51 protein-coding genes and 1 pseudogene (2 of these 52 running past the window's edge) are annotated in these 57,375 nt (G+C 69.1%); 22 read left to right on the forward strand and 30 right to left on the reverse strand.

What is annotated here, in order from left to right; all coding sequences use genetic code 11:
• Window positions 1–1,777 carry the 3' portion of an ArnT family glycosyltransferase gene (locus CFB82_RS13035; protein ID WP_089484348.1) on the forward strand. The gene continues 116 nt to the left of window position 1, outside the view, so 1,777 of the gene's 1,893 nt are visible here — the last part of the coding sequence; the start codon falls outside the window, past its left edge; its stop codon occupies window positions 1,775–1,777.
• A 185-nt stretch (window positions 1,778–1,962) separates the two neighbouring features.
• Here CFB82_RS13035 and CFB82_RS13040 read toward each other — a convergent pair whose 3' ends face one another.
• From CFB82_RS13040 to CFB82_RS13115, 17 genes are all read right to left on the reverse strand, one after another.
• Complete coding sequence (locus CFB82_RS13040) at window positions 1,963–2,580, reverse strand: DUF924 family protein (RefSeq protein ID WP_089484349.1); 618 nt, start codon at window positions 2,578–2,580, stop codon at window positions 1,963–1,965.
• Window positions 2,577–3,308: an alanyl-tRNA editing protein gene (locus CFB82_RS13045; RefSeq protein ID WP_089484350.1), complete on the reverse strand. Its 732-nt coding sequence runs from the start codon at window positions 3,306–3,308 to the stop codon at window positions 2,577–2,579. The genes CFB82_RS13040 and CFB82_RS13045 overlap by 4 nt, the downstream gene beginning before the upstream one ends.
• A 104-nt stretch (window positions 3,309–3,412) precedes the next feature.
• Window positions 3,413–3,823, reverse strand: a complete 411-nt coding sequence (locus CFB82_RS13050) for a group II truncated hemoglobin (protein ID WP_089446124.1) — start codon at window positions 3,821–3,823, stop codon at window positions 3,413–3,415.
• A gap of 43 nt (window positions 3,824–3,866) precedes the next feature.
• Window positions 3,867–6,482 carry an ABC transporter permease gene (locus CFB82_RS13055; RefSeq protein WP_179255402.1) on the reverse strand — a complete coding sequence of 872 codons (2,616 nt, stop codon included), beginning with the start codon at window positions 6,480–6,482 and terminating at the stop codon, window positions 3,867–3,869.
• Window positions 6,479–7,096, reverse strand: coding sequence for a DUF4126 domain-containing protein (locus tag CFB82_RS13060; protein WP_069248492.1), 618 nt, complete (start codon window positions 7,094–7,096; stop codon window positions 6,479–6,481). The genes CFB82_RS13055 and CFB82_RS13060 overlap by 4 nt, the downstream gene beginning before the upstream one ends.
• A gap of 210 nt (window positions 7,097–7,306) precedes the next feature.
• Entirely contained in the window at window positions 7,307–7,627 is a 321-nt protein-coding gene (sugE, locus tag CFB82_RS13065) for a quaternary ammonium compound efflux SMR transporter SugE (protein WP_069248493.1), read from the reverse strand.
• A 138-nt stretch (window positions 7,628–7,765) separates the two neighbouring features.
• Entirely contained in the window at window positions 7,766–8,050 is a 285-nt protein-coding gene (locus CFB82_RS13070) for a DUF333 domain-containing protein (RefSeq protein ID WP_069248494.1), read from the reverse strand.
• Between the two features lie 158 nt (window positions 8,051–8,208).
• A complete protein-coding gene (gene kdpE, locus CFB82_RS13075) occupies window positions 8,209–8,907 on the reverse strand; it encodes a two-component system response regulator KdpE (RefSeq protein ID WP_069248495.1) in 699 nt (232 codons plus the stop codon).
• Window positions 8,900–11,743: a DUF4118 domain-containing protein gene (locus CFB82_RS13080; RefSeq protein ID WP_089446127.1), complete on the reverse strand. Its 2,844-nt coding sequence runs from the start codon at window positions 11,741–11,743 to the stop codon at window positions 8,900–8,902. Before CFB82_RS13080 ends, kdpE begins: the two co-directional genes overlap by 8 nt.
• Before the next feature lie 162 nt (window positions 11,744–11,905).
• A complete protein-coding gene (kdpC, locus tag CFB82_RS13085; protein ID WP_069248497.1) occupies window positions 11,906–12,487 on the reverse strand; it encodes a potassium-transporting ATPase subunit KdpC in 582 nt (193 codons plus the stop codon).
• 25 nt (window positions 12,488–12,512) lie between these two features.
• Complete coding sequence (gene kdpB, locus CFB82_RS13090; RefSeq protein WP_089484351.1) at window positions 12,513–14,597, reverse strand: potassium-transporting ATPase subunit KdpB; 2,085 nt, start codon at window positions 14,595–14,597, stop codon at window positions 12,513–12,515.
• Between the two features lie 54 nt (window positions 14,598–14,651).
• The gene (gene kdpA / locus CFB82_RS13095) at window positions 14,652–16,457 is read right to left on the reverse strand and encodes a potassium-transporting ATPase subunit KdpA (protein WP_089484352.1); all 1,806 of its coding nucleotides are present in this window, start codon (window positions 16,455–16,457) and stop codon (window positions 14,652–14,654) included.
• Window positions 16,454–16,546: a K(+)-transporting ATPase subunit F gene (kdpF, locus tag CFB82_RS13100; protein WP_006752209.1), complete on the reverse strand. Its 93-nt coding sequence runs from the start codon at window positions 16,544–16,546 to the stop codon at window positions 16,454–16,456. Before kdpF ends, kdpA begins: the two co-directional genes overlap by 4 nt.
• Entirely contained in the window at window positions 16,543–16,665 is a 123-nt protein-coding gene (locus CFB82_RS43970; protein ID WP_256093628.1) for a hypothetical protein, read from the reverse strand. Before CFB82_RS43970 ends, kdpF begins: the two co-directional genes overlap by 4 nt.
• Window positions 16,666–16,849: 184 nt before the next feature.
• Window positions 16,850–17,824, reverse strand: a complete 975-nt coding sequence (locus CFB82_RS13105; RefSeq protein ID WP_089484353.1) for a quinone oxidoreductase family protein — start codon at window positions 17,822–17,824, stop codon at window positions 16,850–16,852.
• A 178-nt stretch (window positions 17,825–18,002) separates the two neighbouring features.
• Complete coding sequence (locus CFB82_RS13110; protein ID WP_011352738.1) at window positions 18,003–18,395, reverse strand: methylglyoxal synthase; 393 nt, start codon at window positions 18,393–18,395, stop codon at window positions 18,003–18,005.
• A gap of 57 nt (window positions 18,396–18,452) precedes the next feature.
• Entirely contained in the window at window positions 18,453–19,232 is a 780-nt protein-coding gene (locus tag CFB82_RS13115; protein ID WP_089484354.1) for an SDR family oxidoreductase, read from the reverse strand.
• Window positions 19,233–19,462: 230 nt separating this feature from the next.
• Between CFB82_RS13115 and upp the strand changes: the two genes are divergently transcribed.
• The 14 genes from upp (at window position 19,463) to CFB82_RS13190 (ending at window position 32,572) form a co-directional block, all read left to right on the forward strand.
• Window positions 19,463–20,113 carry a uracil phosphoribosyltransferase gene (gene upp, locus CFB82_RS13120; RefSeq protein ID WP_011352740.1) on the forward strand — a complete coding sequence of 217 codons (651 nt, stop codon included), beginning with the start codon at window positions 19,463–19,465 and terminating at the stop codon, window positions 20,111–20,113.
• 217 nt (window positions 20,114–20,330) lie between these two features.
• A complete protein-coding gene (locus CFB82_RS13125) occupies window positions 20,331–21,059 on the forward strand; it encodes a YebC/PmpR family DNA-binding transcriptional regulator (RefSeq protein WP_011352741.1) in 729 nt (242 codons plus the stop codon).
• A gap of 104 nt (window positions 21,060–21,163) precedes the next feature.
• A complete protein-coding gene (gene purD, locus CFB82_RS13130) occupies window positions 21,164–22,441 on the forward strand; it encodes a phosphoribosylamine--glycine ligase (RefSeq protein ID WP_039370477.1) in 1,278 nt (425 codons plus the stop codon).
• Window positions 22,442–22,559: 118 nt separating this feature from the next.
• On the forward strand, window positions 22,560–23,483 hold the full coding sequence (gene hemF, locus CFB82_RS13135; protein ID WP_089484355.1) for an oxygen-dependent coproporphyrinogen oxidase: 924 nt from the start codon (window positions 22,560–22,562) through the stop codon (window positions 23,481–23,483).
• Window positions 23,480–24,211, forward strand: coding sequence for a nicotinate-nucleotide adenylyltransferase (locus tag CFB82_RS13140; protein WP_089484356.1), 732 nt, complete (start codon window positions 23,480–23,482; stop codon window positions 24,209–24,211). Before hemF ends, CFB82_RS13140 begins: the two co-directional genes overlap by 4 nt.
• A gap of 4 nt (window positions 24,212–24,215) precedes the next feature.
• Complete coding sequence (gene rsfS / locus CFB82_RS13145) at window positions 24,216–24,662, forward strand: ribosome silencing factor (RefSeq protein WP_089484357.1); 447 nt, start codon at window positions 24,216–24,218, stop codon at window positions 24,660–24,662.
• A 25-nt stretch (window positions 24,663–24,687) separates the two neighbouring features.
• Window positions 24,688–25,158: a 23S rRNA (pseudouridine(1915)-N(3))-methyltransferase RlmH gene (gene rlmH / locus CFB82_RS13150; RefSeq protein ID WP_011352746.1), complete on the forward strand. Its 471-nt coding sequence runs from the start codon at window positions 24,688–24,690 to the stop codon at window positions 25,156–25,158.
• Window positions 25,159–25,209: 51 nt separating this feature from the next.
• The gene (locus tag CFB82_RS13155; protein ID WP_069248506.1) at window positions 25,210–25,842 is read left to right on the forward strand and encodes a Maf family protein; all 633 of its coding nucleotides are present in this window, start codon (window positions 25,210–25,212) and stop codon (window positions 25,840–25,842) included.
• 7 nt (window positions 25,843–25,849) lie between these two features.
• Entirely contained in the window at window positions 25,850–27,319 is a 1,470-nt protein-coding gene (rng, locus tag CFB82_RS13160) for a ribonuclease G (RefSeq protein WP_011352748.1), read from the forward strand.
• Window positions 27,320–27,446: 127 nt separating this feature from the next.
• Window positions 27,447–27,782: a YggL family protein gene (locus CFB82_RS13165; protein ID WP_039370464.1), complete on the forward strand. Its 336-nt coding sequence runs from the start codon at window positions 27,447–27,449 to the stop codon at window positions 27,780–27,782.
• Window positions 27,783–28,260: 478 nt separating this feature from the next.
• On the forward strand, window positions 28,261–29,490 hold the full coding sequence (locus CFB82_RS13170) for a collagen-like triple helix repeat-containing protein (RefSeq protein ID WP_089484358.1): 1,230 nt from the start codon (window positions 28,261–28,263) through the stop codon (window positions 29,488–29,490).
• 252 nt (window positions 29,491–29,742) lie between these two features.
• A complete protein-coding gene (locus CFB82_RS13180) occupies window positions 29,743–30,708 on the forward strand; it encodes a PRC-barrel domain-containing protein (RefSeq protein ID WP_069248510.1) in 966 nt (321 codons plus the stop codon).
• Window positions 30,705–31,964: an MFS transporter gene (locus tag CFB82_RS13185; protein WP_069248511.1), complete on the forward strand. Its 1,260-nt coding sequence runs from the start codon at window positions 30,705–30,707 to the stop codon at window positions 31,962–31,964. The genes CFB82_RS13180 and CFB82_RS13185 overlap by 4 nt, the downstream gene beginning before the upstream one ends.
• A gap of 41 nt (window positions 31,965–32,005) precedes the next feature.
• Window positions 32,006–32,572: an FUSC family protein gene (locus CFB82_RS13190; RefSeq protein ID WP_069249338.1), complete on the forward strand. Its 567-nt coding sequence runs from the start codon at window positions 32,006–32,008 to the stop codon at window positions 32,570–32,572.
• A 64-nt stretch (window positions 32,573–32,636) separates the two neighbouring features.
• Here CFB82_RS13190 and CFB82_RS13195 read toward each other — a convergent pair whose 3' ends face one another.
• Complete coding sequence (locus tag CFB82_RS13195) at window positions 32,637–33,017, reverse strand: RcnB family protein (RefSeq protein WP_069248512.1); 381 nt, start codon at window positions 33,015–33,017, stop codon at window positions 32,637–32,639.
• A 106-nt stretch (window positions 33,018–33,123) separates the two neighbouring features.
• A complete protein-coding gene (gene msbA, locus CFB82_RS13200; protein ID WP_069248513.1) occupies window positions 33,124–34,875 on the reverse strand; it encodes a lipid A export permease/ATP-binding protein MsbA in 1,752 nt (583 codons plus the stop codon).
• A gap of 224 nt (window positions 34,876–35,099) precedes the next feature.
• Here msbA and CFB82_RS13205 point away from each other — a divergent pair, with 224 nt between their 5' ends.
• The 3 genes from CFB82_RS13205 (at window position 35,100) to CFB82_RS13215 (ending at window position 38,231) form a co-directional block, all read left to right on the forward strand.
• Window positions 35,100–35,852 carry a glycosyltransferase family 2 protein gene (locus CFB82_RS13205; protein WP_039370673.1) on the forward strand — a complete coding sequence of 251 codons (753 nt, stop codon included), beginning with the start codon at window positions 35,100–35,102 and terminating at the stop codon, window positions 35,850–35,852.
• Window positions 35,853–35,972: 120 nt separating this feature from the next.
• Window positions 35,973–36,815, forward strand: a complete 843-nt coding sequence (locus CFB82_RS13210) for a glycosyltransferase family 2 protein (RefSeq protein ID WP_069248514.1) — start codon at window positions 35,973–35,975, stop codon at window positions 36,813–36,815.
• A gap of 135 nt (window positions 36,816–36,950) precedes the next feature.
• Entirely contained in the window at window positions 36,951–38,231 is a 1,281-nt protein-coding gene (locus CFB82_RS13215; protein WP_089446141.1) for an O-antigen ligase family protein, read from the forward strand.
• A gap of 143 nt (window positions 38,232–38,374) precedes the next feature.
• Here CFB82_RS13215 and CFB82_RS13220 read toward each other — a convergent pair whose 3' ends face one another.
• From CFB82_RS13220 to dnaE, 3 genes are all read right to left on the reverse strand, one after another.
• Complete coding sequence (locus tag CFB82_RS13220) at window positions 38,375–39,553, reverse strand: glycosyltransferase family 9 protein (protein ID WP_089484360.1); 1,179 nt, start codon at window positions 39,551–39,553, stop codon at window positions 38,375–38,377.
• Window positions 39,554–39,727: 174 nt separating this feature from the next.
• Complete coding sequence (locus tag CFB82_RS13225) at window positions 39,728–40,819, reverse strand: glycosyltransferase family 9 protein (protein WP_089484361.1); 1,092 nt, start codon at window positions 40,817–40,819, stop codon at window positions 39,728–39,730.
• Between the two features lie 300 nt (window positions 40,820–41,119).
• Window positions 41,120–44,650 (reverse strand): DNA polymerase III subunit alpha, encoded by a 3,531-nt coding sequence (gene dnaE, locus CFB82_RS13230; RefSeq protein WP_089484362.1) that lies wholly within the window; start codon window positions 44,648–44,650, stop codon window positions 41,120–41,122.
• A gap of 216 nt (window positions 44,651–44,866) precedes the next feature.
• Between dnaE and CFB82_RS13235 the strand changes: the two genes are divergently transcribed.
• Together CFB82_RS13235 and gluQRS are read left to right on the forward strand one after the other, a co-directional pair.
• Window positions 44,867–45,721 carry a sulfurtransferase gene (locus CFB82_RS13235; protein WP_069248519.1) on the forward strand — a complete coding sequence of 285 codons (855 nt, stop codon included), beginning with the start codon at window positions 44,867–44,869 and terminating at the stop codon, window positions 45,719–45,721.
• A 22-nt stretch (window positions 45,722–45,743) separates the two neighbouring features.
• On the forward strand, window positions 45,744–46,637 hold the full coding sequence (gene gluQRS / locus CFB82_RS13240) for a tRNA glutamyl-Q(34) synthetase GluQRS (RefSeq protein WP_089484363.1): 894 nt from the start codon (window positions 45,744–45,746) through the stop codon (window positions 46,635–46,637).
• Between the two features lie 185 nt (window positions 46,638–46,822).
• On the opposite strand, the gene CFB82_RS13245 is transcribed toward gluQRS, so the two are convergent.
• The 4 genes from CFB82_RS13245 to purT all read right to left on the reverse strand — a co-directional run bounded on the left by CFB82_RS13245 (window position 46,823) and on the right by purT (window position 50,665).
• A complete protein-coding gene (locus CFB82_RS13245) occupies window positions 46,823–48,391 on the reverse strand; it encodes a DEAD/DEAH box helicase (RefSeq protein ID WP_089484364.1) in 1,569 nt (522 codons plus the stop codon).
• Between the two features lie 393 nt (window positions 48,392–48,784).
• Window positions 48,785–49,165, reverse strand: a complete 381-nt coding sequence (locus CFB82_RS13255) for an MliC family protein (RefSeq protein WP_089446147.1) — start codon at window positions 49,163–49,165, stop codon at window positions 48,785–48,787.
• Window positions 49,166–49,246: 81 nt separating this feature from the next.
• A complete protein-coding gene (locus CFB82_RS13260) occupies window positions 49,247–49,432 on the reverse strand; it encodes a DUF6726 family protein (protein ID WP_069248523.1) in 186 nt (61 codons plus the stop codon).
• An 18-nt stretch (window positions 49,433–49,450) separates the two neighbouring features.
• Window positions 49,451–50,665 (reverse strand): formate-dependent phosphoribosylglycinamide formyltransferase, encoded by a 1,215-nt coding sequence (gene purT, locus CFB82_RS13265; RefSeq protein ID WP_089484365.1) that lies wholly within the window; start codon window positions 50,663–50,665, stop codon window positions 49,451–49,453.
• Window positions 50,666–50,878: 213 nt separating this feature from the next.
• On the opposite strand from purT, the gene CFB82_RS13270 reads away from it, so the two are divergent.
• Complete coding sequence (locus CFB82_RS13270) at window positions 50,879–51,424, forward strand: META domain-containing protein (protein WP_089484366.1); 546 nt, start codon at window positions 50,879–50,881, stop codon at window positions 51,422–51,424.
• A gap of 170 nt (window positions 51,425–51,594) precedes the next feature.
• Here the strand turns inward: CFB82_RS13270 and CFB82_RS44680 are convergent, their stop codons facing one another.
• From CFB82_RS44680 to CFB82_RS44690, 3 genes are all read right to left on the reverse strand, one after another.
• On the reverse strand, window positions 51,595–52,293 hold the full coding sequence (locus CFB82_RS44680) for a hypothetical protein (protein ID WP_179255400.1): 699 nt from the start codon (window positions 52,291–52,293) through the stop codon (window positions 51,595–51,597).
• A gap of 960 nt (window positions 52,294–53,253) precedes the next feature.
• The gene (locus CFB82_RS44685) at window positions 53,254–53,610 is read right to left on the reverse strand and encodes a hypothetical protein (protein WP_179255401.1); all 357 of its coding nucleotides are present in this window, start codon (window positions 53,608–53,610) and stop codon (window positions 53,254–53,256) included.
• 30 nt (window positions 53,611–53,640) lie between these two features.
• Window positions 53,641–54,186, reverse strand: a complete 546-nt coding sequence (locus CFB82_RS44690; protein WP_441300173.1) for a hypothetical protein — start codon at window positions 54,184–54,186, stop codon at window positions 53,641–53,643.
• Here CFB82_RS44690 and CFB82_RS44695 point away from each other — a divergent pair.
• Window positions 54,185–56,431: pseudogene (locus tag CFB82_RS44695) on the forward strand (DNA translocase FtsK); the annotation flags it as partial. The gene CFB82_RS44690 and the pseudogene CFB82_RS44695 overlap by 2 nt on opposite strands.
• A gap of 100 nt (window positions 56,432–56,531) precedes the next feature.
• Here CFB82_RS44695 and CFB82_RS13280 read toward each other — a convergent pair.
• Window positions 56,532–57,375, reverse strand: the 3' portion of a protein-coding gene (locus CFB82_RS13280) for a lactonase family protein (RefSeq protein WP_089484368.1). The gene runs 401 nt beyond the window's last position; only the last 844 of its 1,245 coding nucleotides appear in the window; its start codon lies beyond the right edge, outside the window; it ends in the stop codon at window positions 56,532–56,534.

The following is a 57,375-nucleotide window of genomic DNA, read 5'->3' on the forward strand; positions in this document are numbered from 1 at the left end:
CGTCGTCGCCTCGAGCGCCGCAACCCGCACGACGCGCGAACGCTCGCGCCTGCTCGGCTGGCGCACGTGGCTGTTCGTCGCCGCGCTGATCTGCGCGTATACGCTGCCGGGCGTGCTCGGCCACGATCCGTGGAAGCAGGACGAAACCTACACGTTCGGCATCATCCAGCACATGCTCGAGACCGGCGACTTCGTCGTGCCAACCAATGCCGGCCTGCCGTTCATGGAAAAGCCGCCGCTTTACGCGTGGGTCGCGACCAGCCTCGCATGGCTGCTGCAGCGCGTGATGCCGCTGCACGACGCGGCCCGGCTCGCGAGCGCGCTGTTCGCCGCACTTGCATTCGGCTTCATCGCGCGCGCGGCGCGCGTCGCCAGCCGCGCAGACTCCTGGTTCGACCTGCGCGTGATCGGTCCCGTCGTGCTGAGCGCCGGCACGCTCGTCGTCATCAAGCACGTGCACGACATGATGACCGACGTCGCGCTGTTCGCCGGCACGGCAATCGCGTTCTGCGGACTGCTCGAACTCGTGATGCAGCACGTCGCGCGCGCGCAGCAGATGCGGCACGGGCTGCCGGTCCGGCCGTCGGGCCGCTGGGCCGCGCCGATCTTCGGCGCGGGCGTCGGCATCGCGCTGATGACGAAGGGGCTGTTCGTGCCGCTCGTGTTTGCAGCCACGCTCGTCGGCGCGCTGGTGCTCTATCCGGCCTGCCGCACCCGCGCGTTCGCGCGCTCGCTCGGCGTCGCCGCACTGGTGTTCGCGCCGTTCGCGCTCGTCTGGCCGACCGCGCTGTTCCTGCGCTCCGAGACACTGTTCATGACGTGGTTCTGGGATAACAACGTCGGCCGCTTCTTTGGTTTCTCCGTCCCCGAACTGGGCGCGGAAAACGACAAGCCGTTCTTCATCCTGCGCGCGTTCCTGCTCGTCGGCTTCCCGGTCGCGCCGCTCGCGATCGTCGCGCTCGCGCGGGGTGCGTGGCGCGACTGGCGCACGCCGCGCATCGCGCTGCCGGTGATGTTCACGGTCATCGGGCTCGTCGTGCTGCAAGTGTCCGCGACGTCGCGCCAGCTCTACATCTTGCCGTTCTTCGCCCCGCTCGCGCTGGTCGCCGCGCAGGCCATCGACCGCCTGCCGCGCCAGCTGCATCTCGCGTGGGATTACCTGAGCCGCATCCTGTTCGGCACGGCCGCCGCGCTCGCGTGGGCCATCTGGGCGGTGATGGCCGATCCGGCCGCGTCGCGCAAGGATGTCGCGCTGCTCGGCCGCTGGCTGCCGCTCGACTGGACGATGCCGATCGAACCCGCGCTGGTGATCGGTGCGCTCGCGCTGACGGTCGGCTGGCTGACGCTGCTGCCAAAGCTGCGCACGACCGGCGTCTGGCGCGGCGCGCTATCGTGGGGCGCCGGCGCACTCGTCGCATGGGGGCTCATTTACACGCTGCTGCTGCCGTGGCTCGACGTCGCGAAGAGCTACCGCTCGGTGTTCGACGACCTGAACGCGCACCTCGCGCTCGAATGGAACGACGGCGACTGCATGGCGAGCCTGCACGGGCTCGGCGAATCGGAAGCGCCGATGCTGTACTACTTCTCCGGCATCCAGCACACGCCGATCGCCGACGCGAAGACGACGCGCTGCACCTGGATGATCGTCCAGGGCGTGCGGGCCGTCGATCCGGCGCCCGGCGACGAATGGAAACTGTTCTGGACGGGCGCCCGCCCGGGCGACAACGAGGAACTGCTGCGCGTGTACGTGCGCACGCCCGAACAGCACGCGGAGTAACGCGGGGAGGCACGGCGCGCCGCCGTGCTTGCCCTCATGCCGGGCGTGGAGCGGTGAGCGCCACCGCCCGAGCAGCGAACCGCCATCCGGAAATACGCGCCGCCGACCGGCGCCCCTTGCCGCCTCCGTGCCCGTGTGACGCCGTGGGCCGCCGCCCTCCCCACGTCACGCCGCGGCCCGAATCGTCAGAACGAGGAACCGGGCTCGCGAAGAAACGCCGTCTCCTCGTCGCTCGATACCCGACCAAGAATCGCGTTCCGGTGCGGAAAGCGGCCGAAGCGCTCGACGACGGCCGCATGCAGCAACGCGAAGCGGTGATAGCTCTCGCACCCTGCCTCGTCCCGGATGCCCGCGCACAGGCGCACGGCCTCACGCTGGCTCTCGACCGACTCATCGTGCTCGAACGGCAGATACGCGAACGCGCGGTGATGCCCGCTCGGCAACCGCGCGTCCCAGCCGGCCGCGACGACGCGGCGCGCGAGCGCGAGTGCCTTCGGATCGGCGGAAAACGCGCGCGGCGTGCCGCGATGGATGTTGCGCGAGAACTGGTCGAGCACGACGATCAACGCCAGTGCCCCCAACGGCGAGCCTGCCCAGTGATCGCACGCGCCGTCGCATGCGGCGTCGAGTAATGCGCCGTAGCGCGTGCGCAGCACGTCGTCGAACGCCGCGCCGCCATTGAACCAGACCTTGCGGTTCTGCCCGAATTCGGCCGAGCCCGGCTCGCCGAACCAGAAATCCAGAATCTCCCGCGCTCGCGGATCGAGCGCCGCCGCGCCCGCGTGGGGGGTGTCAATCGTCATGCAAACTCCAGTACGAGGCGCCGGGTGCGCGCGCTCTTCTTTTCCAGTTTCGCGACCCGCAGCTCGCCGATTTCGGACGTATTGCGCACATGCGTGCCGCCGCACGGCTGCAGGTCGACCTGCTCGATGCGCAGCAGCCGCACGCGGCCGAGGCCCATCGGCGGCTTCACGCTCATCGTGCGCACGAGGTCCGGCCGTGCGGCCATCTCGTCGTCGGTGATCCATTCGGTCGTGACCGGGTGCGCGCCGACCACCAGGCCGGCGAGGCGCCGCTCGACGTCGTCGCGGTCGATCGCGTCGGACGTCGCGAAATCGAGCCGCACGTAATCGGCCGTCACGCTGCAGCCGTCGACCGCGTACGGCAGCACCGCGCACATCAGGTGTGCCGCGGTATGCAGCCGCATGTGACGATAGCGGCGCAGCCAGTCGATCTCCGCAACCACGCGCGTGCCGGGCTCGAGCGTCGCGACGCTCGCCTCCTGCCCCGGTGCGGGCACGTGCACGGCGTCGTCGGGCGTCGCGCCGTCGAACTTGGCCTTGCGCGTATCGGCAATCGTGATCGTGCTGCCGTCGGGCAGCGTCAGCGTGCCGGTGTCGCCGGCCTGGCCGCCGCCGAGCGGATAGAACACGGTGCGGTCGAGCCGGATGCCGTCGTCGCCGACGGCCAGGACGACCGCATCGCATTGCGTGAGGTACGCGTCTTCGCGAAACAGCGCTTGTGTCGTCATCGGGCGAGCCTCGTATCGATTGGGAAAGCGGCCAGTGTCGCGCCGCGCGGCGCGCGCGCCCAGACGCAGATCGCCCCGCGCGCGGGCGGCGGCGTACCGGTCGATCAACCGGGCCGGTTGCGCATCCAGTCGGCCGTGTCGTAGAACGAATGCATGAGCCGCTCGCGCAGCGGCTCGGGCAGCCCGATGTCCTCCATCGCCCACGCCATGCAGCGCAGCCACTGGTCGCGCTCGACCGACGCGATCGGGAACGGCAGGTGCCGCGCGCGCAGCCGCGGATGGCCGAACCGGCTGATGTAGTGGTCGGGGCCGCCGAGCCACCCGCACAGGAACCAGAAAAACTTGTCGCGCGAACCGTCGAGCGATGCCGGGTGCAGCGCGCGAATCTGCGCGAACTCGGGCTCGAGGTCCATCAGGTCGTAAAAGCGGTCCACCATCTCGCGCACGCGGGCTTCACCACCCACGAGCTCGAACGCCGTCGGTTGCGACGGCGCATCGTCATTCACATCGGTCATACGGATAGTCGGAAAACGGGATCTTCGGGGCTGCCGGCGACGCTCATGCGTCGCGCAGCGACTGCAGCGCGGGGCGCCGCAGCACATTATGCAGGCTCAGCCAGCCGGCCGCACCGGCGCACGCGACGCCGGCCGCGATGCCGGCCGGCACGAGCCACGGATCGACGGCGAGCTGGAAGTCGAACACGCGCGACGCGAGCACCCAGCCGACCGCGATCGCGCCCGCCGATGCCAGCGCACCAGCCAGCGCGCCGACCACGACGAACTCCGCGCGCTGCACCGCGTTGACCTGCGCGCGCGACGCGCCGAGCGCGCGCAGCAGCGCGGCCTCACGCACCCGCTCGTCGCGCGTGCCGGCAAGCGCCGTGTACAGCACGAGCACGCCGGCCGCGAGCGTGAACATGAACAGGAACTGCACCGCGCCGACCACCTGCAGCATCATCCGCTGCAACTGCGCGAGGATCGGTGCGACGTCGATCGCGGTCAGGTTTGGATAGCGTGCGATCAGCGGATCGAGCAGCGCGGCATTCGATGCCGGCAAATGGAAGCTCGTCAGGTACACGGCCGGGAAATCCTTCAGCACGGGCGGCGGCATCAGCACGAAGAAATTGACGCGGAACGAACCCCAGTCGAGCTTGCGCACGCTGGTGATCGGCGCATCGACCGTCAGCCCCGTCACGTCGAAGCGCAGCACGTCGCCCGGCTTCACGTTCAGCGTCTTCGCCAGGCCGGCCTCGATCGAGATCTGCGGCGTCGCCGCGGTGCCGAACCAGTCGCCTTCGATGATCCGGTTGTCGGACGGCAACTGGGTCGTATAGGACAGGTTGAACTCGCGGTCGACGAGCCGGCGCGCCTCCTCGGACGGGTATGCGTCCGGATTCACCGGCTTGCCGTTGATCGCAACGAGGCGGCCGCGCACCATCGGCTCGGGCACTGCGTCGCGCACGCCGTGCGCGGCCAGATAGGCCGCGACGTCGGCGCGCTGGTCGGGCTGGATGTCGATCAGGAACTGATTCGGCGCATCGGGCGGCGTCGACTGCTGCCAGCCCGCGACGAGGTCGTTGCGCGTGATCGCGATCAGCAGCAGGCACATCAGGCCGAGCGCGAGCGCGGTGATCTGCAGCGCGCTGGCCGTGCCGCGCCGGTGCAGCGACGCGAGCGCGTAACGCCAGCCGACGCCCGCGGCCACGCGCGCGTTGCGCACCGCACGCGCGGCGGCGAACAGCACGAGCCGCGCGATCAGCGCGAAACCGACCAGCGCACCGGCGAAACCGCCCGCGACGATCAGCCCGAGTTTCAGGTTGCCGGCGGCGGCAATCAGCAGCCCCGCGAACAGCACGACGCCGATCGCATACGCGGCCCACGCCGTGCGCGACGCATCGCCCCACTCGCGCCGCAGCACGCGCACCGGCGGCACGCGCGTGAGCGGCACGAGCGGCGGCAGCGCGAAGCCGAGCAGCAGCACCAGCGCGGCGCCCACGCCGATCAGCGCCGGCCACGGCGTAGGGGGCGGCAGCACCACGTCGATCAGGCCGCCGAGCGCGGCCAGCAATGCCCAGTGGCCGCCGTAGCCGAGCATCGCGCCTGCGGCGCCGGACACGATCCCGATGCCCGCGAATTCGAGTGTGAACAGCGCGCCGAGCGTGCGGCGGCTCACGCCGAGGCAGCGCATCGTCGCGCAGCCGTCGAGGTGGCGCCGCATGTAGCGCTGCGCGGCCATCGCGATCGCGACCGCCGCGAGCAGCGCGGTGAGCAGTGCGACGAGCGTCAGGAAGTGGCGTGCGCGATCCAGCGTCTGCCGCACCTGCGGCTGGCCTTCCTGCAACGACTCGAGACCGGCGCCGCGCAGTTTCCCGCCGTCGACACGTGCGTGCGCATACGCTTCGAAACGCGCGACGGCCTGCTGGTCGCCGGCGACCAGCAGCCGGTACGTGACACGGCTGCCGTAGCCCGTGAGCCCCGTCGCCGCGAGTTCATCGGCGCGCATCATCAGCCGCGGCGAAAAATTGACGAAGGAAAAACCGCGATCGAGTTCGCGGGAGATCGACGCGGCGACCTTGAACGTGCGCAGCCCGACGCGCACCGTGTCGCCCGCCTTCAGGTGCAGCGCATCGAGCAGCGCCGGATCGGCCCATACGGTGCCGGGAGCGGGAATCGCTGCCGCCTTCTGCGCGGTGGCCGCGCCGGCCGGCAGGATCTCGACCGCGCCGCGCAACGGATAGCCGGGCGACACGGCCTTCACGGCCGCGAGGCGCGAGGGCGCCGCGTCGGTCGCCTGCCCGCCCGCGGCGGACGCGATCATGCTCGGGAAGATGGCGGTCGTCGCGGTACGCAGGCCGAGTGCGCGGGCCTGCTGGTCGAACGACGGATCGACGGGGCGATCGGCCCGCACGACGAAATCGGCGCCGAGCATCTGGCGCGCGTCCCGCTCGAGCCCCTGGCGCAGCCGGTCGGCGAGGAAGCCGACGCTCGTCAGCGCCGCGACCGCGAGCACCAGCGCAAGGACGAGCAGCGTCAGCTCACCCGCGCGCCAGTCGCGCGCGGTCATGCGGGCGGCCTGGCGGATCAGGTCGCGCAGGCCGAAGCGGCCGGCATGCGCGTTCACCTCATGGCCGGGTTGCCCGGCCGGCGGCTGCGCCGCGTGTTGCCGCCCCTTCAATCGCGCTTCCCCCCGATCGAGTTGAGCCGCGACACCATGTGGTTCGCCATGCCGCGAAAGCCGCCCGACACACCGCGCCACAGGCGCGGGAGCGCCCATGCGGACGCCGCGATGAAGGCGGCAAGCAGCACGAGGAACGCGAGCGGAACGAAGAACGCGAGCACGAGCCCGCCGACCACGAGGCCGTCCTCGGTCGATGAGGCGATCCAGTTCGAAATCGGTTCCGGCGACAGGTTGATCATCGCGCGCGTGCCGGCCTTCGCCACGTGTGCGGCACCGGCGAGCGAGCCGCCCGCGAGCCCCGCGACCGCGAGCATGGTCGGATCGGCATGGCCGAGCGCGCCGGCCGCGAGCACGGCGCCGGCCGGAATGCGGATGAAGGTGTGCACGGCATCCCACAGCGAGTCGAACGCGGGGATCTTGTCGGCAAGGAATTCGGTGACGGTGAGCACGGCCGCGGCACCGATGACCCACGGCGACATCAGGACGGCCAGCGTGTCGGGCAGGTGGAGCCAGCCGAACCGCGCCAGCACGCCGGCGATCAGCACGGTCAGGTACAGGCGCAGGCCGCTCGCCCACGCGAGCCCCGCGCCGAGCGAAATGGCTTCGATCATGGCCCTCTCCTTGCACTTTCCGTGCGATTTGCCGATTGATCGGATCGGGTCGGACAGACTGGCCGCGCGGCGCGTGGCGACCGGCACCGCGTGCTGCGAGAAGCACGACGGTATTCAGGCCCGAATGCGTTCCATTATAGACAGGCTAGGCGCACGGCCGGCGCAATTCCGCAGTGCGGCACCGGGCGCGTGCGCACCTGGGTGCCGTCGTCAGGCCGCAGACGACAGCTTGAGGCCGATCAGCCCCGCGACGATCAGCGCGGCGCTCGCGACGCGCGCGACGGTCAGCGCCTCGCCCATCATCACGATGCCGAACACGAACGCACCGACCGCGCCGATGCCCGTCCACACCGCGTACGCGGTGCCGAGCGGCAGCTGTCGCATCGCGACCGCGAGCAGCCCGAAGCTGGCCAGCGCCGTCACGATCGTCAACACCGACGGACCGAGCTTCGTGAAACCGTCCGACGATTTCATGCCGGCCGCCCAGGCCACTTCCAGTAATCCGGCAATGAACAACCATACCCACGCCATCTCGACGTACTCCGTATCGGATGGGGCCGTCCCCGTTGAAGCGAATGACCCGGGGTCGTCCCCGGGCGGCGCCGAGTATAACAAGATGCTTACGGACGCGGCGCGCGGCCGATCGGGGGCGCGACCGGCCGGGCCCGGTCAGTTCGACGCGCGCTTCGGTGTGACGCCGCCGACGCAGCGGTCGTCGCGGTACAGCGCCCACTCCTCGCACACGCGGCCATCCTTGAACACGCACATGCCGACCTGCCCGCTCGACAGGCTGCGGATCGTGTGGCGGCCGCCGAGCTTGGCGCAATTGACCGACGCGGGATTGGCCATCGCCTGCTGCTGCGACGACGGTTGCTGCCCGGGCGGCAGCGGTTGGGCGAACGCGCCGGGCGCAACAAGCGCCAGCGCACAGATGACGACCAGACGGACGGACATTGCACGCTCCTCGTTTTCGCTCGCGGAACGGTCAGGATAACGGGGAATGAGCGCCGGGTGTGCAACGCGCACGCCGGCCGCGAGACTGTCGCGCCGACGCAACCCTGCCGGCACGCGACGTCACGCGCCCGGGTGCCGCTGCGACCCGGCGACGCCCGTCATGCGGCGCCGACCAGCCGGTAACCGACGCCCGTCTCGGTCACGATGTGCTCGGGCTGCGCCGGGTCGCGCTCGAGCTTCTGGCGCAGGTGCGCCATGTAAATCCGCAGATAGTGGTGGCTTTCGACGTGCGACGGCCCCCACACGTCGCGCAGCAGCTGGCGGTGCGTCAGCACGCGCCCCGCGTGCCGCACGAGCGTCGCGAGCAGCCGGTATTCGAGCGGCGTCAGGTGCACGATCTCGTTGTCACGCCACACCTGGCGCAGCGCGAGATCGACGGTCACGGTGCCGAAGGTCACCTTCGGCGACTCGTTCGCGCCGCCCTGGTTGCGCCGGCGCAGTTGCGCGCGGATCCGCGCGCGCAGTTCGGACACGCCGAACGGCTTGGTCAGGTAATCGTCGGCGCCCGCGTCGAGCGCCGCGACCTTCTCTTCTTCCTGCGTGCGCGCGGACAGCACGATCACCGGCACCTCGGACCAGCCGCGCAATTCCCGGATCACGTCGAGGCCGTCGGTATCGGGCAGGCCAAGGTCGACGATCACGAGATCGGGCTTGCGCGTCGCCGCGTCGATCAGCCCCTGCTTGCCCGTCTCGGCCTCGAACACCGCGATGTCCTCCTCCTCGAGCGCGGCGCGCACGAAACGGCGGATCTGCTTTTCGTCCTCGATCAGGACGACGGTCAGGCTGGGTTCACTCATGATCTGGCAATGATTCGGATGGGGACGACGCACCCGGCACTTCGGGTTCGTCGTCGGGTACGGCAGGCGCGGCCGGCGGTGTCTCGACCGGCAGCGTGAACCAGAAACGCGCGCCCGTCACGTGGCCGTCGGGTGCCGTCCGGTTGAACGCGCCGATTTTACCGCCGTGCGCTTCGACGATCGCGCGGCAGATCGCCAGGCCGAGGCCGATGCCCGGCGTCGCCGATTCCTTCTCGCCGCGCGTGAACTTGTCGAAGATCCGCGTTTCCATCCCGGCCGGCAGGCCGGGACCGTAATCGTCGACGAGCACGCGCACGAACGGCAGCCCGTCGTCGGTCACGCGCTCGGCGCCGATGTCGAGCGGCGTATCGGCCGGCGTGTACTTCGCCGCATTCTCGAACAGGTTGGTGAACAGACGCTCCATCAGCACCGCGTCCATCTGCAGGAGCGGCAGGTCGGCCGGCAGCACGACGCGCGCCGGATGGCGCGCAAGCACGCGCTTGCAGGCGGCGAGTGCGGCGCCGACGGCTTCCTCGAGCAGCGACCACTGGCGCTTCAACTGCAGGCTGCCGGCCTGCAGCCGCGCCATGTCGAGCAGGTTCGTGACGATGCCCGTCATCCGCAGCGCCTCGTCGTGGATCGCATCGACGAGTTCGCCCTCGCGCTGCGCGAAGCGTTCGGCCGCCGCGGCGTCGCCGCCCTGCGCGGCCGCGCGCCCGTTCGCGAGCATCGACGAGAAGCCGACGATCGTCGTGAGCGGCGTGCGCAGGTCGTGCGAGATCGCCGACAGCAGCGAGTTGCGCAGCCGCTCGGATTCCATGTTGACGAGCGCGTCGCGCGCGATCTCCACGTAGTGCACGCGTTCGAGCGCGAGCGCGATCTGCGCGGCGAACGCGTCGAGCATCCGCTGCTGCTCCGGCACCTCGAGTTCACGCGGCTCGCGTGATGCGACCGCGAGCACGCCGCGCGTGCGCATCGGCGCCTTCAGCGGCAGGTACAGCGCGGCCGTCGCGGGCAACGTATCGGTGCCGCGGCCGGCCGGCTTCTGCTGGTCGTACACCCACTGGCCGACGTCGCTGTCGAGATCGGCGCCCGTCAGCGTGACGGCCGCATCGGGCTCCTCGATCTTCTGGCGCACCTTGTCCGCGCTGTCGGGCAGCAGGAAGGCGACGCGCGCGCGGAACACCTCGCCCACGTGACGGCTGCCGATCTCGACGATCTGCTCGGTCGTCAGCGCCGCGCCCAGCTCGCGCGCCATCGCGTAGATCGCGCCGGTGCGGCGCTCGCGGCGCTGCGCGACGCTCGCCTGGCGCGTCAGCGTCGACGTCAGGTGGCTGATCACGAGCGACGTCAGCAGCATTCCGAAGAAGGTCAGCAGGTATTGCGTGTCGCTGACCGAAAACGACATGCGCGGCGGTACGAAGAAGTAATCGAACGCGGCCACCGACAGGAACGACTGCAGCACGCCCGGGCCGCGCCCGAGCCGCACCGCCGAAAACACGACGCCGAGCAGGTACAGCATCACGAGGTTCGTGAGGTCGAGCCGCTCGGACACGAGGCTCGCGACGACCGTGATCGCCGCGCAGATCGCGGCCGCATACACGTAGTGCCGCGGCGGCGAACGGTGCGTGCCGAACTGCGCGAACGCGTCGCGCCAGTCGCGCGCACGCGCGTCGAGCGGTGCCGCGCGCGCCTCGTCGCTCGCGGACGCCCGGATCAGCATCAGGTCGACGTCGCCCGCGCGTTCGGCAAGCTGCTCGCCGAACGGCCGCACGAAGCGGCGCACGAGCCCGACCTTCGGTGAGCCGCCGGCGACGATCTTCGACACGTTGCGCACCTTCGCATAGCCGATCAGCGCGGCGACCGCGTCGGCGCCGGCGAGCGTGGCCGTCTCCGCACCGAGCTCGGCCGCGAGCTTCAGCGCGTCGAGCGTGCGCTGCCGGCGCGCAGCGGGCAGCCGCTGCAGGCGCGGCGTTTCCACATAAACGGCGATCCAGTCGGCCTTCAGGCTCGCGGCGAGCCGCGCGGCCGCCCGCACGAGCGTCGGCGCTTCAGGGCCCGGGCCGACGCACACGAGCAGCCGCTCGCGTGCCTGCCAGATGCGCTGGATCGAACGATCGGCGCGATACTCGCGCATCTGCGCGTCGACGCGGTCGGCCGTGCGCCGCAGCGCCAGTTCGCGCAGCGCAATCAGGTTGCCCTTGCGGAAGAAGTTGCGCACCGCGCGCTCGGCCTGCTGCGCGAGATAGACCTTGCCGTCGCGCATCCGCTCGAGCAGTTCCTCGGCCGGCAGGTCGACGAGCGTGACTTCGTCGGCCGCGTCGAACACGCGATCGGGCACCGTCTCCCACACGCGGATGCCGGTGATCGCGCCGACCACGTCGTTCAGGCTTTCGAGGTGCTGGACGTTGACGGTCGTGTAGACGTCGATGCCCGCGTCGAGCAGTTCGTACACATCCTGCCAGCGCTTCAGGTGCCGCGCGCCCTGCACGTTCGAATGCGCGAGTTCGTCGACGAGGATCAGTTGCGGCTGGCGCGCGAGCGCGCCGTCGAGATCGAATTCGGCGAGCGTGCGGCCGCGATAGTCGATGCGCGCGAGCGGCAGCACGTCGAGGCCGTCGAGCAGTGCGGCGGTTTCGCTGCGCCCGTGGGTCTCGACGATGCCGACGACGACGTCCACGCCTTCCTGCAGGCGCTGGCGCGCGGCCTGCAGCATCGCGTAGGTCTTGCCGACACCGGCCGATGCGCCGAAGAAGATCTTGAGCTGGCCGCGCCGCTGCTTTTCTTCGTCACGCTGCAGCTTGTCGAGGAGTTGGTCTGGATCGGGACGATTCATGCGTCAGAAAGGCGGAGCGCCCGGATGCGCGCGAGTACGAGCATTGTTGTTCCAAATCGCCGCAAAAGGCAAAGACGGCGCACGCGCCGTCGGGAAAAAGCGCGTCCGGCGCGGATCGGGCCGCGCCGGACGCCGGTTGCCGTCGGAAGCCCGGGCGCGCGCTCAGTGCGCGGCCTGTGCCGCGTCGAGCGCGAGGTTCAGCTGCAGCACGTTCACGCGCGGTTCGCCGAGCACGCCGAACTGGCGGCCCTTCGTGTTCGCGGCGACGAGCTGCGCGACCGCGTCGGGCGCCAGGTTGCGCGCCTTCGCGACACGTTCGACCTGGTATGCGGCGGCGGCCGGCGTGATCTCCGGATCGAGGCCGCTGGCCGACGCCGTCACGAGGTCGACCGGCACGGGCTTCGACATGTCGGTGCCCGCGTCGCGCAGCGCGGCGATGCGCCCCTTCACCTGATCGGCGAGCGACGGGTTCAACGGGCCGAGGTTCGAGCCGCCGGAGCCGGTCGCGTTGTACGGCATCGGCGTGGTGGCCGACAGCCGGCCCCAGAAGTACTTCGGCGCATCGAACGACTGGCCGATCAGTGCGGAGCCCACCGCCTTGCCGTCCTTCTCGATCAGGCTGCCGTTCGCCTGCGACGGGAACACGGCCTGGCCGAACACGGTCATCACGGCCGGGTAAGCGAGCCCCGTCACCGCGGTCAGCACGACAAAGATCACGACGAGCGGACGAATCAACGTTTTCATGATGTTTCCTTCAAATACGGCCGGCTCAGGCCCAGCCGAGTGCAGCGAGCGTCATGTCGATCAGCTTGATGAACGGGAACGGCAGCAGCACGCCGCCGAGGCCGTACACCAGCAGGTTGCGGCGCAGCAGCGATGCGGCGCCGAGCGGCCGGTACGTGACGCCCTTCAGCGCCAGCGGAATCAGCGCGACGATGATCAGCGCGTTGAAGATCACCGCCGACAGGATCGCCGACGCCGGCGACGTCAGGTGCATGATGTCGAGCACGCGCAGCTGCGGGTACGTCGTCACGAACGCGGCCGGGATGATCGCGAAATACTTCGCGATGTCGTTCGCGATCGAGAACGTGGTGAGCGACCCGCGCGTCATCAGCATCTGCTTGCCGATCTCGACGATCTCGATCAGCTTCGTCGGGTTCGAGTCGAGGTCGACCATGTTGCCGGCTTCCTTCGCCGCCTGCGTGCCGGTGTTCATCGCCACGGCGACGTCGGCCTGCGCGAGCGCCGGCGCGTCGTTGGTGCCGTCGCCGGTCATCGCGACGAGGCGCCCTGCGGCCTGGTGTTCGCGGATCGTCGCGAGCTTGGTTTCCGGCGTCGCTTCCGCGAGGAAATCGTCGACGCCCGCTTCCGCCGCGATCGCCGCGGCCGTCAGCCGGTTGTCGCCCGTCACCATCACGGTCTTGATGCCCATCTTGCGCAGTTCCGCGAAGCGCTCCTTGATGCCGCCCTTCACGATGTCCTTCAGCTCGATCACGCCGAGCACGCGCGCCGCCCCTTCATGCAGGTCGGCCACGACGAGCGGCGTGCTGCCGCGGCGCGCGACTTCGTCGACCACGCGGCGCACTTCTTCCGGGAAGCGGCTGCCGTGCGTCTCGACGTAATTGCGGATCGCATCGGCCGCGCCTTTGCGGATTTCACGGCCCGGGAGGTCGACGCCGCTCATCCGCGTCTGCGCGGAGAAGCCGATGAACGTCGCGTGCAGTTGCCCCATGTCGCGCTGGCGAATGTTGAAGCGCTCCTTCGCGAGCACGACGATACTGCGGCCTTCCGGCGTTTCGTCGGCGAGCGACGACAGTTGCGCGGCATCGGCCAGCGCTTCCTCGGTCACGCCCGGCGCCGGCACGAACGTCGATGCCTGGCGGTTGCCGAGCGTGATCGTGCCGGTCTTGTCGAGCAGCAGCACGTCGACGTCACCGGCGGCTTCCACCGCGCGGCCCGACGTCGCGATCACGTTCGCCTGCATCATCCGGCTCATCCCGGCCACGCCGATCGCGGACAAGAGGCCGCCGATCGTCGTCGGGATCAGGCACACCAGCAGCGCGACGAGCGCGGTGATCGTCACCACGTGGCCGGCCTTCATCGCTTCGACCGAGAACATCGAGAACGGCAGCAGCGTCGCGGTCGCGAGCAGCATCACGATCGTCAGCGCGACGAGCAGGATCGTCAGCGCGATCTCGTTCGGCGTCTTCTTGCGCTTTGCGCCTTCGACCATCGCGATCATCCGGTCGAGGAACGCCTCGCCGGGGTTCGCGGTGACCTTGACCACGATCCAGTCCGACAACACGCGCGTGCCGCCCGTCACCGACGAGAAGTCGCCGCCCGATTCGCGGATCACCGGCGCGGATTCACCGGTGATCGCCGATTCGTCGACCGACGCGACGCCATCGACCACCTCGCCGTCGGCCGGGATCACGTCGCCGGCCTCGACCAGCACGACGTCGCCTTTACGCAGCTCGGTCGCGGTCGTGATGCGGATCGGCGACTTCGGATGCGGCTCGTTGAGTTTCTTCGCCATCACGTCTTTCTTCGCGCTGCGCAGCGACGCGGCCTGCGCCTTCGAGCGCCCTTCGGCGAGCGCTTCGGCGAAGTTCGCGAACAGCACGGTGAACCACAGCCACAGCGCGATCGCGAGGATGAAGCCCGCGGGCGCCTCGGCCTGGCCGGCGAGCGCCGCGATCCACAGAATCGTGGTCAGGATGCTGCCGACGTACACGCAAAACATCACCGGATTGCGGAACTGCGTGCGCGGCGTGAGTTTCTTGAACGAGTCCACGATCGCCGGACGCAGCAGCGCCGGATCGAACATGGACCGTGTTGCGGAATGTTGAGTCATTGCGATCTCTTCAATCTCTTCAGTCTTTTCAATGTGTCGCCATGCGGGCGCGCATCACGCACCCAGCCACATCATCAGGTGCTCGACGCCCGGGCCGAGCGCAAGCGCCGGCACGTAGGTCAGCGCGCCCACCAGCAGCACGGTGCCGAGCAGCAGCACGACGAACAGCGGACCATGCGTCGGCAGCGTGCCGCTCGTCGCCGCGATGCGCTTCTTCGCGGCGAGCGAGCCGGCGATCGCCAGCACCGGCACGATCGTGCCGAAGCGGCCGAACCACATCGCGATCGCGGTCGTCCAGTTGTAGAACGGCGTGCCGACCGTCAGGCCCGCGAACGCGCTGCCGTTGTTGTTGGCGGCCGAGCTGAACGCGTACAGGATTTCCGAGAAGCCGTGCGGGCCCGGGTTCGCGATGCCGGCCTTGCCTGCATCGGCGAGCACGGCGATCGACGTGCCGACCAGCACCAGCAGCGGCGTGAGCAGCACGACGATCGACACCATCTTCATCTCGTACGATTCGATCTTCTTGCCGACGTATTCCGGCGTGCGACCGATCATCAGGCCGGCGACGAACACCGCGAGCAGCGCGAACACGAGCATCCCGTAGAGGCCGGAGCCGACCCCGCCGTAGATCACTTCGCCCAGCTGCATCAGCAGCATCGGCACGAGGCCGCCGAGCGGCGTCAGCGAATCGTGCATCGTGTCGACCGCGCCGCACGACGCGGCCGTCGTCGCGACCGTGAAGATGCCGGTCTGCGCGATGCCGAAGCGTGTTTCCTTGCCTTCCATGTTGCCGCCAGGCTGCAGCGCGCTCGCCGACTGGTCGACGTGCAGCGCGGCGAGCGTCGGGTTGCCGCCCTGCTCGGCGCTCACCTCGAAGCCGATCGCGATCACGAACGCGACCGTCATCGCCGCGAGCACGGCGATGCCCTGCCGGCGGTCGCCGATCATGCGGCCGAACACGAGACACAACGCGGCCGGGATGATCAGGATCGCGAAGATCTGGATGAAGTTCGCGAACGGCGTCGGGTTCTCGTACGGGTGCGCGGAGTTCGCGTTGAAGAAGCCGCCGCCGTTGGTGCCGAGCATCTTGATCGCTTCCTGCGATGCGACCGGGCCCATTGCAAGCGTCTGCTTCGTGAGCGGGGTCGGCACCGTCACCGGGTTGCCCTTGTCGTCCTTCACCGGATTGCCCTGCGCGTCCAGCTTCGGCGCCGCATAGGTGCTCGTCTGCAGCACCGGCACGTCCTGGTACGACTTCATGTTCTGGATCACGCCCTGGCTCATCAGCAGCGCGGCGATGATCACCGACATCGGTACGAGCACGTACATCGTCACGCGCGTCAGGTCGACCCAGAAGTTGCCGATCGTCTGCGCGGTATGACGTGCGAAACCGCGGATCAGCGCGATCACGACGACGATGCCGGTTGCCGCCGACAGGAAGTTCTGCACGGTCAGGCCGAGCATCTGCGTCAGGTAGCTGACGGTCTGCTCCGGCGTGTAGTCCTGCCAGTTCGTGTTGGTGACGAAGCTGACGGCCGTGTTGAACGCGCCGTCGACCGTCATCGCACCGTACTGCTGCGGGTTGCCGGGCAGGAAGCCCTGCAGGCGCAGCAGGCCGTAGAGGAACAGCGCGCCGAGCGCGTTGAACGCGATCGTCGCGATCGCGTACTGCTTCCAGTTCATCTCGCTGCCGGCGTCGACGCCGGCGATGCGGTACAGCGCGCGCTCGAGCGGCCCGAACACGCGCACGACGCGCGAACTGCCGTCCATCACCGCGGACAGATAGCGGGCGACCGGCACGGCCGCTGCCAGCAGCACGACGATGAAGAGCAGCGTCTGAAAGAGATTGTTCGCGTTCATTCGATGTCCTCCGCGCGCAGCAGCGCAAAGACGAGATACGCGAACAGCAGGGCCGTCGAGGCGCCCGCCAGCCAAAGCATCCAGGTCATGCTCGCCCCCCGCGACCGTATTGCACGAGCTTGTCGCAACCGGCAATCAAACCGAGGATCAGCGCGGTGAAGAGCACCAGTGCGCCGATAAATACCCCATCCATTTTTCTGTTCTCCATCGTCGAAATCAGACGACTAGAACCTTATGGGAACGCACGTAAAGGACGGGTCAAAGGTATCGGGGCGCGTATAAAAAACGCGTAAACGTGGCATTCGGGGGAGGCCGGCAGGAACCGGGAGGCGGGACGGACGGCGCCGCCCGGACAAGCGCGTGCCGGCATGGCGCCGGCACGGGGAGGCAGGTCAGGGAACGAGGATCGTCGAACCGGTGGTCTTGCGCGCTTCGAGATCGGCGTGCGCGCGGCCGACTTCCGCGAGCGGGTAGCGCTGGTTGATGCTCGTCTTCACCTTGCCCGACAGCAGCACGTCGAACAGCTCGGCGGCCGCGGCTTCGAGATCGGCGCGCTTCGCGATGTACGAGAACAGCGTGGGGCGCGTAAAGAACAGCGAGCCGCGCGACGAGAATTCCTTCGAGTCGATCGGCGGCAGCGGGCCCGACGCGTTGCCGAAGCTGACGAAATAGCCGAGCGGCGCGAGGCAGTCGAGCGAGCCGATGTAGGTGTCCTTGCCGATCGAGTCGTAGACGACCGGCACGCCTGCGCCGTTCGTGATCTCCTTCACGCGCTGCGTGAAGTTCTCGCGCGTGTAGACGATCGGATGGTCGCAACCGTGCGCCTTCGCGAGCGCGGCTTTCTCGTCGGAGCCGACCGTCCCGATCACGGTCGCGCCGAGCGCCTTCGCCCACTGGCACACGAGCAGGCCGACGCCGCCGGCCGCCGCGTGGATCAGGATCGTGTCGCCGGCCTTCACCGGATACGTGCGGCGCAGCAGGTAGTGCGCGGTCAGGCCCTGCAGCATCACCGACGCCGCGTCGTCGTAGCTGATGCCGTCCGGCAGCTTCACGAGCCGCTCGGCCGGCATCACGCGTTCCTGCGCGTATGCGCCCGGCGGCTGTCCGACGTACGCGACGCGGTCACCCGCCTTGACCGTGGTCACGCCTTCGCCGACGGCCGTCACCTCGCCTGCCGCCTCCATCCCGAGACCGCCCGGCAGCGCTTGCGGGTAAAGGCCGGTACGGAAATAGACGTCGATGTAGTTGAGGCCGACCGCGTGCTGCCGGATGCGGACTTCGCCCGCCTTCGGTTCGCCGACCTCGACATCGACCCACTTCATCACGTCCGGGCCGCCCGGCTGGTCGTATCGGATTGCTTTCGGCATCGTTTCGCTCCTCGTTTCTGATTCTGTCAGGGAAAAATCCGGGTCGCCGATCCGCGGAGCCGGCCGGTTCATGCGGGAACGGGGCAGCAGGCGCGCGTCGCGACGTACGATTCTCGCGCGCCGCGGCCATCCGCGCATGGCCCTGCCGCCAGCAGGGGCAATCGGGCGCGGGCGGCCTTTAGCAAACGTCCTGCATGTTGCGCGCCAGATCGTCGAGCAGCATCCGCGCGGTGGCAACGTTGGTCGCGACCGGCACGTCGTGCACGTCGCAGGCGCGCACGAGCGCGGTGATGTCGGGGTCGTGCGGCTGCGCGGTCATCGGGTCGCGCAGGAACACGACGATGTCGATGCGGCCGTCGGCCAGTTCCGCACCGATCTGCAGGTCGCCGCCGAGCGGCCCCGACAGCTTGCGCTCGACCTCGAGCCCGTGCGCGTCCGCGATGCGGCCGCCGGTCGTGCCGGTCGCCACCAGCCGGCATTGCGCGAGCGTCGCGCGGAATTCGCCCGCGAGCGCGACGATCTCGTCCTTCTTCGCGTCGTGCGCAATCAATGCGATGCGGGGTTTGCTCATCTCCGTTTCCTTCGTCGTTCGGTTGTCGTGTTGTCGTCGTGAATCGAAAAGCGTGGGTCAGAACGTACCCGGATACGCGCCGCCGTCGAGCAGCCAGTTCTGCCCGGTGATGTAGCCGGCGTGCACGCTGCACAGGAACGCGCACGCCGCGCCGAATTCGGCACGCGTGCCGAGGCGGCCGGTCGGGATGTCCTTCGTGCGCCGCGCGCGCATCTCGTCGACGCTCACGCCCTGCGCCTTCGCCGACGCGGCGAGCGTGGTCGCGATCCGGTCGGTGTCGAACAGGCCCGGCAGCAGGTTGTTGATCGTCACGCCCTGCCCCGCGACCTTGCGCGACAGCCCCGCGACGAAGCCGGTCAGCCCCGAGCGCGCGCCGTTCGACAGCGCGAGCACGTCGATCGGCGCCTTCACGGCCGAACTCGTGATGTTGACGATCCGGCCGAAGCCGCGGCCGATCATCCCGTCGACGGTCGCGCGGATCAGCTCGATCGGCGTCAGCATGTTCGATTCGAGCGCGCGGATCCAGTCGTCGTGCGAGAAGTCGCGGAAGTCGCCGGGCGGCGGGCCGCCGGCATTCGTCACGAGAATGTCCGGCTGCGGGCACGCAGCGAGCGCGGCCGCGCGCCCGTCCGGCGTCGTGATGTCGCAGGCGACCGCGGTCACCGACACGTTCGCGCCGGCGCGGATCTCCTCCGCGGTTTCCTCCAGCGTGTCGCGCGTGCGCGCGACGATCACGAGGTTCACGCCCTCGGCGGCCAGCGCTTCCGCGCAGCCGCGACCGAGCCCCTTGCTTGCCGCGCACACCAGCGCGGTCTTTCCTTCGATGCCGAGATCCATCGTCGATTCCTTGGTGGCGACACGCGCCGGCTCGGCCCCGTCGCCCGGCGCACGGACCCCGGACGGGTCAGGCGGGCAATCGGGCGGGCGCGGGCGCGCGGATTGTCGTGAGACGTCGATATTATCCGGATCATGTGGCGCGCCTTGGTAAAATTGCCGACATAAGCGCGCGGCCGGCTTGCGCCCGCCACCGCCCCCGATCCTCTTTTGCCGCCAAGGCGCCCCCCGTCATGAAACAGGACAGCCGTTTCCCGAATCTCTTCATCACCGATCACCCGCTGATCCAGCACAAGCTCACGCACATGCGCGACAAGGACACGTCCACGCGCACATTCCGCGAGCTGCTGCGCGAAATCACGCTGCTGATGGGTTACGAGATCACCCGCAACCTGCCGATCACGACCAAGCGGGTCGAAACCCCGCTCGTCGAGGTCGACGCGCCGGTGATCGCGGGCAAGAAGCTGGCGATCGTGCCGGTGCTGCGCGCGGGCATCGGGATGTCGGACGGCCTGCTCGACCTGGTTCCGTCCGCCCGCGTCGGCCACATCGGCGTGTACCGCGCCGACGACCACCGCCCGGTCGAATACCTGGTGCGCCTGCCGGATCTGGAAGACCGCATCTTCATCCTGTGCGACCCGATGGTCGCAACCGGCTACTCGGCCGTGCACGCGGTCGACGTGCTGAAGCGCCGCAACGTGCCGGCCGCGAACATCATGTTCGTCGCGCTGGTCGCCGCCCCCGAAGGCGTGCAGGTGTTCCAGGACGCGCACCCGGACGTGAAGCTGTTCGTCGCGTCGCTCGATTCGCACCTGAACGAGCACGCGTACATCGTGCCGGGCCTCGGCGACGCGGGCGACCGCCTGTTCGGCACCAAGAACTGAGCCCCCGTACGGCCGCGCGGCGCGCGGCCCGGCTCGCGACGGCCCGCCTGGCCGTCCGGCCATGCGCGGCGGCCCCGATCCGGCGGTCGCCGCGTGATAAAATCTCGATCCACTCGACACGCGCGGCCCCGCGGCTTCATGCCCGCCGAAACGGCCGCCGATTCAACGACACATTGAAACAATCGCCCGCGCTGTGCGCCCGGGCACGGAGAAAGGTATGGCTGGTCATTCGAAATGGGCCAACATCAAGCATAAGAAGGCAGCGGCCGACGCGAAGCGCGGCAAGATCTGGACCCGCCTGATCAAGGAAATCCAGGTCGCGGCGCGCCTCGGCGGCGGTGACGTCAACTCGAACCCGCGCCTGCGTCTCGCAGTCGACAAGGCGGCCGACGCGAACATGCCGAAGGACAACGTCAAGCGCGCGATCGATCGCGGCGTCGGCGGCGCGGATGGCGCGAACTACGAGGAAATCCGCTACGAAGGCTACGGCATCAGCGGCGCGGCGATCATCGTCGACACGCTGACCGACAACCGCACCCGCACGGTCGCGGAAGTCCGCCATGCGTTCTCGAAGTTCGGCGGCAACATGGGTACCGACGGCTCGGTCGCGTTCATGTTCGATCACGTCGGCCAGTTCCTGTTCGCACCGGGCACGTCGGAAGACGCGCTGATGGAAGCCGCGCTCGAAGCCGGCGCGAACGACGTGAACACGAACGACGACGGCTCGATCGAAGTGCTGTGCGACTGGCAGGCATTCTCGGCGGTGAAGGACGCACTCGAAGCCGGCGGCTTCAAGGCCGAGCTCGCCGAAGTGACGATGAAGCCGCAGAACGAAGTCGAATTCACCGGCGACGACGCGGCGAAGATGCAGAAGCTCCTCGACGCGCTCGAGAACCTCGACGACGTGCAGGACGTGTATACGAACGCCGTCATCGTCGAGGAATGATGTGCCGGCCGCCGTGTTCCTGTCGCGGCGGCGGCCCGACCGAATCCGCGGCCGGCGCGCCTGAGCGTGCCGGCCGCCCTGTTTTCTAGTCTGCGGGGAATCCCATGAAACTACTCGTCGTCGGTTCCGGCGGCCGCGAACATGCGCTGGCGTGGAAGCTCGCGCAGTCGCCGCGCGTCCAGATGGTCTACGTCGCGCCCGGCAATGGCGGCACGGCGCAGGACGAGCGCCTGAAGAACGTCGACATCACGGCGCTCGACGAACTCGCCGATTTCGCGGAACGCGAAGGCGTCGCGTTCACGCTCGTCGGGCCGGAAGCGCCGCTCGCGGCCGGCATCGTCAACCTGTTCCGCGCACGCGGCCTGAAGGTCTTCGGCCCGACCCGCGAAGCCGCGCAGCTCGAGAGCTCGAAGGATTTCGCGAAAGCGTTCATGAAGCGCCACGGCATCCCGACCGCCGAGTACGAAACGTTCTCCGACGTGGCCGCCGCGCATGCGTACATCGACGCGAAGGGTGCGCCGATCGTCGTGAAGGCCGACGGCCTCGCGGCCGGCAAGGGTGTCGTCGTCGCGATGACGCTCGAAGAAGCGCACGAAGCCGTCGACATGATGCTGTCGGGCAACAAGCTCGGCGATGCCGGCGCGCGCGTCGTGATCGAGGAGTTCCTCGATGGCGAGGAAGCGAGCTTCATCGTGATGGTCGACGGCAAGCACGCGCTGGCGCTGGCGTCCAGCCAGGACCACAAGCGCCTGCTGGATGAAGACCGCGGCCCGAACACCGGCGGCATGGGGGCGTATTCGCCCGCGCCGATCGTCACGCCGCAGATGCACGCACGCGTGATGCGCGAGATCATCATGCCGACCGTGCGCGGGATGGAGAAGGACGGCATCCGCTTCACGGGCTTCCTGTATGCGGGCCTGATGATCGACAAGGAAGGCAATCCGCGCACGCTCGAGTTCAACTGCCGGATGGGCGACCCGGAAACGCAGCCGATCATGGCGCGCCTGAAGAGCGATTTCTCGAAGGTCGTCGAGCAGGCGATCGCGGGCACGCTCGACACGGTCGAGCTCGACTGGGACCGCCGCACCGCGCTGGGCGTCGTGCTGGCCGCGCACGGCTATCCGGACGCGCCACGCAAGGGCGACCGCATCAACGGAATCCCGGCCGAGACCGAACAGGCCGTCACGTTCCATGCAGGCACGACGCTCGACGGCGACAAGCTGACGACGTCCGGCGGCCGCGTGCTGTGCGTGGTCGGCCTCGCCGATTCGGTGCGCGAAGCGCAGCAGCATGCGTACGAGACGATCAACCAGATCAATTTCGAAGGCATGCAGTACCGCCGCGACATCGGCTTCCGCGCGCTCAACCGCAAGAGCGCCTGACGTGGCAATCGCCGCCCCGCCCACGCGCGGCGGCGGACTCTCTGCCGGGGTTCGTTAGAATGCCCGGCAGAGGCCTTTTTTACGGCCCCCGCTTCGGGCGGGGGCACCCAGTCCAGACATGACCGATTCGACCTACGACGTGGCGCGCGTGCGCACGTACCTCCAGCGCCTGCAGACACGCATCGCCGACGCGCTCGGCGCGCTCGACGGCACGCCGCTCGCGACCGACGCATGGCAGCGCGGGCCGGCCGAACGCCTGCGCGGCGGCGGCTGCACGCGGATTCTCGAAGGCGGCCGCGTGTTCGAACGCGCGGGGATCGGCTTTTCCGACGTCGCGGGCGATGCGCTGCCGCCGTCGGCGAGCGCGGCGCGCCCGCAGCTCGCGGGCCGCGGCTTCGAGGCGCTCGGCGTGTCGCTGGTGCTGCACCCGCGCAATCCGTACTGCCCGACCGTACACATGAACGTGCGGATGCTGATCGCGACGAAACCGGGCGAGGAGCCCGTGTTCTGGTTCGGCGGCGGCATGGATCTGACACCGGTTTACGGTTTCGAGGATGACGCCCGGCATTTCCACCAGACTTGCAAGGGCGCGCTCGACCCGTTCGGCGTCGAGCTCTACCCGCGCTTCAAGAAATGGTGCGACGAGTATTTCTTCCTGAAGCACCGCAACGAGATGCGCGGCATCGGCGGGATCTTCTTCGACGATTTCTCGGAGCCCGGTTTCGAACGCTCGTTTGACATGATGCAAAGCGTCGGCGACGCGTTCCTGCACGCCTACCTGCCGATCGTCGAACGGCGCGCCGAGCTGCCGTATGGCGAGCGCGAGCGCGACTTCCAGGCGTACCGCCGCGGCCGCTATGTCGAATTCAACCTCGTGTTCGACCGTGGCACGCTGTTCGGCCTGCAAAGCGGCGGCCGGACCGAGTCGATCCTGATGTCGATGCCGCCGGTCGCGAACTGGCGCTACAACTGGCAGCCCGAGCCGGGTTCGCCGGAGGCGCGCCTGTACAGCGACTTCCTCGTGCCGCGCGACTGGGTCTGACCCTGCTTCAAGACAAGGACGCGTTTCTGGACACCACCGCCCGCCCCGCCCCGCTGCCGCGTCGTATCGGCTTGCTGGGCGGCACTTTCGACCCGATCCACGACGGCCATCTCGCGCTCGCGCGCCGGTTCGCCGAACTGCTCGGCCTGACCGAACTCGTGCTGCTGCCCGCCGGGCAGCCGTACCAGAAGCGCGACGTGTCGGCCGCCGAGCATCGGCTCGCGATGACGCGCGCGGCCGCCGGCTCGCTGTCCGTGCCGGGCGTGACCGTGACCGTCGCCACCGACGAGATCGAGCACACCGGCCCGACCTACACGGTCGAGACGCTCGCGCGCTGGCGCGAGCGGATCGGCCCGGACGCGTCGCTGTCGCTGCTGATCGGCGCCGACCAGCTCGTGCGCCTCGATACGTGGCGCGACTGGCGCACGCTGTTCGACTACGCGCACATCTGCGTGTCGACGCGCCCGGGGTTCGACCTCGGCGCGGCGCCGCCGGAGGTCGCGCAGGAAATCGCCGCGCGGCAGGCCGGCGCCGACGTGATGAAGGCCACGCCGGCAGGCCACCTGCTGATCGATACGACCCTTTCGTTCGACATTGCCGCGACCGACATCCGTGCGCACCTGCGCGAATGCATCGCACGCCATGCGCAAATGCCCGACGCGTCGGCCGAACATGTGCCGGCCGCCGTATGGGCCTATATTCTTCAACATCGCCTCTACCATTCCTGAATCCATGGATATTCGCAAACTGCAGCGCGTGATCGTCGACGCCCTCGAAGACGTCAAGGCGCAAGACATCAAGGTGTTCAACACCAGCCACCTGACCGAACTGTTCGACCGCGTGGTCGTCGCTTCGGGCACCTCCAACCGCCAGACCAAGGCGCTCGCGTCGAGCGTGCGTGACAAGGTCAAGGAAGCCGGCGGCGACATCGTCAGCTCCGAAGGCGAAGACACCGGCGAATGGGTGCTCGTCGACTGCGGCGATGCGATCGTGCACATCCTGCAACCGGCCCTGCGCCAGTACTACAACCTCGAGGAAATCTGGGGCGACAAGCCCGTGCGGATGAAGCTCGGCGGCGGCAAGGGGAACGGCTTCGCCCAGGCCAGCGAAGGCGACGAGGACGAAGAGGAAGCCGCGCCCGCGCGCCCGGCCCGCAAGACGGCCGCCCGCCGCCGTTGAGCCCCGCGTCGTTACGCGTCTCCCGATGAAGCTTTTCATCCTTGCGGTCGGCCACAAGATGCCGGGCTGGATCGCATCCGGCTTCGACGAATACACGAAGCGGATGCCGCCCGAGCTGCGCATCGAGTTGCGCGAGATCAAGCCCGAACTGCGTTCGGGCGGCCGCAGCGCCGAAAGCGTGATGGCGGCCGAGCGGCAGAAGATCGAGGCCGCGTTGCCGAAGGGCGCGCGCCTCGTCGCGCTCGACGAGCGCGGCCGCGACTGGACCACGATGCAGCTCGCGCAGGCGCTGCCCGGCTGGCAGCAGGACGGCCGCGACGTCGCGTTCGTGATCGGTGGTGCCGACGGGCTCGATCCCGAACTGAAAGCGCGTGCCGACACGCTGCTGCGCATCTCGAGCATGACGCTGCCGCACGGGATGGTGCGCGTGCTGCTCGCCGAACAGCTTTACCGGGCGTGGAGCATCACGCAGAATCACCCCTACCACCGCGCATGACGTGTCGTCCTCGAGACGCGCGCCACGCGCGCACACCGAGATAACGACACCATGCCGTCCAGCACGCCCCCCGCGCTTTTCCCGATCCTTTACCTCGCTTCGCAAAGCCCGCGCCGCCAGGAGCTGCTGCAACAGATCGGCGTACGCTTCGAGTTGCTGCTGCCGCGCCCCGACGAGGACGCCGAGGCACTCGAGGCCGAACTGCCCGGCGAAGCTGCCGATGCCTACGTGCGGCGCGTGACCATCGCCAAGGCCGAGGCAGCGCGTGCACGCCTCGTCGCGAGCGGCAAGCCGGCCTCGCCGGTGCTGGTCGCCGATACGACCGTCACGATCGACGGCGCGATCCTCGGCAAGCCGGCCGACGCCGACGACGCGCTCGCGATGCTGACCCGCCTCGCGGGCCGCGAACATGCGGTGCTGACCGCCGTCGCCGTGATCGATGCCGACGGCGAACTGCTGCCGCCCGCGCTGTCGCGCTCGTCGGTGCGCTTCGCGGCCGCGTCGCGCGACGCATACGCGCGCTACGTCGAATCGGGCGAGCCGTTCGGCAAGGCCGGCGCGTACGCGATCCAGGGGCGCGCCGCCGAGTTCATCGAGCGAATCGACGGTTCCCATTCAGGTATCATGGGTCTGCCCCTTTTTGAGACTGCCGCGCTGCTCCGCACCGCGCGCGTCGCCTTCTGAACCCACCATGAACGAAGAAATCCTGATCAACCTCACGCCGCAGGAAACGCGGGTCGCACTCGTCCAGCAAGGCGCGGTGCAGGAGCTTCACGTCGAGCGCACGCTGTCGCGCGGGCGGGTCGGCAACATCTATCTCGGCAAGGTCGTGCGCGTGCTGCCCGGCATGCAGTCGGCGTTCATCGACATCGGCCTCGAACGCGCGGCATTCCTGCACGTCGCCGACATCTGGCATCCGCGCCTCGCGGGCGAGCCGCAGTCGGGCACGCCGCACCAGCCGATCGAGAAGATCGTGTTCGAAGGCCAGACGCTGATGGTGCAGGTGATCAAGGATCCGATCGGCACGAAAGGCGCGCGGCTGTCGACGCAGGTCAGCATCGCGGGCCGCACGCTCGTCTATCTGCCGCAGGAGCCGCATATCGGCATCTCGCAGAAGATCGAGAGCGAGGCCGAGCGCGAGGCCGTGCGCGCGCGCCTGACGGCCGTGATCCCGGCGGACGAGAAAGGCGGCTACATCGTGCGCACGATCGCCGAGGATGCCACCTCCGACGAGCTCGCCGGCGACGTCACGTACCTGCGCAAGACGTGGGCGACGATCGTCGCCCAGGCACAGCGGCTGCCGGCGACGAGCCTGCTGTACCAGGATCTCGATCTCGCGCAGCGCGTGCTGCGCGATTTCGCGAACGACGACACGACGCGCATCCAGGTCGATTCGCGCGAGACGTACCAGCGCCTCTCGGAATTCGCGGGCGAATTCACGCCGGCCGTGAGCCCGAAGCTGCACCACTACACGGGCGAGCGTCCGCTGTTCGACCTGTACAACATCGAGACGGAGATCCAGCGTGCGCTGTCGCGCCGCGTCGACCTGAAGTCGGGCGGTTACCTGATGATCGACCAGACCGAGGCGATGACGACGATCGACGTGAACACGGGCGGCTACGTCGGCGCGCGCAACTTCGACGACACGATCTTCAAGACCAACCTCGAGGCCGCGCATACGATCGCGCGGCAGCTGCGGCTGCGCAACCTCGGCGGGATCATCATCATCGACTTCATCGACATGGAGAACGCCGAGCATCGCGACGCGGTGCTGTCCGAGTTGAAGAAGGCGCTGTCGCGCGACCGCACGCGCGTGACGGTCAACGGCTTCTCGCAGCTCGGGCTCGTCGAGATGACGCGCAAGCGCACGCGCGAATCGCTCGCGCACGTGTTGTGCGAGCCGTGTCCGACCTGCCAGGGCAAGGGCCAGGTGAAGACGTCGCGCACCGTGTGCTACGACATCCTGCGCGAGATCCTGCGCGAGTCGCGGCAGTTCAACCCGCGCGAATTCCGCGTGATCGCCGCGCAGCAGGTGATCGACCTGTTCCTCGACGAGGAGTCGCAGCATCTCGCCATGCTGATCGACTTCATCGGCAAGCCGGTGTCGCTGCAGGTCGAATCGAACCTGAGCCAGGAGCAGTACGATATCGTGCTGATGTAACGTTCCGTCCATCCGCCGCCGGCATCGCCGCGCGGCGCTTCGATGCGGCGCCCGGGCCGCCCGCGCATGTCGCGCCGGCACCCGCCGCCGCCCTTTCACCCTACCCTTTTCGCATTCACCACACACCATGAGCCAAGGCCACAACCGCCGCCAGCGCAAGAAACTCCACATCGGCGAATTCCAGGAACTCGCGTTCAACGCCACCGCGCATTACCGCAACGAAATGACCGACCTCGAGCGCGGCGAACTGATCGACGCGTTCATCGACTTCGTGGAAGCGAACGGGCTGCTGACCGTCGCGTCGGCGGACGAAGGCATCGGCGCTTACGTGATTTCCGGTGCACCGCGCGGCACGACGACCGACGCCGACCGCGAGCTCGTGCGCGGCTGGCTGGCCGCACGGCCGGAACTGTCCGACGTCAAGGTCAGCGAATTCACCGACGCGTGGTACCCGGAAGCCTGAGTTTCCGGCTTCACGCCCCTCGTGCAGCGCCCGCGCCTGCCCGCCGCCATGGCGGGTGAGGCCGGCGCCGCCCCGCTCCCCCCGCCTCGCCTGCGCATCCTCTTCCGCCATCGCGCGACATCCGCGCCACCGGCACCGACTCACACGATTTCCGCCGCGTCGACAGTGATTACCCCGATTTCGGCAGTGAATCGGACGCTTACTTCAATTTAACGTTGCTTAAAAGACGTCTCGCGCCGGCGGACCTACTCTGATCGCCAGGAATCCGATATTTTCCAGTGCGATCGGCAAGCAAGACGAAAGAATGCAAACCGCTCGCCCGACAGATGCTCCGGATTCCGGTACGGGCGAAAACGCGACACGGCGACAGGTCAATCAGGGAGACAACCAACGATGCGCCAGCCGCTTCCCCATCGCAGCGACACATTGACGCACGCGAAGGCCGCCTGACCCACTCTCCAACGAATACGAGGACGACATGGATACGCCGACCACCCATCAGGCAGGACTCCGAATGATCATGATCGCGGCTGGCGTCGCAGCGCTGGTGTCGCTGTCCGCGTGCGGCGGCTCCGGCTCGCTGAGCCAGGGCACCGGCGGCGCGGGATCGGGCTCGGGCGACACGACGGCCACGACCGGCGGCACGAGCAACGGCTCGAGCAGCGGTTCCGGCAGCGGCTCGACCGTCGGCAGCACGGGCAGCGGCAGCGGCTCGGGCACCGGCTCGGCGGGCAGCGGCGCATCCGCCAATGCGCTCGGCCAGACGATCGACTCGTCGAGCAACATCGTGACGGCCGCGGGCGGCGCGGTATCGAGCGTCGGCACGACGATCGCCGGCCAGTCGCTGCCCGGCACCAATGCGTCGACCACGCAAGGTCTCGGCACGGTCGTGCAGGATGCCGGCGCGGCCGTCACGACGCTCGGCACGGGGCTTGGGTCGGGGCTCGGCCAGCTCGGCGCATCGTCGAACCCGGTCGGCACGACGGTCGCGAGCACCGGCGGCGTGGTCACGAACCTCGGCGACGCGGTCGCGGCGACCGGCGGCGTCGTGTCGAGTCTCGGCGCCAGCGGTTCGGCGCTGGCGCCGCTCGCGCCCGTCACATCGCCGGTCGGCGGCGCGGTCACGATGCTGGGCAATACGATCGCAGGCGGCGGCGCAACGCTCGGCACGCAGTTGTCGACCGGTCCCGTCGCGCAGGTCACGGGCGCCGCCAGCTCGGCGATCACGCCGATCACGACGCAGGTCGGGTCGGTCACGCAGACCGTCGCGTCGAGCACGCCGCTCGGCGCACCGCTCACGAACCTCGTGACGACGGTCGGCAACGGCGTCGCGAACGCCGGCACGACGATCGCGAAAACCGGCGGGAATCCGGTGACGACCGGCATCGGCAACGTCGTCACCGTGACCGGCAACACTGTGGCCACCGCCGGCACGGCGCTGCTGGGCGGTGGCGGCGCCACGACGAGCCCGCTCGCACCGGTCACGGGGCTCTTGTCGACGGGCGCACTCGGCGGCGCAACGGGTGGCAGCAACCCGGCAGGTGCACTCACGTCGGCGGTCGGCACCGTGACGGGAGCGGTGTCGGGCGCAGCCGGCGGCTCGCCCGTCGCGGGGCTGACGGGCGGCAGCGGCACCGGTGCGCTCTCGAAAACGGGCGGCGGCGTGCTCGCCCCCGTGACGACGACGCTCGGCGCGCTGGTCAAGTAAGCAGCAGTCCGGCACGGCGCCCGCATCGTCGCAGACGATCGGGCGCCTTAGCCTTGGCCTTAGCCGGCATCCACCCCTTCCCACCCCGCGATCCCTTCCTTTTCCCGACAGTCCGCCTCCAGCCAGCCATCGAAATCGGTCCTGAAAGCAAGACACGTTAAAATCTCACCTCGCGTGGTGCGCCGCCCGCACCCGCCATCCATCGCCAGCCGCGTGCCCTCGGGCCGCCCCCGACCCATGGAGTGAGTGTCAATGAGCGGCGGACTTCCGTTTCCCGCATCCCGCAGCAAGTCGTTGCCGTCCTCGACGGTCTTCCTGATCCTCGCCGCCGCCGCGCTGCTGTCCGGCTGCGGGCTGTTGCCGGTGCAGAATCCGCCCGCGCCGATCAGCGAGGCGCTCGTCGAGCCCGTCGAGGAAACCGCCGGCGAACCGCTGACGATGCCGCCCGTGCCGGCGCCGACGCACCCGGAGGAACCGGAAGCGCCGAAGAAGCCGCACCGCGAAGTCACGCGGCCGAAGCCCGTGCAGCGCCCCGAATCGCCGACACCGCCGCCGCCTCCGCCGCCGCCGATCGTCGCGACGCGCCCGCTCGACCGCACCCAGATCCATGCACTGCTCGACAGCGAAGTGGCGCGCCGCAACGGCAAGGTGATCGGCCGCGCGGTCGACATGGTGACCGACGCGAGCGGCAAGCCGCGCGAGATGATCGTGAACCTGCAGGGCTTCATGGGCGTGGGCGACCGCAAGGTCATCTTCCCGTGGAACGTGTTCCGCTTCACGCCGGGCGGCAAACAGGAGCCGATCGTGCTCGACGTGCCGTCGGGCGACCTTCCGCCGGCCGCGCGGCCCAAGGCCGTGCCGCTGTCCGGTTCGGCCGCCGCCTCGCCCGCGACGCGGCTGCCGATGCTCGACAGCGACGTCGAGCGTCCGAACGGCACGAAGATCGGCCGTATCGTCGACGTGCTGATCGACCGCGCATCGCAGCCGCAGGCGGTCGTGCTCGACCTCGGTGGCCTCGTCAATACCGACCGCCGTTCGATCGCCGCGAGCTGGGGCGCGCTGCGCTTCGTCACGCGTGACAAGGCGCTGCATCCGCAGCTCGACCTGAACGACGCACAGATCAAGGCGTCGCCGCCCTACGCGGCCGACAAGCCGATCGTCGCGGTTTTCCCGCCCGTTGCTCCGGCACCGGCTTCGTCTGCGAGCGCGACCCGATGACGATCAAGCATTCCGTCAGCGCACGCAGCCTCCGGTCCCTCGACTGGCTCAACTTCTTCGTTGCAAACGTTCAAACAGGGTTCGGTCCGTTCATCGCGTCCTACCTCGCGTCGCACAAGTGGACGCAGGGCGAGATCGGGATGGTGCTGTCGATCGGCACGATCAGCGCAATGGTCAGCCAGGTGCCGGGCGGCGCGGCCGTCGATGCGCTGAAGAACAAGAAAGGCGCGGCCGCGTGGGCGATCGCGGCCATCATCCTGTCCGCGGTGCTGCTCGCGTCGAGCCCGACGATCGTGCCGGTGATCGCCGCCGAGGTGTTCCACGGCTTCGCAAGCTGCATGCTCGTGCCGGCCATGGCCGCGATCTCGTTCTCGCTCGTCGGCCGCGCCGACCTCGGCGACCGGCTCGGCCGCAACGCGCGCTGGGCGTCGATCGGCAGCGCAGTCGCGGCGGGCCTGATGGGGCTCACCGGCGAATACTTCTCCGCACGCGCGGTGTTCTGGCTGACCGCCGTGCTCGCGCTGCCCGCGCTGTTCGCACTCGCGATGATCCAGCCGACGCACGAGGTGATCCCGCAGTCGTCGAAGCCCGACGATCGCGACGAAGCCGGCGAACGCGAAACGCTGCTCGAACTGCTGCGCGACCGCCGGATGCTGATCTTCGCGGCGTGCGTCGTGCTGTTCCACCTGTCGAACGCGGCGATGCTGAACCTCGCGGCCGGCGAAGTCACGGCCGGGATGGGCGAAAACGTGCAGCTCGTGATCGCCGCGTGCATCATCGTGCCGCAGGCGATCGTCGCGATGCTGTCGCCGTGGGTCGGCCGCACCGCGCAACGCTGGGGGCGCCGGCCGATCCTGCTGCTCGGGTTCTCGGCGCTGCCGGTGCGCGCGCTGCTGTTCGCCGGCGTGAGCAGCCCGTACCTGCTGGTACCGGTACAGATGCTCGACGGCATCAGCGCGGCCGTATTCGGCGTGATGCTGCCGCTGATCGCGGCCGACGTCGCGGGCGGCAAGGGCCGCTACAACCTGTGCATCGGGCTCTTCGGGCTCGCGGCCGGGATCGGCGCGACACTCAGCACGGCCGCGGCCGGCTACGTCGCCGATCACTTCGGCAACACCGTGAGCTTCTTCGGGCTCGCGGGCGCCGGTGCGCTCGCGGTGCTGCTGGTCTGGCTCGTGATGCCCGAAACGCGCGTCGCGAACGGTGACGCGGCCGCCGACGAACCGGCCGCCGCCTCGCCCGAACAGGCGCGCTGACACCGGCGCGCCGCCGTTACCCGCTTCTTGGCCAACGCATGATGGATACGATCAGGACACTCAACGAAGCCCGCCAGCAGATCCAGCAGTCGATCTTCGATCTGTTCAAGGGGCTGTCATTCAGCGAGCGGCTCGCGCAAGGCGGGCTGATGGCACTGCAGGCCGTGTGCGGCGCAAGCCTCGCGTACGTGATCGGCCGCGCGCTGCACACCGAGCAGGCCGTGTGGTCGGCGATCACCGCGATCGCCGTGACCCAGCACAACTACTCGGACACGATGTCGCTGTCGCGCGACCAGTTCATCGGCGCGATGGTCGGCGGCGTGCTCGGCTTCGCCGGCGCGGCGCTCGGCGGCGACCGCCTCGTCGCGTATGCGATTACCGTCGCGGTCGTGATCGTCTGCTGCTGGTGTCTGAACGTCGGCAGCGCGGCACGGCTCGGCGGCGTGACCGCGACGATCGTGCTGCTGTTTCCGGGCAACGGCCCGCTGTGGGACATTCCGCTGATGCGGCTCGGCGAAGTGACGCTCGGCACTGTGTGTGCGCTGGGCGTGTGCTGGGTGATGTCGAAAATCGAGCGCCGCTGGTTCCGCCATGCGGCGGCAAAGTGACGCGTTGATCCGGTTGCCCGGCGCGCATCGCGGCATCGCGATCCGTGCCGGGCCGTCGGCCAGGTCAGTCGCCGATCCGCAGCACGATGCCGGAACCGATCTGCACCAGCAGGTGATCCCCGCCGACGCCGACCCATTGATAGCCGCGCGGCGGCGGGCTCAGGCGATAGCCGCGCCAGTCGTCGATCACGTACTGGCGATCGCGGAACTCGGGCGGAAGCCGGTCGCCCTTGTGCCACTCGCGGCGCGGCTGGTCGGCCCAGCGCGGCGGCACGTCGTCCTCATGGCGCATCTGGCCGGGCGGCATGTGTTTCGGGCCGTGGCCGCGCTGCATGCCGTGGCCGCGCTGGTCGTCGTGGTTGTCGTGGTCCTGCGCCATCGCGGCCGGCGCGGCGAAACCCGCCGCAATCAACGCAGCCAGCATCATCCCGTGCATCTTCTTCATCGTGCCTTCCCTCCGTGTTGTCACGTCGAACGAAACCACCCGGACTGCCCGATGAAGACTAGCACACGGTATCGCGGGGCCACATGACCGCGCATATGACCGCGCGTTACGCCGCCTGCTGCTGGTACTGGATCCGGTGCAGGTGCGCGTAGAGGCCGCCGTGGCGCAGCAATTCGTCGTGGCTGCCCTCCTCGACGATCTTGCCGGCCTCGAGCACGAGAATGCGGTCCGCGCGCTCGATCGTCGACAGCCGGTGCGCGATCACGAGCGTCGTGCGGCCTTCCATCAGCCGCTCGAGCGCGGCCTGCACGTGGCGCTCCGATTCCGAGTCGAGCGCCGACGTCGCTTCGTCGAGGATCAGGATCGGCGCGTCCTTGTAGATCGCACGCGCGATCGCGAGCCGCTGGCGCTGGCCGCCGGACAGCCGCATCCCGTTGCCGCCGACGAGCGTGTCGAGCCCGTCGGGCATCGCGGCGACCGCATCGGCGAGGTTCGCGGCCTCGAGCGCGGCCTGCACGCGCGCGCGGTCGGGCGTCTGCCCGTACGCGACGTTCGCGGCGATCGTGTCGTTGAACAGCACGACGTCCTGGCTGACCATCGCCATCTGGCCGCGCAACGCGTGGAGGTCGTAGTCGGCAACCGGCACGCCGTCGACCAGGATCGCGCCGTCGGTCGGGTCGAAGAAGCGCGGCAGCAGGTTCACAAGCGTCGTCTTGCCGCTGCCGGACGGGCCCGCGAGCGCGATCATTTCACCGGGTGCGACCTTGAACGAGATGCGGTCGAGCGTCGGCCGCTCGGCCGCGCCGTAGTCGAACGTCACGTTGCGGAACTCGATGTCGCCGCGCGCCTGGGCCAGCGGCCGGCCGCCGCCCTGCGGCTCGGCCGGTTCGTCGATCAGCCCGAAAATCAGCTCGGCGGCCGTCATCCCGCGCTGCAGCGGCTGGTTGACGTCGATCAGGTGCTTGAGCGGCGAGATCACCAGCAGCATCGACGTGACGAACGCGACGAAGCCGCCGACCGTCGTCTGGTCGTTCGACGACTGCACCACCGCGATCGTGATCACGACCGCGAGCGCGATCGACGCGAGGAACTGCGTGAGCGGCTGCGCGAGGCCGCCGGAGATCGTCATGCGCATCGCGTAGCCGCGCAGGCGCTTGCTCATCTGCGTGAAGCGGTCCATCTCGTACGCTTCGCCGTTGTGCACCTTGACGACCTTGTAGCCGCCGACCGTCTCCTCGACGATGTACGACAGCTCGTTGGTCAGCGTCTGGTGCTCGCGGTTCAGACGGCGCAGGCGGCGGTTGATCTTGCTGACGAGCCAGCCGATGCCCGGCAGGATCACCGCGACGATCAAGGTGAGCCGCCAGTTCAGGTAGAACAGGTAGCCGAGCAGGAAGATCACCGTCAGCGAATCGCGCACGAGCGTGACCATCACGCCGGTCAGCACCGACAGGATCTGGTTGACCTCGAACACGATCGCGTTGATCACCGTGCTCGCCGTCTCGCGCTGGAAGAACGACGCGCCCGTGTGCAGCATCCGCTGGAACATCTCGAGCCGCAGTTGCAGCAGGATGCGGTTCGACACGTAGTTGAGCAGGTAATTCGACGCGTACTGCGACACGCCGCGCACGAGCGCGAGCCCGATCACGGCCATCGGCACGTACCATTTCGCGCGGTCGCTGCCGTGCGAGCCGAAGCCGTGGTCGAGCAGCGGCTTGAGCAGCGCCGGAATCCCGGCCTCGGTGGCCGCGACGACGCCCATCGTCATCACGGCGAGCACCACGATGCCGATCAGCGGCCGGATGTACGGCCACAGGCGCTTGAGGACCGTCACGGGCGAGGTGCCCGTGCCGTCCATCGGTTTGCGAAGAGTGTTCTGGGTTTCCAAGGCAATCCTTCTTGAGCCGCGAAGCGGCACCCGGACGTGGCCGCCCGGGATGTCGCCCTGTCGGGCGGGTGCCGAAAAGGGCTCAACATTATAGCCGCACCGCCCCGGCCGGCTCGGTCATGGCCGATACGGGCGGCGGCCGGGCCGCGGGTATACTGCCGCTCACCGTTTTCTCCGCCTGTTCCGACGATTTCATGGCTGAACCCTCCCTCGGCGTCGCCCTCATTGCCCTCAACGCGTCCGCGCGGCTCGCGCAGTGCCTGGCCGCACTGTCGTTCGCCGACGACGTCGTCGTCATCGACGGCGGCAGCACCGACGATACCGTCGCGATCGCGCAGGCGCACGGTGCGCGCGTGATCGTCGAGCGCGACTGGCCGGGCTTCGGCCCGCAGAAGAACCGCGCGCTCGACGCGCTCGACACCGACTGGATCCTGTCCCTCGATACCGACGAAGTCGTCACCCCCGAGCTCGCGCAGTCGATCCGCGACACGATCCGCGCGCCGGCCGCGCAGGTCTATGCGGTCGACCGGCTGTCGAGCTTCTGCGGCCAGTGGATCCATCACAGCGGCTGGTATCCGGACTGGATCCCGCGCCTGTTCCGGCGCGGCGCCGCGCGCTTCTCGGACGATCTCGTGCACGAACGCCTCGTGTTCGACGGCGCCGCTCAGCGGCTGTCCGGCAAGCTGATGCACTACTCGTACGAGGATTTCGAAACCGTCGTGCGCAAGCTCGACGCGTATTCGACGGCCGGCGCGCGCCAGCGCCGCGCGGCCGGCCAGCGCGGCGGCTTCGGCAAGGCGCTCGCGCGCGGCGCCTGGGCGTTCGTGCGCACCTACGTGCTGCGCCGCGGCTTCCTCGATGGCCGCGCCGGTTTCATGATCGCCGTGTTCAACGCGGAAACCGTGTACTACCGCTTCCTGAAGCTCGGCCACGAACGGGCCCGCTGAGCGCCCGCCCGGCATGCAGCCGGCCCGGCGTTACAATGCCGGCCTGCCCGCGCCGCGCGTGCCCGCCCGACCGGCGGCGCCACGCGCCGCCCGCCACGACGACTACCGAATCCGACCGCCATGTTCTCCATCATCATTCCGACCTGGAACAACCTGCCGTACCTCAAGCTCGTCGTCGACAGCCTGCGCCGCCACTCCGCGTACGACCACCAGATCATCGTGCACGTGAACGACGGCTCGGACGGCACGCTCGACTGGGTGCGCAGCGAAGGGATCGAGCACACCGCCTCGCCGACCAACATCGGCATCTGCCACGCGGTGAACTGGGCCGCCGCGCGCGCGACGCGCGACTACGTCGTCTACATGAACGACGACATGTTCTGCTGCCCCGGCTGGGACACGGCGCTGGTGCGCCGCATCGAACAGATGCCGACCGACCTCTTCATGCTGTCGGGCACGATGGTCGAACCGGTCGACACGCGCAACCCATGTGTCGTGGTCAGCAATTTCGGCCGCGACGCCGAACATTTCGACGCGGCGGGCCTCGTCGCGGCGGCTCCGAAGCTCGTGCGCGCGGACTGGCTGGGCTCGACCTGGCCGCCGACGCTCGTGCACCGCGACTGGTGGAACCGGATCGGCGGCTACAGCAGCGAGCTGTCGCCCGGCATGAGCAGCGACAACGACTTCTCGATGAAATTCTGGGACGCCGGCTGCCGGATCTTCATCGGGGTCGGCGACAGCCTCGTCTACCACTTCCAGCAGAAGAGCACGGGCAAGATCGTCAAGAACGATGGCCGCCGCCAGTTTCTGAACAAATGGGGCATGACCCAGGCGACGTTCGACCGCCACTACCTGCATCGCGGCGAGCCGGCGGGCACGCGCGTCGCGCTCGACACGCCGGCCGTGGAAGGCAGTCTGAAGCGCGCGCTGCTGCGCTCGCGGATCAAGCGCGCGTTCAGCTGATCGGGCCCCGAAAACGCCACGGAAACGCGCCCTGCTTCGCGTATACTCTGCGCCGTTCGTCCCGGATCTCCCGCCGGGGCGCGCGGCGCGCAGCACGACGTACGCAAGCCGCATTCGTCCATTCGACAGGTTCCGATGCTTTCGTTTTCCGCTCCCGCCTCGCGGCGCCTGACCGCCGCCCGCGCATTCGCCGTCGCCGCGCTCTGCATGGTGCCCGTCTCGACCGCGCTGACCAACGTGTTCTGCGGGCTGTTCGCCGCCGCGCTCGTGATTTCCCCCGAATTCTGGCGCGACCTGCGCTCGTTCGTCACCGATCCGGCCTCGCTCGCGGCGCTGCTGATCCTGGCCGCGCTGGCCGCCAGCGTCACCTATACGGTCGCGCCGCACAACAAGGCGTGGAACTGGGTCGCGAAGTACGACAAGCTGCTGCTGCTGCCATTCGCCGTGCTCGCCTTCCGCCATTCGAACTGGGCGCCGATCGTGCGGCGTTGCTGGTTCGGCACGCTGTGCGTGATCCTGCTGCTGTCGACCACCAACTATCTCGGCCTGACCGCGATCGGGCCCGCGCACGCGACCGAGCTGCCGCTGTCACGCGCCTGGGTGTTCAAGAACCACATCGCCGCCGGCATGTTCGGCGCGCTGCTGTTCTACCAGGCGGCCGATCTCGCGTTGGCGGCCCGCACGGCGCTGTCGCGTGCCGCGTATGCGGGCGTTGCCGCGTGGTCGCTCGTCAACGTGTTCGTGATGCTGCAGGGACGCACCGGGCAGGTCATCGCGCTGCTGCTGATCCTCGTCGTCGCCGTGCGTTTCGTGCTGTTGCTGCGCCGGCAATCGGCGCTGCGCGCGGGGCTCGCCGCCGGCGTGTTCGTGCTGGCCGGCATCGCGCTCGTGATCGCCGCGTGCACGGTTCACAACGGCCGGCTGACGAAGGTCGTGACGGAAGTGCAGCAATACCGGCAAAGCGATGCGGCCACGTCGACCGGTCTGCGCCTCGAGTGGTACAAGAAGGGGCTCGAACTGTATCGCCAGCACCCGGTGATCGGCTATGGCGCGGGCGGCCTCGAATCCGAATTCGAGAAGCTCACGGCCGGCAAGACGGCAGCCGAAGGCCAGCTCACGTCGAACCCGCACAACGAATACCTGCTGATGGCCGTGCAGCTCGGCACGCTCGGCCTGGTGCTGTTCGTCAACCTGATCGTGCAGATTGCGCGCGGCAGCCGCACGCTCGATCCGCGCTCGCGGCATCTGCTGCTCGGCTGGCTCGCGATCTTCGCGATCGGCAGTCTCGCCAATTCGCTGCTGCTCGATTTCGCCGAAGGGCACCTGATCGTGCTGCTGGCCGGCATCCTGCTCGGCTGCGGCGAGCGCGCCGAGGCGCTGCCGCGCGAAACGTCGGCGATCCGGCGCAGCGCGTAACGCGCAGCGGCGGTACGCCCCGCCGGCGGCCGGCTTCGGCCACCGCGGCGTTCACGCTCGATCTTCGACCAAAACGGGCCGCGCGGCTGGCTCGTCGCCAAACAAGCGCCGGCAACCGGCAGGAAACGCGCGTCGCCCGCGCGTCAGTCGGATCCGGGGCGGTGCAGTCGCGACGTATCGACGACGGCTTCGGCCGGGCCCGGCGGATTCAGCCCGAGCATCTCGGCCGCCGCGGCTTTCACGCGCTGCGCACCGAGATTGACGAGGCAGTCGCTGCGGCTGTCGATCTTGCGCTCGCAGCCCTCGTGCCGGCACGGCACGCAATCGCCCTCCCCCTGCAGCAGCCACACGTTCCCGTGCCGCCCCGAACCGCGCAGCGGCCAAGGATTCTCGGTCGCCGGCCAGTGCTGCGGCCACGGCCCCCAGCGCACGGGGTCGGACGGGCCGAACAGCGCGATCGTGTCGGTGCCGGTCGCGGCCGCGACGTGCGTCGCGCCGGTGTCGGGCCCGATGAAAAGCCGTGCGCGCCGCACGAGTTCGGCGCTTTCGCCGAACGTCAGGCGGCCGACCAGGTTCAGTACATCGCCGCCCGCTTCGGCTGCGACCTGCTCCGCATACTCGCGCTCGCTGTCCGCCGGGCCGCCCGACAGCGCGACCGCAAAGCCGTGCTCGCGCAGCCAGCCGATCATCTCGACCCAGCCGTCGAGCCGCCATTGCTTGTAACGGAACATCGGATACGGATGCAGGACGACCAGCGGCTTGCCGGCGCGGATCGCCGGCGATTCGGCCAGCCACGCGTCGAAGCGCGCGCGCCGCGCCGGATCGTCGCCGATGCCGGGCGCGACGACCTCGGACACCGGCTCGATGCCGATCACGGGGGCGAGCGCCAGCGTGCTGACGACCGTATGCGCGGATTCGTGGTGATTGATCGCGATCCCGTTCAGCATCATCCGCGTGAGCCACGTCACACGGTTCGGATCGACGAGGCCGACCCGCTTGCGGCCCGCGAACCAGCTGTAGAAGCGCGGCCGGTCGGAGCTCAGCGCCGCGCACGCGAGATCGTAGCGACGCCACATCGACAGCGCGTCGCGCAGCCGCTCACGGAATCCCGCGCGTTGCGCGACGACGATCACGCGCCGCACGTCCGGATTGTGCTCGAGCACGCCTTCGGTGCCGCGAAACACCAGCATGTCGATCTGCGCTTCAGGCCATCGGGCCTTCAGCGAACGGACGAGCGGCGTCGTCAGCAGCACGTCGCCGATACGGCGCGGCGCGGCAACGAGGATGGTTCTGGGCGGGCGGGCAGAAGAAAACAGGGCCACGGCGGGTGTGTCTGACTGGCTGAACAAGGCTGGCAATGTACAGGATTTTGCAGCAGCCGGCGCGACAGGGCGAATCGGCGGTGCGGTTGCCCTGATACGGCCCCGCTCGCCCGGTGCAACGCGGCAGGCGCACCGCGCGCCGTGGCGTACGCGGTGCCTGCGACGCCCGTGGCGCTACGAAGCGATGGTCATGATCACCGGCGTCGCAGTCGCAGCCGCCGGCTGCACGTGTACGGCCTCTGCCAATGGTTCGTCGCGATGGGCGGCCTGCGGCAGCAGGTGATTCATCGCACGCTCGACCGCGTCGACGCCGATCGCGTCGACGGTCGCGCCAGCGCGCAGGATCACGTGCGGCACGCCGAGCGGATGCCAGCGCAGGTATTTCTCGGGACGGTCCTGGAACAGCGCGGCGACGGGCACGCCGAGTGCCGACGCGAGATGCACCGGGGCGCTGTCGGCGGAGACGATCACATCGAGCAGGCTCGCCGCGGCCACCAGCTCGGCGACCGACGACGGCGCAACATGGCGCGCGCACACGTCGCGCCACGAGTCGTCCTCGGGGGCATGGCCGACGGCCGGGTCGCGGAACACGATCACGTCGGCGTACGGCGCGAGCCGCTCGGCGAGGTCGCGCCAACGATCCGCCGGCCAGCGGCGCTCGACCGCCTTGTTCGTGACGAACAGCCCGACGCGCGGCTTCGTGCGCGCGCCGAGCAGCCGGTACCACGCATCCTGCAGCGCGCGGTCGGGATGAACCGACAGCGCGAGGCGGTCGATATCGGCGCGGCCGAGTTCGGGTACGAGCCGGAAACCCGACAACGCCTCATGGCACATCGGCCGCTCGGCGACATGCTCGGGCTTGCGATCGTCGAATTCGGTCTCGGCATCGTGCCAGCGGCAATCCTTCGCGCCGATCTGGCGCGCGAACTGCATGCTGCTGCGATGCATGCCGCCGTTCGGCACGACCACGAGGTCGAACCGCAAGCGACGCAGGCGGCGCACGAGCCGCAGCCGGTCGAAGAACGCGCGCATCCGCCCGGGACGGTCGTTGCGCTCGCATTGACGGCTATAGACGTAGGTGTGGATCGTGTCGACGTCCGGGTTTCCCGCCAGCGCGGCCGCGTTGTAGCGGTTCGCGACCACATGGAGTTCCGCACCGGGCCAGCGCTCCTTCAGCGCGCGGAGAAACGCCGTCGTGCACAGCATGTCGCCCAGAAAATCGATCCGGATCACGAGGATCCGCTGCATCGGGTTCACATTGGCCATGGTCATGTGGGGACTGTCAGTTTTTTGTCGTCGCGACGAGCCATTTCACGGCATCCGGTTCCGGGACGGCCTGGTCGCATGTCGCCGCACGGATCCGCCCCCGCTTATGTGCGCGATACCGGCGCAATCCGCCCGACAAGCGGCGGTCAGCGCCGCGTTCGTGCGGCTAGCGCCGGATTGTATAGCGTCCGGATGGCCAGCCCAAGACCCGTTTGCGTGAACATGCAAAACGGCCCGCCGCACCGCACGATGGCGATGCGACGGGCCGCATGGCGCGACAGCCGGTCGGCGAAGGCGCGATCAGTACGTGATTTCGACGACGCTGCCGTCGAACGTCGCACGCAGCTCCGCGAGCAGCACGTCGCTCGGCTTCACGCGCCATGCGTCGCCGAGGCGCATTTCACCCTGTGCCCGCGCGTTGCTGTAGTGGACCTGGACCGCAAGCCCGTTCGGCAGCGGCGCCTGCGGGCGACGGCCGCCATCGCGCCCGCCGCCGCGCGGTGCCGGCGCCTCGACCACGTTCGCCGCCGGATCGTCCTTCGACACGTGCGGCTCGAGTACGCGGCGCAGTGCGGCCGCGTCGGCGTTGCCGTTCATCGTCAGCCGGACGGCCTGCGCATAGCGGCTGCGCGCGCGCTCGAGATCCATCACGGTATCGGCCGTGAAGCGGATGCCGCCCGTGAACGCATCGTTGCGCGCCTGCCCCTGCACGATCAGCAGCTCGTCTTCCTTGAACAGCGCCTTGTTCGCCTCGAACTGCTCGTTGAAGATCGTGATCTCGCACTGGCCCGAGCCATCGTCGAGCAGCGCGATCAGCATCTTGCCGCGCTGGGTCATCTGCGTGCGCAGCGACGCGATGATGCCGGCCACGAGCTTGTCGCGCCCTTCCTTCAGGTCGCCGACCTTCTGCCGCACGAAGCGGCGCACCTCGTCGCGATACGCGTCGAACAGGTGGCCGGACAGGTAGAAGCCGAGCGCGCCCTTCTCTTCCTGCAGGCGGCGCTTGTCGTCCCACGCGGGCTCGTCGACGAGCACATGCGCGTGCGGCGACTCGGCGCCCATGTCGAACAGGCCGGCCTGCATCGCGTTCGCCTCGGCCTGGTCGGCCGCTTCCATCGCCAGCGGCACCGACGCGATCAGCTGCGCACGGTTCGGGTTCAGCGAATCGAACGCGCCGGCACGGATCAGCGCCTCGACCGTGCGGCGGTTGACGACGCGCCGATCGATCCGCTCGCAGAAGTCGAACAGGTCGGTGAACGCCTTTTCCTCGCGGGCGCGCAGGATTTCCTCGATCGCGTTCTGGCCGCTGCCCTTCACCGCGCCGAGGCCGTAGCGGATCGTGCGCGAGCGCTTGCCGTCGGCTTCGGCGACCGGCTCGAAGCGGTAGTGCGACTGGTTGATGTCCGGCGGCAGCACGGCGAGGTTGTTCACGACGCAATCGTCGAACAGGATCTTCACCTTGTCGGTGTCGTCCATCGCGAGCGTCATGTTGGCCGCCATGAATTCGGCCGGATGGTGCGCCTTCAGCCACGCGGTGTAGTACGCGAGCAGTGCATAGGCGGCCGCGTGCGACTTGTTGAAGCCGTAGCCCGCGAACTTCTCCATCAAGTCGAAGATCTCGTCGGACTTCTCGCGCGTGAGGCCGTTCTTCGCCGCACCCTCGGCGAAGATCTCGCGGTGCTTGGCCATCTCCTCGGGCTTCTTCTTGCCCATCGCGCGACGCAGCAAGTCCGCGCCGCCGAGCGAGTAGCCGCCGATGATCTGCGCCATCTGCATCACCTGCTCCTGATAGACCATGATGCCGTAGGTCTCTTTCAGGACGGGTTCGACGCGCGGATCCGGATAGTCGACCTTCTCGCGGCCGTGCTTCCGTGCGCAGAAGCTCGGGATCAGGTCCATCGGGCCCGGACGGTACAACGACACGAGCGCGATGATGTCCTCGAAGCGGTCGGGCTGCGCATCCTTCAGCATGCCCTGCATCCCGCGGCTTTCCAGCTGGAACACCGCGACCGTGTTGGCCTTCTTCAGGATCTGGAACGAGGCGGGATCATCGAGCGGCACCTGCGCGAGCGACCAGTCGGCCTTCGACGGATCGAGGCGGCGGATGTAGCGCTCGGCCCAGTCGAGGATCGTCAGTGTCGTGAGACCCAGAAAGTCGAACTTCACGAGGCCGACGGCTTCGACGTCGTCCTTGTCGTACTGGCTGACCACGCCGCCGTCGTCGCCCTGCGTGTACAGCGGGCAGAAATCGGTGAGCTTGCCGGGCGCGATCAGCACGCCGCCCGCGTGCATCCCGACGTTACGCGTGAGGCCCTCGACGCGCTGCGCGAGATCGAGCAGCTGGTGCACTTCGTCCTCGTGGTCGTAGCGCTCCTGCAGCTGCGGCTCTTCCTTCATCGCATCGGCGATCGTCACGTGCTTGCCCGGCTTGAACGGGATCAGCTTCGCGATGCCATCGGTGAACATGTAGCCGAGGTCGAGCACGCGGCCGATATCACGGACGGCCGCCTTCGCGGCCATCGTGCCGAACGTGGCGATCTGCGACACGGCGTCCGCGCCGTACTTCTCCTTCACGTACTGGATCACGCGGTCGCGGCCGTGCTGGCAGAAGTCGATGTCGAAGTCGGGCATCGACACGCGTTCCGGGTTCAGGAAGCGCTCGAACAGCAGGTTGTAGCGCAGCGGGTCGAGGTCGGTAATGCCGAGCGCGTACGCGACCAGCGAACCGGCGCCCGAGCCGCGGCCCGGGCCGACCGGCACGCCGTTGTTCTTCGCCCAGTTGATGAAGTCCGCGACGATCAGGAAGTAGCCCGGGAAGCCCATCTTCGTGATGGTCCCGCACTCGAATTCGAGGCGCTTGTAATACGTGTCGCGCTGCGCGTCGCGCTCGGCTTCGACCGGATACAGCTGCGCGAGACGGGTCTCGAGCCCTTCCTTCGACAGCTGGACCAGGTAGTCGTCGAGCGACATGCCGTCCGGCGTCGGGAACAGCGGCAGTTTCGGCTTGCCGAGCTCGAGCTTCAGGTTGCAGCGCTTCGCGATTTCGACCGTGTTCGCGATCGCCGACGGCAGGTCGGCGAACAGCGCGACCATGTCGTCCTGCGTGCGGAAGTACTGGTCGGTCGTGAAGCGCTTCTGGCGCCGCGGGTTCGCGAGGATGTCGCCTTCCGAGATACACACGCGCGCCTCGTGCGCGGTGAAATCGTCGTCGGTCATGAACTGCGTCGGGTGCGTCGCGACGACCGGCAGCTTCAGCGCCGCCGCGAGCGTCGCGGCCTGCTGGATGTAAGCCTCGGCGCCCGGCTGGCCGTAACGCTGCAGCTCGATGTAGAAGCCGCCCGGGAACACCTTCGCCCAGCGCTCGGCGTGACGGCGCGCGGCGTCTTCGTTGCCCGCGGCAAGCGCGAGCCCGATATCGCCCTGTTGCGCGCCCGACAGCGCGAGCAGCCCTTGCGAGAGTTCGCCGTCGAGCCAGCTCGCGTCGAGCTCCGCACGGCCGCGGTACTGGTTCGTGAGCCACGCCTTCGACAGCAGCTCGCACAGATTCAGGTAGCCGACCTTGTCCTTGACGAGCAGCAGCAGCCGCGACGGCTTGTCGCGGTCGTCCGGATTGGCGATCCAGACGTCGCAGCCGGCGATCGGCTTGATGCCCTTGCCGCGGGCTTCCTGGTAGAAACGGACGAGGCCGAATGCGTTGCCGAGATCGGTGAGCGCGAGCGCGCCCTGACCGTCCGCGGCCGCCGCCTTGACGATGTCGTCAATGCGCACGATGCCGTCGGCAATCGAGAATTCGGAGTGAACGCGAAGATGGACGAAGCGAGGATCTGACATGGGCGCTATTGTAGCCGCCCCGCCGCGCAGGCTGCCCAAAAAATCCCCGCGCTGGCCGTTCGGCCGATGTGCGCGACCGCCCGTCGCGCGGCTGGCCGAACGGCAGGGTGCCGGCCTGAGCGCGGTTTGCGGGATAATACGGTTTTTCGAATCTACGCCCCGGCTTCGCACCCTTTTTTGCGGGCCGCCGTGCGGCCGTTTTCCCGTCGGACCATCATGACCATCGTCAATCTCGCCGCCTACCATTTCGTGTCGCTCGACGCGAACGAGCAATGGCGCCCGCTCGTCACCGCCCGCTGCAACGAACTCGGCCTGCGCGGCACGATCCTCCTCGCGCCGGAAGGCATCAACCTGTTCATCGCCGGCACGCGCGAAGCCGCCGATGCGTTCATCGCGTACATCCGCCACGATCCGCTGTTCGAAGGCAAGTTCGCGACGCTGCAGTTCAAGGAAAGCCTGTCCGACTCGCAGCCGTTCCGCCGCATGCTCGTGCGCCTGAAGCGCGAAATCATCACGATGAAGAAGCCGGCGATCAAGCCGGAACTCGGCCGCGCGCCGTTCGTCGACGCGAAGACGCTGAAGACGTGGCTCGATCGCGGCCACGACGACACGGGCCGCCCGGTCGTGATGCTCGACACGCGCAACGCGTTCGAAGTCGACGTCGGCACGTTCGACGACGCGCTCGACTACCGGATCGACAAGTTCAGCGAATTCCCCGAAGTGATCGACGCGAACCGCGCCGACCTCGAAGGCAAGACGGTCGTGTCGTTCTGCACGGGCGGCATCCGCTGCGAGAAGGCCGCGATCCACATGAAGGAAATCGGCATCGAGAACGTGTACCAGCTCGAAGGCGGGATCCTGAAGTACTTCGAGGAAGTCGGCGGCGCGCACTATCACGGCGACTGCTTCGTGTTCGACTACCGCACCGCGCTGAATCCGCAGCTCCAGCCCACCGAGAACGTCACGTGCTTCGCGTGCCGCGCGGTCGTCACACCGGAAGCGCAACAGTCGCCGAGCTACGTGCCCGGCAAGTCGTGCCCGGCCTGCGCACCGGCGGCCAGCGCCGCGTAAGCGCGCGCTGCCCCGCACCCCGATGACCGGCTATCGCGGCCGCTTCGCGCCGTCGCCCACCGGCCCGCTGCATTTCGGCTCGCTGGTCGGCGCACTCGCGAGCTGGCTCGACGCGCGCGCGCACGGCGGCGCATGGCTCGTGCGCATCGAGGATCTCGACGGCCCGCGCACGGTGCCCGGCGCCGCCGACGACATCCTCGCGACGCTCGCGCATTTCGGCATGACGCCCGACGAGCCGCCCGTCTGGCAAAGCACGCGCGATGCCGCGTATACGGCCGCGCTCGAGCGGCTCGTCGCGGCCGGGCTCGTCTATCCGTGCGGCTGCACGCGCAAGGAAATCGCCGATTCGCTGCGCGCCGCACACGAACGCCACACGACGCTCGCCTACCCGGGCACCTGCCGCACCGGCCTGCACGGCAAGCCCGCGCGCGCGTGGCGGCTACGCGTGCCGGACGGCGGCGACGCGATCGTCACGTTCGACGATCGCTGGCAGCACACGCAATCGCAGAACCTCGCGACCGAAGTCGGCGATTTCGTGCTGAAGCGCGCGGACGGCCAATGGGCCTACCAGCTCGCGGTCGTCGTCGACGATGCCGACGCGCGCATCACGCACGTCGTGCGCGGCGCCGACCTGCTCGACTCGACCGCACGCCAGATTCACCTGCAGCACTGCCTCGGTGTGCCGACGCCGCAATACCTGCATGTGCCCGTCGTCGTCGATGCGAACGGCGAAAAGCTCAGCAAGCAGACGGGCGCGACCGCGCTCGAACGCGACGATCCGCTGCCGGCGCTGCAGGCCGCGGCCGCACACCTGGGCCTCGCCCCCGACGGTGCGCTCGCGGGCACGACGCTCGATACGTTCTACGCCGCCGCCACGGCCGCATGGGCGATGCGCTTCGGGCCGCAGGCCGGCTGACACACACGGCGCACCGGTTTCGCGGCGATTGGGCGCAAGCCTGATGCCGACTGCATCGCCCGCCGCCGGCGCCCCGCGCCCTCTCCCAAGCAAACCGCAGCCCCAATGAAAAACGGGCACATGCTCATCGCATGCACCCGCTTCTCCCGCAGCGCTCGCGCGCCGCGCCGTCACGTCCGCCCGGCTTACGCCGACGGCTTGCGCGGCATCCCGAACCCGCCGAGCAGCGCGGCGACCTGACGCTTCGGCCCCTTCTTCTCGGGCTGCTGCGCAGGCTGCGCGTCGTCCTGCTGCTTCGCCGGCGCCGACGGCTCGTACGGCTTCAGGAAGAAATCGTCGACCGGCGCTTCAAGGCGACGGTGATGACCGCGCTCGGAACCGCCCGGCCGGCGCCCCGATGCACCGCGATGCTCGTCGCGATCGCGACGGCCGCCTCGTTCACCGCCTCGTTCACCACCGCGCTCGCTGTTGCGATCGCCGCCGCGGTCGTTGCCGCGCTCGTCGTGACGCTGGCGCGCCGGCTTGTCGAGCGCGAGCGTCTGCACTTCGAGCGGACGCTTGATCAGCTTCTCGATATCGGCGAGCTGCTTGCGCTCGTTCGGGCTGCACAGCGACAGCGCGTCGCCCGTCGCACCCGCACGGCCGGTACGGCCGATCCGGTGCACGTAGTCTTCCGCGCTGAACGGCAGGTCGAAGTTGATCACGGCCGGCAGTTCGGCGATGTCGAGGCCGCGCGCGGCCACGTCGGTCGCGACCAGCGCCTCGATCTCGCCGCGCTTGAACGCGTCGAGCGCCTGCATCCGCTCGATCTGCGTCTTGTCGCCGTGGATCGCCGACGCGACCACGCCGTCGCGCTCGAGATTGCGCGCAAGCCGGCTTGCGCCGATCTTGCTGTTGCAGAACACGATCACCTGCTTGAGGCCGCGATCGCGCAGCAGCTGCACGACGGCCGCCTGCTTGTCGCCTTCGGCGACGTCGTAGACGATCTGCGTGACGTTCGCGTTCGTCGAGTTGCTGCGCGCGACTTCGATCGTCTGCGGGTTGCGCAGGTAGGTCGACGCGAGCTTCTTGATTTCGCCCGAGAAGGTGGCCGAGAACAGCAGCGTCTGGCGCTCCTTCGGCAGCAGGTTCAGGATGCGCTGCAGATCCGGCAGGAAGCCCATGTCGAGCATCCGGTCGGCTTCGTCGAGCACGAGGATCTGCACCTGGCCGAGGTTCGCCGTCTTCTGCTGCACGTGGTCGAGCAGGCGGCCCGGCGTCGCGATCAGGACCTCGACGCCGCGGCGCAGTTCGGCCATCTGCGGGTTCATGTCGACGCCGCCGAACACGACCGCGCTGCGCAGCGGCGTGTGCTTCGCATACGCGTGCACGTTCGCGGCGACCTGGTCGGCGAGTTCGCGGGTCGGCGTGAGGATCAGCGCACGCACCGGGTGGCGCGCCGGAGACGCGCTCGTGTTGGCCTGCGGCAGCAGGCGCTGGATGATCGGCAGCGAGAAACTCGCGGTCTTGCCGGTGCCCGTTTGCGCGGCGCCCATGACGTCGCGGCCGGCGAGCACGACCGGAATGGCCTGCGCCTGGATCGGCGTCGGCGTCGTATAGCCCTGCTCCGCAATGGCTTTCAGGATATCGGCGGCAAGGCCGAATTGATCGAAGGTTGCGTCGACGGGCTTGGCGACAGAATCGGACATGGTGGCGTTTCGCTCAAAAGGCGCGGCGGGGACATCGTGCGTCAGGCCAGCCGGGCCTGCGCTCATCACAATTCGGAAATAGACGGAGCCGCGGCGCGCCGCGCGGCGCCGCTCTGGCGCTTGGGACCGGTTCAATGTGAACGCTGGACGCCAGGCCGTGCGGACTCCGTTCGGCGAGAATGCCGGCGGAAAGGGCCGTATTGTAGCACTGCGCGGCCATCTGTCCGTGACAACGCGGCGAACGGCCACAACGGCGGTTCGCGCGGCAGGCCCGGGCAGGCCCGCACGGTAGACGAATGCCCGATCGGACTAGCCCGATGGGCCGACGGATGATTTCAGGGGTCCGATCGTGGATCGCCTGGCCCAATCGCCTGCGGCCAGCCTGCGTGCCGGGCCATCAGGCCCGGGAGCCGGCCGTCGACCGGCACCGGCAGCACGATCCACGTTCCCGCCCGGCGCTCAGCCCTTCTTCTTTTTCTTCTCGACCTGTACGCAGTCGCCCAGCAGCGGCGGCGCACTCTGGTCGGCGATCTCGTCGCGCAGCGTCGCTTCCTTGCCCTTCGTCCACCACGTATAGCGGCCGGCCTGGTAACGCGCGCCTGACGCCGACACGGTATCGACGAACAGCATCTGCTTCCCGTTGACCGGCACGAGCGCGAAGCTCTGGCCGTTGCCCGCGAGCCAGTACGACACGCGCACCGGCTGCTTCTGGTTCGCGCACTGGTAGACGGTGAACTGGCGCGAATCGGCGTCGATCTCTTCGACGGTCAGTTGCGCGGCATGCGCGACGGAAACAGCCGTGCCGGCGAGCACGAGCGCGGCGAGGGTTTGGCGAATCATGCAGGTCCTCTCACGAAACAGGTGGAAACGCGCCCTCGCGGGGCGCGTGATTATTGTTGGCGATCGGGGCGGGTAGCGGGATCAGGGATCGATGACGTCGGCACACGCGTCGGTCGGTGCGGCCGCGACATGGCCGACGAGCGGCACGATCTTGAGCCCGGCCGAGGCCACCCGGCACGGTGCGGCCGCGAGCCCGCAACCCGCGAGGTTCACTGCAAGCGCCAGCGCTGCGGCCAGCTTCCCGATACGCAGCCACTTCGGCGTCATCGTCCTCTCCTGATTACGTCAGCGGGCCGACACGGGCCGGACGGCCGCGGCGGCACGCTTCGCGCGTTCGCGGGCTTCGTCGACGGTCGCGCCGGTCGCCAGCGCGACGCCCATGCGCCGTTTCGCGAAACTTTCCGGCTTGCCGAACAGGCGCAGGGCGGTGCCCGGCACCGCGAGCGCGTCGCGCACGCCCTCGAACGCGATCCCGCGCTCGTCGAGCCCGCCGTAGATCACGGCCGACGCGGCCGGCGTACCGAGCGCCGGATCGACCGGCAGCCCGAGAATCGCACGCGCGTGCAGCTCGAATTCCGACTGGCGCTGCGACGCGAGCGTGACGAGGCCCGTATCGTGCGGCCGCGGGCTCACCTCGGAGAACCACACGTCGTCGCCGCGCACGAACAGCTCGACGCCGAACATCCCGCGCCCGCCGAGCGCCTCGGTGACCTTGTGCGCGATCTCGCGCGACTTCTCGAGCGCCACCGCGCTCATCGGCTGCGGCTGCCATGACTCGACGTAGTCGCCCGCGACCTGCACGTGGCCGACCGGCTCGCAGAAATAGGTGCGCGTGGCGTTCGTCGCCGGATCGATCGCGCGCACGGTGAGCTGCGTGATCTCGTAGTCGAAATCGACGAAGCCCTCGACGATCACGCGGCCGTGGTTCACACGCCCGCCCGCCATCGCGTAGTCCCACGCCGGCTTCACGTCGGCCTCGGTCTTCACGACCGACTGCCCCTTGCCCGACGACGACATCACGGGCTTGACGACGCACGGCATGCCGATTGTCGCGATCGCCGCGCTGAACGCCTCGAACGAATCCGCGAACGCATACGGCGAGGTCGGCAGGCCGAGCTCCTCGGCCGCGAGCCGGCGGATTCCTTCGCGATTCATCGTGAGCTGCGTCGCGCGCGCGGTCGGGATCACTTCGGCGAGGCCGGCGGCCTCGATCGCCGCGAGCGCGTCGGTCGCGATCGCCTCGATCTCCGGCACGATCAGGTGCGGGCGTTCGGCTTCGACGATCGCGCGCAGCGCGGCGGCGTCCGTCATGTCGATCACGTGCGCGCGATGCGCGACCTGGTGGCCCGGTGCGTCCGGATAGCGGTCGACCGCGACGACTTCGACGCCGAGCCGCTGCAACGCGATGATGACTTCCTTGCCGAGTTCGCCGGCGCCGAGCAGCATGACGCGCGTGGCCGAGGGTGAGAGCGGCGTACCGAGCCGCTGACCGATCTGCATGTGATTACCCGCTTCTGGTGGAGGACGAAAACGGCTCCGATGTTAACACGCGCCACGGCGCCGGTTTTGCGCGTTTCGCCGCGCCGGCGCCCGGCCGCGGGCCGCTCGCAAGCAGGCTGCGAACGTTTTCACGCGTGAAGTGTCGGCTCGCCTGCCGCGGGGCGGGTGCGTTACTCTTACGCCTTGATCAGAATCCGATGAGGAACGAGGCTCATGTCCCACCTGTCCGCCGCCGCACGTGCACGCACCGGCCTGCTTCGCCCGTTGCGCGCGCCGCTCTGCGCGTTGACGCTTGCCACGCTTCTCGCCGCCTGCGCGATGCCGACCCACCCCGATTCCGCCGCCCCCGCACCCGACCCGTACAACCCGGCCGCCGTCCAGCTGCTCGACGACACGAGCTGGGAACTCACCAGCTGGCTGAATGCCGACGGCACGCAGCGCGCGATCCCGCATGGCGACAACGGTGAGCCGATCAAGCTCGCGCTGTCGACCGACTCGGGCATCCGGCGCGCCAGCGGGTTCTCGGGCTGCAACCGCTACATGGGCACCTATGCGATCAAGAACGGCCTGTTGAGCTTCGGGCCGCTCGCCGGCACGCGGATGGCCTGCCCGAATACGCTCGGCGGCCAGCTCGAAACCGCGTACCTCGACGCACTGGCCCACATCGACAAGACCGGCGTGCAGATGCGCGAGCCGCAGCAATTGCAGATCGTGACCACGTCCGGCGCAACACTCACCTTCACGCACCGGAGCCCCTGATGCACGGCGCGCGCGGAGGCCGACCGACCGCCTTCGCGTGGCGCGCCACGCGCGTGTGCCGCGCACACGCGTCGCACGGCGTGAATCGGATGCACGCCGCGTTAGAGTCTTGTTCGCCGGCCGGTTAAACTCGGCGGGTCGCGCCCCGCGCGCCCCTCCCCACTCCTGTTTCAAAGCATGCACACGGTTGTCTTCGGCTGGTTCGGCATCTCCGCCGTCTGGTTCCTCCTTCTCTTCTGGCGTCTCGTGCAGGCGATGCTGCCTGGCGGTGTCGGGCTTGCCGGCCGCGGCTCGATCCGTCTGTGGCTCGGCTTCGCCGCGGTGTTCGTGGCGAGCTGCACGCTGACGAGCCCGCTGTCGGGCCCCGACACGAACGCGCTCGGCCATGCGTTCTCGGCAGGCTTCGCCCACGTGCTCGGCCCGATCGGCACGCCGGTCGCGATGGTCGTGCTGTTCTTCGCCGGGCTGCCCTGGCTGACCGGCATCGGCTGGCGGCAGTTCGCCGCGTGGGTCGATACGTCGTTCGGCGTCAAGCTGGCGCGCGACGGCGGTGATGACGAAGCGCGCGGCATCGCCGACCTGCCGCGCAGCGCGTTGCATCGCGACGACGACGTCGTCCAGCCGACCACCGCGCATACCGTCAATTCGATGGCGCCGCGCCAGAACGGCCGGTATTCGCGCCCGACGCTGTGGAAACCCGACCCGCAGGCGCGGCCGAAGCCGCGCAGCAGCACGCCTGCGCGTCCGCACGTGGAACCCGTGGCGCCGTCGGGCTGGTTGAAGCCGGCCGCGCCCCAGCGCAGCGCGCCGACACCGCCCGCGCCGATCACGCCGGCCAGCGCGATGCCGCCGCCGACGACCGGCAGCACCGCCAGCCTCGCGCGCGCAGCAGCGAATTCGCAAGTCCCGCGCCCCGATCCGGCCCCGCTTCCTGCCGGGTTCGAACCCGTCCGTCCGCGGCCGACCGGCGCGCGACCGGCCACCGCCGCGTTGAAGCCAACCCCGCCGCGTACCACGGTCACGCCGCGGCCGGCGCCCGCGCAGCCGCAGCGCCCGCCCGTACGCCCCACCGCAGGAGCCGGCTCGGTGGGCCTGACGCCGGATGCGGCACGACGTCGCCCGCCGCAGCCAACGCCGGCGCGTGCACCGCTTTATGCGTGGACGGAAAAACCCGCCGCGCCGATTACGCCGGCACCGAGCGTGCACGACACGCTGCGCTCGATCGAGGCCAGCACCGCGCAGTGGGCGACGCTGGGCGGTGCGCAGGACGATGCCGGGCACGCGGCGGCGGCAGCAGCAACCGTGGCCGGTGTGGCCGCGGCAGCAGCCGGCATTGCAGCGCCCGCCGCAGCGGCCGTGCCGACCGGGATCGCCTCCGCGGCCCACGGCCTCGGGGCGCATGACGCCAGTGCGCCGCTCGCCGGCGATCCGGCGCCGGTGTACGACGACAACGCACCGATCGTGCTCGACGCGTTCAATCCGACAGCCCCCGCTGTTCATGTACCGGTCGCCGATACGGGCGCCGTGACGCTCGACGCCGCCGCTCCGCCTGCGTCGTCGAATACCGGCGTCGACGATGCCGCGTTCCCGCATCACGCCAATGACGAGATCCGGCACGCCGACGATGCCGCTGCCGCACCGGCATCGGGCATCTCGCCCGCACCGGCGTTCGACGCACCCGTCGACCTCGCGCCGTGGGAGGACCTCGCCAGCCAACCGGTTCCCGCGTTCGACGCATCCGCCTGGAACCCGGTCGCCGAGTCATCGACCGATGTGACGGGATCGGAACCGGTCCATGCCGCCTTCGCGCAACCGAGGAGCGAGGCGGTTCACGACCTCGCCGCGAGCAACCCGCCGGCACCCATCGATGCCGACGACAAGTACGCCGCACAACCGGCTCCTGCAATCGATCGCACGGCATCGGCCAGCGTGCCGCAGGGCATCGCCGATGCGCACGCCGACGTGAAGCCCGCCGGGAACGTCGCGCCGTTCGCGGCCCTCCCCTCTTCGCCGAGCGCCGAAACGACGCCGCGCGCAAGTGCCGAAAGCAGGCCATTTGCGGCGGCACCGGCACCGGCCGCATCGGGAGCCGCCAAGCCAGACACGATGGAAGCTGCGGCACCGACGACAGCATGGACGTGGACACCTTCGACGGCGCAACCGGCCATGACGAATACGCCTGTCACCGCGGAATCGCCGAAATCGCCGGTCGCCGCTCAACCGTTTGCCGCCGCGCAAACGACTTCGGCAAGCACTGCGTCGCCGCTCGTCGGCGCCGCGCACGGTTCGACCGTGCAAGCGCCTGCATCCGCCTCGGGCATTGCGCCGATCGCCGTTACCGGCTCGTCAGATGATGTGATCAACACGGCATCCGGTTCGTTGGCTCGACCGGCTGCGTCGACCGTTGCAGCCGTTCCGTCGGCATCTCCGATCGACGTAACCGGCACTGCGTCGACCTCGCTTTCGCAGCCGGTCGCTTCTGCATCGAACGCTGCATCCGTCGCGCCGGCATCCCCGATCGGCGTGACCGGCGCTACGTCGGCATCGATTTCGCTGCCGGCCACGTCGGCATCGAACGCCGAATCCGTCGCACCGGCATCCACCGTCGGCATGACCGGCGCCACGTCGGCTCCGCTTTCGCAGCCCGCCGCTTCGACATCGAACGCTGCATCCGTCGCGCCGGCATCCCCGATCGGCATGACCGGCGCTACGTCGGCTTCGATTTCGCAGCCAGCCACGTCGGCATCGACCGTTGCGGACACGACTTACGGTTCGTTCCCCCGCGCATCAACACCCGCATCGCCCGTTGCGCCCGCCGTGACACCGTCGACGGCCAGCCCGACGGCCTCGGCATCCGGTTCGAGCGCGCCGGCGATCGCTACCACGACGCCGGTGAATATCGTGTCCGGCTCGGTCGCTGCTCCGTCCGCCGCACCTGCCCCGACGCATCCGACCACCCCATCAGCCTCGTCGACCGGTACGACATTCGGCACATTCGCCCCCTCCGGCACAATCGCATCGCAGCCGGCCGCAGGCCTGCCCGTGCCGCCGGCCCCTGCCGCCACGACGGCAACGTCCTCCGGCGCAGTCGCACCGATCACCGCCGCCGCGGCGCCTTCCGCGCAACCGATCTCCAGTTCGCCCGTCGCTCCGGCCGGCTCGCTGACGTCCTTCGGCGCAACCACCGCGGCGCTGGCTCCGTCGATCGCTTCCGCACCTGCGGCCATCGAAGCCACGACGTTCGCCCCCCCGGCCGCCCCGACCTCGTCGCCGGCAAGCTGGCCCGTGTCGAATGTCTCTGCGGCACCGTCAGCCGCATCGCCCGTGGCACCGCCGCAAACCGCAGCAACGATCCCCGGCGCGAGCCTGTCCGCACCGGCGGCAGTCACGACCGTACCAGCGCTCCCCACCACCCCGGCAACCCAACCGGCCGCACCTGCCGCAGCCGGCTCCCCGGCCCCCGACACCCCCGCGCGCCAGCCGCGCCCGAATGCATTCGAATTCCACGCACCCGCGTCGTTCAGCGTCGAACTGCCGACGCTCGATCTGCTCGAGCCCGCGTCCGCATCCGGCGACATCGAAACGATCACCGACGAACACCTCGCGCAAACAGCGCAGGTGATCGAACAGCGGCTGCAGGAATTCAAGGTGCCGGTGACGGTGGTCGGCGCGTCCGCCGGCCCCGTGATCACGCGCTTCGAGATCGAACCCGCGCTCGGCGTGCGCGGCAGCCAGATCGTCGGGCTGATGAAGGACCTGTCGCGCGGCCTCGGCCTCACGTCGATCCGCGTCGTCGAAACGATTCCCGGCAAGACCTGCATGGGCCTCGAACTGCCGAACGCGAAGCGCCAGATGATTCGCCTGTCGGAAATCCTCGAGTCGCGCCAGTACCAGCACTCGGCGTCGCAGCTGACGATCGCGATGGGCAAGGACATCACCGGCCACCCGGTCGTCACCGATCTCGCGAAGGCGCCGCACATGCTCGTCGCGGGTACGACGGGCTCGGGCAAGTCGGTCGCGATCAACGCGATGATCCTGTCGCTGCTGTACAAGGCGACACCCGAGGACGTGCGGCTGATCATGATCGACCCGAAGATGCTGGAGCTGTCGGTCTATGAAGGGATCCCGCACCTGCTCGCGCCGGTCGTCACCGACATGAAGCTCGCGGCGAACGCACTGAACTGGTGCGTCGGCGAGATGGAGAAACGCTATCGGCTGATGTCGGCCGTCGGCGTGCGGAACCTCGCGGGCTTCAACCAGAAGATCCGCGACGCGGAAGCGAAGGAAAAGAAGATCGGCAACCCGTTCTCGCTGACGCCCGAGGATCCGGAGCCGCTGTCGACGCTGCCGCTGATCGTCGTCGTGATCGACGAGCTGGCCGACCTGATGATGGTCGCCGGCAAGAAGATCGAGGAACTGATCGCCCGCCTCGCGCAAAAGGCGCGTGCGGCCGGTATCCACCTGATCCTCGCGACGCAGCGTCCGTCCGTCGACGTGATCACGGGCCTGATCAAGGCGAACATCCCGACGCGCGTCGCGTTCCAGGTATCGTCGAAGATCGACTCGCGCACGATTCTCGACCAGATGGGCGCCGAATCGCTGCTCGGGATGGGCGACATGCTGTTCCTGCCGCCGGGCACCGGTTACCCGCAGCGCGTGCACGGCGCGTTCGTCGCGGACGAAGAAGTGCACCGGGTCGTCGAGTACCTGAAGCAGTTCGGCGAGCCGCAGTACGAGGAAGGGATCCTCGACGGCCCGGCCGCCGACGGCGCGACGCAGGACCTGTTCGGCGATGCGCCGGACGCGGAAGCCGACCCGCTGTACGACGAAGCCGTTGCGTTCGTCGTGCGCACGCGGCGCGCGTCGATCTCGTCGGTGCAGCGGCAGTTGCGCATCGGCTACAACCGCGCCGCGCGCCTCGTCGAGCAGATGGAGGCGGCCGGGCTCGTGTCGGCGATGGGCATCAACGGCAGCCGCGAGGTGCTCGTGCCGGCCGCGGCCGACTGAACGCGGCGGCCGGGCGGCCGCCGTCGACCAATATGGGCGCGCCGGGAAACCGGCCGCCCCGAAAAACGAAGGGCGCTGCATCGGCAGCGCCCTTTTTCATTTACAGCGCCGGTACCAGCTTGAAGTCGACCGGCTTGCCGACCGCCACCTTCTGCGGATTCGGGCCGAGTTGCCCCGTTTCGACATTGCGGCTGAACACGTAGAACGTATCGCTGTCCTGGTTGCCGACGATCAGCCACTTGCCGGTCGGATCGATCAGGAACTCGCGCGGCGTCTTGCCGAGGCTCGACTGGCGGCCGACCTGCTTCAACCGGCCGTCGGCCTGGTTCACCGCGTAGATCACCAGGTCGTTCGCGTCGCCGCGGTTGCTCACGTACAGGAAGCGGCCGTCCGGCGACAGGTGGATCGCGCCGCCGCCGACCTTGCCCTTGAAGCCCGGCGCGGTCATCGGCACGGTCTCGACCGGCGTCAGCTTGCCGTCGTGGTAACCGAACACCTCGACCGACGCGTTGAGCTCGCTCGTCACGTACGCATACCGGCCGTCGGCGCCGAACACCATGTGGCGCGGGCCCGAGCCCGCCTTCACCGGCGTGTAGCGCGTGTCGGTCGGGCTGATCAGCCCGCGGCTGCCGTCCACCGTATAGCGGTAGCCGTAGATCTTGTCCGCGCCGAGATCCTGCACGAACAGGTAACGGCCGTCCGGCGAAAACACCGTCGAATGCACGTGCGCGCCGTCCTGGCGGCCCTTCACGGGCCCCATGCCTTCATGGTGCACGGTCAGCGCGGCCTGGCCGACCGCGCCGTCGTCGCGCAGCGGAAACACCGCGAAGCTGCCACCCGGATCCTTCGCGACCGAGTAGTTGGCGGTCACGAGGTACTTGCCGTCGGGCGACAGCGCGAGGTAGCAAGGATCGTTCCCTTCCGCCGACACGCGGTCGATGAAG

It is taken from the genome of Burkholderia sp. HI2714, from assembly GCF_002223085.1.
GTDB classification, from domain to species: domain Bacteria; phylum Pseudomonadota; class Gammaproteobacteria; order Burkholderiales; family Burkholderiaceae; genus Burkholderia; species Burkholderia lata_D.

Excerpts from the sequence above, each read along its gene's own strand:
- kdpF (WP_006752209.1), bottom strand. The coding sequence starts at position 16,546 with ATGACCTGGATGCTTTGGCTGGCGGGCGCCTCGACGGCCCTGCTGTTC.
- CFB82_RS13070 (WP_069248494.1), bottom strand. The coding sequence starts at position 8,050 with ATGTCCGTCCGTCTGGTCGTCATCTGTGCGCTGGCGCTTGTTGCGCCC.
- CFB82_RS13045 (WP_089484350.1), bottom strand. The coding sequence starts at position 3,308 with ATGACGACACAAGCGCTGTTTCGCGAAGACGCGTACCTCACGCAATGC.
- CFB82_RS13115 (WP_089484354.1), bottom strand. The coding sequence starts at position 19,232 with ATGGATCTCGGCATCGAAGGAAAGACCGCGCTGGTGTGCGCGGCAAGC.
- upp (WP_011352740.1), top strand. The coding sequence starts at position 19,463 with ATGAAACAGGACAGCCGTTTCCCGAATCTCTTCATCACCGATCACCCG.
- purT (WP_089484365.1), bottom strand. The coding sequence starts at position 50,665 with ATGCAGATCGGTCAGCGGCTCGGTACGCCGCTCTCACCCTCGGCCACG.
- CFB82_RS13195 (WP_069248512.1), bottom strand. The coding sequence starts at position 33,017 with ATGAAGAAGATGCACGGGATGATGCTGGCTGCGTTGATTGCGGCGGGT.
- CFB82_RS13270 (WP_089484366.1), top strand. The coding sequence starts at position 50,879 with ATGTCCCACCTGTCCGCCGCCGCACGTGCACGCACCGGCCTGCTTCGC.
- CFB82_RS13155 (WP_069248506.1), top strand. The coding sequence starts at position 25,210 with ATGCCGTCCAGCACGCCCCCCGCGCTTTTCCCGATCCTTTACCTCGCT.
- CFB82_RS13205 (WP_039370673.1), top strand. The coding sequence starts at position 35,100 with ATGGCTGAACCCTCCCTCGGCGTCGCCCTCATTGCCCTCAACGCGTCC.
- CFB82_RS13165 (WP_039370464.1), top strand. The coding sequence starts at position 27,447 with ATGAGCCAAGGCCACAACCGCCGCCAGCGCAAGAAACTCCACATCGGC.
- CFB82_RS13210 (WP_069248514.1), top strand. The coding sequence starts at position 35,973 with ATGTTCTCCATCATCATTCCGACCTGGAACAACCTGCCGTACCTCAAG.
- CFB82_RS13235 (WP_069248519.1), top strand. The coding sequence starts at position 44,867 with ATGACCATCGTCAATCTCGCCGCCTACCATTTCGTGTCGCTCGACGCG.
- CFB82_RS13215 (WP_089446141.1), top strand. The coding sequence starts at position 36,951 with ATGCTTTCGTTTTCCGCTCCCGCCTCGCGGCGCCTGACCGCCGCCCGC.
- sugE (WP_069248493.1), bottom strand. The coding sequence starts at position 7,627 with ATGGCGTGGGTATGGTTGTTCATTGCCGGATTACTGGAAGTGGCCTGG.
- CFB82_RS13080 (WP_089446127.1), bottom strand. The coding sequence starts at position 11,743 with ATGAATCGTCCCGATCCAGACCAACTCCTCGACAAGCTGCAGCGTGAC.
- CFB82_RS43970 (WP_256093628.1), bottom strand. The coding sequence starts at position 16,665 with ATGGAGAACAGAAAAATGGATGGGGTATTTATCGGCGCACTGGTGCTC.
- msbA (WP_069248513.1), bottom strand. The coding sequence starts at position 34,875 with ATGGACGGCACGGGCACCTCGCCCGTGACGGTCCTCAAGCGCCTGTGG.
- CFB82_RS13190 (WP_069249338.1), top strand. The coding sequence starts at position 32,006 with ATGGATACGATCAGGACACTCAACGAAGCCCGCCAGCAGATCCAGCAG.
- CFB82_RS13060 (WP_069248492.1), bottom strand. The coding sequence starts at position 7,096 with ATGATCGAAGCCATTTCGCTCGGCGCGGGGCTCGCGTGGGCGAGCGGC.
- CFB82_RS13245 (WP_089484364.1), bottom strand. The coding sequence starts at position 48,391 with ATGAGCGCAGGCCCGGCTGGCCTGACGCACGATGTCCCCGCCGCGCCT.
- gluQRS (WP_089484363.1), top strand. The coding sequence starts at position 45,744 with ATGACCGGCTATCGCGGCCGCTTCGCGCCGTCGCCCACCGGCCCGCTG.
- CFB82_RS13260 (WP_069248523.1), bottom strand. The coding sequence starts at position 49,432 with ATGACGCCGAAGTGGCTGCGTATCGGGAAGCTGGCCGCAGCGCTGGCG.
- rsfS (WP_089484357.1), top strand. The coding sequence starts at position 24,216 with ATGGATATTCGCAAACTGCAGCGCGTGATCGTCGACGCCCTCGAAGAC.
- CFB82_RS13170 (WP_089484358.1), top strand. The coding sequence starts at position 28,261 with ATGGATACGCCGACCACCCATCAGGCAGGACTCCGAATGATCATGATC.
- rlmH (WP_011352746.1), top strand. The coding sequence starts at position 24,688 with ATGAAGCTTTTCATCCTTGCGGTCGGCCACAAGATGCCGGGCTGGATC.
- purD (WP_039370477.1), top strand. The coding sequence starts at position 21,164 with ATGAAACTACTCGTCGTCGGTTCCGGCGGCCGCGAACATGCGCTGGCG.
- CFB82_RS13050 (WP_089446124.1), bottom strand. The coding sequence starts at position 3,823 with ATGACCGATGTGAATGACGATGCGCCGTCGCAACCGACGGCGTTCGAG.
- CFB82_RS13125 (WP_011352741.1), top strand. The coding sequence starts at position 20,331 with ATGGCTGGTCATTCGAAATGGGCCAACATCAAGCATAAGAAGGCAGCG.
- CFB82_RS13180 (WP_069248510.1), top strand. The coding sequence starts at position 29,743 with ATGAGCGGCGGACTTCCGTTTCCCGCATCCCGCAGCAAGTCGTTGCCG.
- CFB82_RS13225 (WP_089484361.1), bottom strand. The coding sequence starts at position 40,819 with ATGGCCAATGTGAACCCGATGCAGCGGATCCTCGTGATCCGGATCGAT.
- dnaE (WP_089484362.1), bottom strand. The coding sequence starts at position 44,650 with ATGTCAGATCCTCGCTTCGTCCATCTTCGCGTTCACTCCGAATTCTCG.
- kdpC (WP_069248497.1), bottom strand. The coding sequence starts at position 12,487 with ATGAAAACGTTGATTCGTCCGCTCGTCGTGATCTTTGTCGTGCTGACC.
- rng (WP_011352748.1), top strand. The coding sequence starts at position 25,850 with ATGAACGAAGAAATCCTGATCAACCTCACGCCGCAGGAAACGCGGGTC.
- kdpA (WP_089484352.1), bottom strand. The coding sequence starts at position 16,457 with ATGAACGCGAACAATCTCTTTCAGACGCTGCTCTTCATCGTCGTGCTG.
- CFB82_RS13040 (WP_089484349.1), bottom strand. The coding sequence starts at position 2,580 with ATGACGATTGACACCCCCCACGCGGGCGCGGCGGCGCTCGATCCGCGA.
- kdpB (WP_089484351.1), bottom strand. The coding sequence starts at position 14,597 with ATGACTCAACATTCCGCAACACGGTCCATGTTCGATCCGGCGCTGCTG.
- CFB82_RS13110 (WP_011352738.1), bottom strand. The coding sequence starts at position 18,395 with ATGAGCAAACCCCGCATCGCATTGATTGCGCACGACGCGAAGAAGGAC.
- CFB82_RS13255 (WP_089446147.1), bottom strand. The coding sequence starts at position 49,165 with ATGATTCGCCAAACCCTCGCCGCGCTCGTGCTCGCCGGCACGGCTGTT.
- hemF (WP_089484355.1), top strand. The coding sequence starts at position 22,560 with ATGACCGATTCGACCTACGACGTGGCGCGCGTGCGCACGTACCTCCAG.
- CFB82_RS13185 (WP_069248511.1), top strand. The coding sequence starts at position 30,705 with ATGACGATCAAGCATTCCGTCAGCGCACGCAGCCTCCGGTCCCTCGAC.
- kdpE (WP_069248495.1), bottom strand. The coding sequence starts at position 8,907 with ATGAGTGAACCCAGCCTGACCGTCGTCCTGATCGAGGACGAAAAGCAG.
- CFB82_RS13105 (WP_089484353.1), bottom strand. The coding sequence starts at position 17,824 with ATGCCGAAAGCAATCCGATACGACCAGCCGGGCGGCCCGGACGTGATG.